Raw genomic sequence first — 56,014 nt, forward strand, 5'->3', positions numbered from 1 at the left:
TGCAAGCGGTAGCAACTCACTTTGGCAATCGCCTTGCAGGGAATATCGACGCAGCCACGAAATTGGCAGTTCGCCGATTCGTAACTCAGGTATTGCCCATAGGGTCGCGTAACAGGTCCGTTAGGACGCCGGACCCACGCCAAATCTTACTCATGAGCGAAAAGGGCTGGGAAGTAACGATCCACATTGATATATCGGCTGAGGCGCTTGGCCAACTCCTCGCAATCAATGATGCTCCACTTCCAGAGCTTCTCAACAGCCCTACCCCACGCCTCTACTGGCACACCAGCGAATGGCGCCTAGCTGGATCAGACGGGCAAAGGATGCACTTCTATCGCTGGGATACAGAATCCAAAAGTTGGGACCTTGTCCGTTAGCCAAAAGGGAAGTTCCCAACGGGGTCGGGTGCGGCTGCTCCGGACTCAGCGAGGATCGCCGCGACCTCGGCTTGTACTGCGGTGTCGTCCCACTCGGGGTGAAGGATCTTGACCTTCGTCTGTGCGCTCACGGCTCCGGCTCGGGCGAGAAGGTCGAGGGTTGTCCCGACCGACTGCATCGACTCGGCCACGCCCGATCCGAACTCGACGCTCGGGCGCTGAGGCGTGACCCTGCTGCCGAACATGGCGCGGTCGAGTAAGAGCTGTACGTGCAGTTGCTCGGCGAGGGCGTGCCGCCAGTGTCCGGCCTTCTTGCTCCGGGTGGTCGTGCTGCGCTGCGTTCGGGCGTCAACTTCGGTGGCGGTCGCCGGTTGCCCGTCGGCGTCGAGGCCGAACGAACTGGGCGAGTAGCCGGCGGCCTGTGCTGCCTGCTTGACCAGACTTTCGGCGGTCGTCCGGTGCTCGTCGACTCGAATTCCGAACTGAGCGAGGGTGATGCCGTTCCCGCCCTCGGTCGGTGGGATCTTCAGGCCGGCCCAGACCTCTTGGTCGGCGTCGAACGATGCGCCCTGTCCGGGGCCGTTGTCGCGTAGGTACCCGTCCGGAACGATCAGCCGTGCGCGGGCGAGGCGGATGTCTCGCATCCAACTCGTCCATGTCTCGTCGAGGCTGTCGAACAGGTCGTGAATCGGGGCGGCGTAGTCACTGCGCCCAATCGGCGCGGTGCGGTGCAGCCGGTTGGGCAGCATGTTCGGCACGTAGCTCGCGGTGAGCTGCGGTATCCCGGTGCTGATGGTCTGCCCGTCCCCTTCGCGGTCGAGGCTGTCGACCAGGGCGCGCGTGTCGGGGTGGTCGGCGAGGGACATGAGCCGGCCGAGGTTGTCGCGGGTGCCCTGATACAGGGCGTGCCGGACGTAGCCGGGTTCGTGCGCCTCGATGTGCCGCCACACTTCGCGGTCGCCGCCGGGGCCGGGGAGTTCCCGCCAGAACAGGACCGACCGGAGCATGCCGAACCTGAACTCGGGTATGGCGGCGTCCGGTTGCATGGTCGTGATCATCGGGTAATCGGCAATGTCGCGGTCCCACGTCGTCCGCAGGTAGACGCCGGAGAGGGCGGCGGCCTGCTCGGCGGCGCCGAGGCAGATGGATTGCAGCCGGCCGCGGTCGGCGAGGTCGTCGAGGCGGGCCTGAGTGGCGGTGTCGGCGGCCGTGATCTTCGGCATGTCGGCAAACAGGAGATCCGCGGACGTGGCGGCGATGTCGCCGGCGAGGGGGACGTGTAGGCGGTGGTCCGGCCGGGTGTCGTCGTGGCGTCGGCGCCCCCACAGTCGCCACTTGCGCTCGCGGGTGGCGTGGTGGCGGTAGAGGCTGGACAGACGGTGTCGGTCGCCGGAGTACCACGCATCGTCTACGGCCATCTCGCGGTAATGGCGAGCCCATTGCGGCGGCGGCCACGGGGTGTTGTCCGCGGGGAGCGGCATCGGTGACCTCCTAGGCGGCGAGGGTGAGCAGGTGCCGCCACTCGTGGGCGGTGGAGTGCACGGCGTAGCGCAGTGCGTCGGCGCTGTGGTCGTCCAACTTGATCGGGGCGTCGTCGCCGCGCTCGGTGGCCTTGGGATCCCATGAGTAGCCGGGCAACTCGTCGAGCAGGCCCGTACAGGACTCGTGCACCAGTAGCCGGCCGGCGGCGAGCAGGGCGGCCACGGACCGGATGCCTTCCGTCACGTCGTTGCGTGCGCGGGCGAGGCCGGGGTGCCCGTCCTGCCACATCTGCGTAGAGAAAGAGGCGGCGCTCGGGTCGATGAACGTCCACTCGGGCATCACGGCGAGGTCGGCGAGCCACGTGCGGACGGCGGCGCTGTACTGCGCATCGGTCATGCTGCGGTGCTTCGCGCGGGAGTCGTGGCGCCACTCGTTCGTCACGTACAGGCGGCCGTCGACTCCCTCGCCGAGTAGGACCGCGGCGAAGGGGTTGGTGGTGCCGTAGTCGATGCCGCACCAGTAACGGCGCATGGTCGGCAACTCGGCCACGACGTGCCGGGCCTCGTCCCACATGTCATAGACGGCGCCCTCGGCGACCACCCACGCCCCATCGATCATGCGGCGGCGCCACAGACCGACGTACTCGGCGGTGAGGTCGGCGACGTACTCGGGTGACAACGACGGGTTGTCGGCGAGGCGGAAGTGCCACGCGCGCAAGTTCAGTTCGGCGGCGCGGTCGATGTATCCGGTCTTGAGCCAGTGCCGCGGCGAGTCGGGGTTCGTCGTCGCGAACAGGCGGGCGCCGGGCACGGACAGGCGGGCGAGTAGCTGCGTCCAAAACCCCTCGGGCAACAGGGTCGCCTCGTCGACGTAGGCGAGCTGCGCGGTGAGGCCACGTAGCCGGCCCTCGGCGCGCGCGTCGGCGGCGCCGATCAGGTGGACGGTGCGGCCGAGGATGGTGGCCGTGGTGGCGCCCCGGGTGTGCACGATGTGCCGGGCGAGGGGCCCGAACAGGCTCCGGTCTTGCAGGGGTTCGAGGACGTTGCGTTCGATCGTCTGGAGGCTGCGCCCGCACACGATGATCAGACCGGACGGGCCGGCCGTCGCGACGGCGATCACGAACGCCAGTAGCGAGGCGATCGTCTTGCCCGACCGGACCGACCCATGCCAGAGGTTGATACGGGCGGTCGCCTGCCCGATGGACGTGAGCTGTTTGCGGGACAGGGGCAGACGGTCGAGGTTGAGCACCACGGCTCACCCCCCGTCCGCGGCCTCCCCCGTGTCCGGGTCGCCGGCGGCCTGCGTCAGTGCGTCGCCGAGGGCGCCCAACATGCTGCGCACCTGCTCGGCGCCCTCGCCGCCCTCGGCCGGGGCGAGGCGTAGGGACTGCTGTATGGCGGTCGCGGTGGCGCCGATGATCTGGCGCTGGTCGGTAAACCGCGGTTGGTCGAGGTGGACCTGTTGCCACTTCCCGTCTTTGCCGGCGAACTCGCCGTAGACGGTCGGTTGCCAGAGCTGCGCGCGTAGCCGCTCGGCGTCGGCCTGTAGGGCGAGGGCGAGGGAGGCGCGGCGGTCGGCGAGGTCTGCTGTGCGTACAGCGGTTGCGGCGGCCACCTCGGCGGCGCGGTCGAACGTGAGCGGCGGCTCGAACGATCCGGCGATCTTCGAAACGGTCGAGGGGCTGCGCTTGATGGCGCGGGCGATGTCGTTGCGGGACTTGCCCGCGGCGTGCAGCTCGCGCACGCGGCGGCGGTCGTCATCGTCGATGGGGCGTCCCACGAGCGGTCACCTCCCGCGGGCATGCCAACGGCCCGACACGTGGCGGTGTGCCGGGCCGTCGAGGGCTGGTTCAGGCCGTCTTACAGAACGTCGCCAACGCGGTGTTGATCTGCTTCGCTTCGGCCTCGCTCACCTCGTGCGAGGTGGTGCCGAAACGCTGCTGTGCTGACCAATCGAGCTTGGCGGCCTTGCCGTTGATGGCAGAGCACTGGTTGCGGCTGTTGTCGATTGCGTCGTCTTCGTCCGCGACCAGGGCGGGACTGATCTTGCGCAGTGCGGCGAGCAGATCGGCGCGCGCCTGCCCGGTCGGCTTCGCGGGAATGCCGGCGTTATGCAGTGCGGCGGCGGCATCGCTGGCGCTCACGGATTCGGGCGCGGTCGTCGGCGTCGACTTCTTCGACGCGTCGTCGTCGGTGCTGCTGCACGCGGTGAGCGCTGCGAGGGCGGCGACGGCGGCGAGCGTTAAGGCGGTGGCGCGGTGCTTCACGGGTGGTCCCCCCACGGGTTGGTAAGCGTTACGTAAGAGGGACGTGTGAACCGTGGGGATGGTTGCAGGGTGCATGCGAACGCCCCGCCGAGGGGGGATCGGCGGGGCGTTCGGGAAGGCGTCCGTTTCCGGGCACGCCGAGGACGGGCCCCACTTTAGGTCACGAAACGATAACGGCGCAACTCGCGTGCGCGGGACGGCCGGCGACCGGTCGCCGGCGCTACGCCTCTTCCTGCGCGCGGCGCTCGTGGGCCTCGCGCCACATGGCGCGCGTCCGCTCTGCGTAGGCGCGGACGATCCGATCCAGTGGCGACGGAAGTGCGCCGGTGCGCCGGTCCACCAACACGTTCAGGTCTTGGATGAGCCGCGGGTCGAGTTCCTTGATGAGCGACGGGCGCCGTGGTGCCGGGGCTGCGCCGCTGGTCGAGGTTGGCGGCGCGGTCTCTGGCGCCTCCTGCGGCGCGAGGTCCGGCGCCGGTGCGGGCGCAGGTGCGTCGAGGTCGCGCGCCACGGTGCGGTGATGGATACCGAGGCGGCGCCCTATCTCGCGGTTGGATAACTGCTCGGCGGCGAGGCGGCGCACGGCGGCGCGCCGCTGGTCGAGGGTGAGGGGGCCGGTAGTCTCTGTGGTGGCCATGGGGGTTGCTCCCATCGGTTAGTCGGCCCGCCCGGTGGTGACGTCACCGTGTGCGGGCCGCACCTGTGTGCGGGCTACTGGGGGTCGAAATTGGCGCGGTGCTCGCGCAACATCCGGTAGACGTACGACTCCGTCATGCCGAGGTCTTCAGCGATCTGTGCAGGCGTCATGCCGTCCTCATCCGCGGCAATGCGGATGATCAGGGGTGTGATCTTTTTGACGGCCTCGGCGGCGACGCGCAGTGCTCGCACGTCCTCGGGGGTGAGCTGCCGGGCCACCTGGTCGAGGTACCGATTGCGGGCGGTTGCGTCGTCGCGGCGCTGCTCGTACCCCTCAGCGAGGTCGCGCACGAATTCGAGCGGGTCGCGGTCCTCGTCCGGGTCTCCACCGGCCGCGACGATCTCGACGCGGCGGGCCTGCTCGTACTCGTTCATGATCGTGAGCATCTGCTCTCGGAAGCGCTCCGCGGCGGGGGCGGTCTCGGGGCCCTGCCGCGCCTTGGCGTGGCGGTTGTGCTTGGCGAGGGCGCCCTCGTCGGTCGGGGGCTGCTCGTTGCTCATCTGCTGGGCTCCTGTCGGGACGGGGCCCGCCCTCGGGCGAGGGCGGGCCGGTGGGTGATCAGTCCGTCGGGCGGTGGGCAAAGACGCACTGCGAGGACCTGAGCATCTTCTCGACCTTCCAGCCGCGGCGTTCGAGACGGTCGGCGAGGCATTCGAGGGCGGGGCCGTGCCCGGGGGTGTCGCGGCGGATGATGCGCCCTCCCTCAAGCCAGTAGACGGCGACGCGTCCGCCCTCGCGGGGGTCGACCAGATAGCCGCGTACGTCCTGCTCGGCTTCGGTCGGGTCGCTCACGTCGTGGTGGTCGGTCATGCGGGCGACGGCGAGGCCGTCGAGGGCGGCGCGGGCGGCGATGACGTTCGGGTGTCCGGCGTCCGCGGGGGTGCTGCCCTCGGCGGTGCCGGCGTGGCCCACGATTACGCCCTCGATCACGCGGCGAGCGGGCAGAGTCTCGGCCGGCTCGGTGGCGGCCTCGGCGCGGCGCGCGTCGATTCGGGCCTGTACGGCGGCCGGGACGGGGGCGCCGTGGGCGATGTGCTCGGCGGCCTGTCGCTCGTCCATCTTGGCGCGGTACGCCTCGCGGTCGGCGGCGGCCTTGGCGCGGATGCGGGCGAGGCCGTCGGGGTCCGGGGTCATGCGCACCGTGACGGCCTCGCGGGCGGGCTGGTCGCCCTCGGTGAACAGGGCGCCCTGTTCCGCGGCCGGCTCAACGTCAAACAGGGTGTCGCCGGCCTGCTGCTCGCCGATCCAGTCGCCTCGCCACGTGGCGGCGATGGCCTCGGCCTCGGTCACCTCGGCGGCGGCCTCGCGTGCCTCGATGTCCTCGGTGGTCTCGTCGGCCGGCTCAACGTGGCTTGGGTGGATGGTCGAGGTGGTGCCGTGGTCCCACTCGATGGTCACGTTGTCGCGGGTGGTGGTCTGCGTGTCGAGGTGGAACGTGGGCACGTTGACGGCGGTCACGGTGCCGGTGCGGTTGCCCTGCTGCACGCGGGCGCCCTCGTCGTAGGGGGCCGGCTCGATCTCTTCGCCGGCGAGGGGGAAACCGTAGCTGCGGGCGACCTGCTCGGCGGCCTCAGCGCTTGCCGCGTACGCGCCGCCCTCGATTTCGCGGGCCGGTGCGGTGAGGGTGTGGAGGTCGCCGTTCTCCTTGGTGATGGCGGCGGGCCACGCGCTGACCAGGATGCCGACAACCTGCTCGGAGTGGATGACCAGCACGTCACCATCACGGATGTCGTAGCGGCTCTGAGTGTGGTTGTAGGCGGTCCCGGTGCTGGTGAAGTGGTGGACCATGCGGGCCGGGGAGTTGCCGGCGCGCTTGATCCACAGGCGGGCGGCGTCACGCTGGGGGCGGTTGCGCTTGCTGGCGAGCAGGGCCTCGGCGTACCTGCTGATGACGTGCAGCACGCGCGGGCTGGTCGGCTCGATGACCAGGGTTCGACCGCGCCCGCGACGGGCGGCGGCGAGGGCGGCGGCGGTCTCGTCGTCGCCGATGAACTGGTCGGTGAGGTAGTCGGCGAGGGCGCCGGGGATGGTGACTGCGCTCATTGGGGGTTGCTCCCTTGGGCTCGTCGGTCAGTGGGTCCGCCGGGTGACGTCCGGCGGGAACGCCACTGTATCCAGTTCAGAACCAAGTTCACAACCCGGTTCAGAACTTTGTTCAGAGATGTTGTGTGGGGCGAGGGCCGGCTCAACTCCCGTACGGCCCCCGCGAGGTGCTACGCCGGCTCCTTGGCCCGCTCGCGCGCGGCGGTGACGCCGACCCACAGGTCGACCAACTCGGCGCCTCGCCACACGCGGCGGCGGTGGTCGAGGACGGCCGGGGCCGGGCACTGCTCGCCACGGGCGCAGAACACGGCCGGGATGTCGCCGGCCTGCGTGACGCCGGTAAGCGGCCCGCCGCACCAGGGACACGGGTAGTCGAGCGTGGTCGCCCTGCTGTCGCGGTTCAGGGCGCGCTCGATGGTCCGGCGCGCGCGGCCGGCCACGCTGGCCACGTGCTCGGCGAGCAGGGCGGGCAGGGGCCGGAACAGGTCGCCGGCCGGCTCGTCGAGGGCTCGCCCTTCCAGCCATACGGCGGCCCAATGCAGTCCGTACGCGCGGGATCCGGCCGAGGCGGCGGCGGCCGGGCCTATGTCGCGGGAGGTGGGCAGGTTCCATCGGGCGAGGTTGGCGCGGTCGTCCTCCTCGACGGCGGGGCGCTGTACCTGCTCGGCCACGGCGTCGGCGAGGTCGAACAGGTCGCGCTCGACGGACAGGGCGGCGTCGAGGGCGGTGAGGTTGAGCGGGGCGGGGTGCTCGCGCAGTGTCAACGGCACACGCCCGATGGTCGGTTCGGCCGGCATGGGGTCGTCGGCGGCCTGCGCGGCGGCGAGCTGGTCGAGGAAACCGGCGCACTCGCGCGGCGGCCACTCGGCGGCCGGGGGCTGCTCGATGGCGGCGAGCAGGTCGCCCCACTGCTCGCGAACGGCGGCGAGGTCGACGGCGGCGCGGCGGCCGGCGGCCGGCGAGGTGACGGGCGCGGTACGGGTCGGGGTGCTCATCGGGGCTGCTCCGTGGTGGTGACGAACTGGGCGGCCGGGATGCCGGCGGCGCCGTACTGGCGGATGTGGTCGGTGGCTTCGGTCGTGGTGAGGCCGGCGGCGCGGGCCTGTCGGCCGGCGATGACGTCGGGCAACTCGGCGGCCATGGCGGCGCGGTCGGCGAGGCGGTCGCGACGGGCGGCGAACCATGCGGTTCGGTACCGGATGGCGCGGTCACGCGTGGCGGTGAGGGCGGCGCCGAGGGTGTCGAGCTGGTGCACGGCCGTGCGGCGGACGGTGGCCAACTCGACGGCGTGGGCGCGGGCCTGCTCGGCGAGGCGGGCCTCGGTGCTGTCGGCGGCCTCGGCGAACGCAGTGTGTACGGCGACCTGCTCGGGCGACAGTCCGTCGTGTTCGGCCACGGCTGCGAGGGCGGCGCCGAGGCTGGTGGCGGTGCGCACGCGGGCGAGGGTGGCCTCGGCCTGCTGGGCGCGGGCCTGCCAATTGGAGCGCTGTTCCGTGACGGCCCGGTACGCGGTGAGCTGTTCCTCGGCGTCGACGGCCCGCTGTTCCATCTCCCGTATGGCAGCGTCGGCGGCCTCGCGGTGGCGGTCGAGTGCCTGCGTGGTGCCGGCCATGGCGCGGCGGTTCTCGTCGCCGAGGCGCATCTCTTCGGTGACGTGCTCGCGCAACAGGGCGGCCTCGGTGCGGGACAGGGATCCGCGGTCGGCGCGGGCGAGCAGTACGCCGAGGACGGCCCGCCGGTCGGTGCGGTCGCGGTTGCGGCCCTTGGGGGCGTGCTGGCGCTGGGTCACGGGGTGAACTCCTGCTCGGGGAAAGTGAGTTGGCCGAGGGTGGGCTGTCGGGTGCCGCGGGCGACGGGTAGGCCGGCGTGGGGGCCGTCGGCGGCGCGGGCGCGGCGGCGGCAGATGGGGCCGAGGCGGTCGACGGCGGGCCGGCGTAGGGGCCGGCCGCATCGTCGGCACGTCGTCACGGGTGCGGGTCCCTTCGTCTGCCGCGGTCGTGGCGGGCGAGGCGCAACAGGTCGCGGTCGTCCTGTGCGCGGCGACGCTCGGCGCGGTCGTGGGGGTCGAGGCGGGCGAGGGGGCCGGGGGCGCGGCGGGCGAGGTAGGCGCCGATGGGTGCGCCGGCGAGGACGGCGGCGGCCACGGTGAGGGCGCCCTCGATGGGGCTCACTGCTGCGCCTCGGCCGGGTCGAGGTCGACGGCGTGCGCGTCGAGGGCTTTACGAACACTGTCCATGCCGGTGAGCAGGGCGCGGGTGCCGCGGGTCACGCCCCATCGCTCGCGGGTGTCGTCGCGGTGCGTCCGGGCGAGGCGGGCGCACTCGCGGGTGTGCGCGGCGAGCAGGGTCCGGGCGGTGGCGTACGCGGCATCGGCCGTACGCGGCTCGGGGTCGAGCAGGGCGGCGGCGAGGGCGTGCAGCGTGGGCGAGCTGCTGCTCGCGTGGAACTCGATCGACTGGCGCGTCTCCTCGGCAGCGCGACGGCCGTTCGGCCCGACGGTGGCCATGCCGCGGGCGAGGGCATCGCCGGCGCCGGCCGCGGCGGCGAGCAGGGCGGCCGAGGGCGAGACGGGGTGATCGGGGCATGGGGCGCCGGTGGCGAGGGCGCGACCACAACGGCCGTGCTGCGCCACGGTGTCGACGGCGGGGCGGTGCTGGTCGAGGTCGACAACCTCGGCGGGGGTGGGCTGCTCGGGCACGGGGGCGACTCCTGAAACGGTGCGGACTTCGCGGTGTTGGCGGTGAACCACTGCACGTGTGGTGTTCGGGGTGGCGGTGAACACGGACGTGATGCACACGAACGGGCGGCTTCCCGCGCGCGGGGTGGCCGGCGACCGGTCGCGGGCGCGCGCGGGATCGGTCAAAACGCCGGCTCGTCGCCGTAGCGGCCGGCGGGGGCGTTGGACTGCCACGGGTCGCCCTGGGCCTGCTGGCCGTGGCCATATCCGCCCTGCTGCGCCTGCTGGCCGTAGCCGTTCGAGGTGGTGTTCTGGCGGCCGTTGGCCTTGGTGACGGCGGCGGTGGCGTTGCGCAGACTCGGCCCGACTTCCTCGACGTCGAGTTCGTACACCGTGCGCTTGATGCCCTCGCGGTCCTCGTAAGAGCGCTGCTTGAGCCGTCCCTGAACGATGACGCGGGTTCCGCGGGCGAGGGAGGCGGCGACGTTCTCGGCGGCCTGTCGCCACACGGAGCACGTCAGAAACAGGCTCTCGTCGTCCTTCCATTCGTTGGTCTGGCGGTCGAACGTGCGGGGCGTCGAGGCCACGCGGAACTTCGCCACGGCGTGACCGGACGGGGTGAACTTCAGCTCGGGGTCGTCGACCAGATTGCCGATGACGGTGATGGTGGTTTCTCCAGCCATTACGCGGCGGTCCTCTCACGGATGCGGTGGGTGGGCAGGGGGATGACGGGGGCGGCCTGCTCGATGCGGGCCTCGGCGCGGCGGGCGCGGGCACGGGCGTTCTTGCACGCGCGGCATTTCCGGGTCCCGTTCGCCGCGCGGATGGTGTTCGCCTCGTCGTAGGCGTGGCGGGCCGGGCAGTGCGTGACGGCGGCACGGGCGGCGACGTGGTTCGAGCTGCGCAGCACGTTTTCGCGGTGGGTCACCGGTTCGAGGTGGGCGCGGTTCACGCACGCGCGGCGCCGGCATCGGTGGTCAACGTCGAGGTTGGCGGGTACGGGCGCCCCGTCGGCGAGGGCGACGGCGGCGCGGTGCGCCTTGACGGTGCGGCCGTCGAGCCAGAAGTGCCCGTAACCGTCCTCGTTGATCGCTCCGTCCCACAGTCGGCAGGTGCCGGGGCAGTCTCGGCGGAGTGACCAGGGGCCGGGCTTCGTCTTGGCGTGGAAGCGGTCGGCCGGGGTCGGCACGGTCCGGGCTATGGGCGCCATGTGGGTACCTCCGCCGAGTAGATGCGTGGGCCTTGGGCGGTAAATACCGCCCAAGGCTGGACGATAGCAGGAGTGGGAATGTGCAGGAATCCGGGAATTCCCGGGGGTGACCTGCTATCGGGGGCTGTGCGCGGCCGTTTCCGGGCCGTTCGCGGTCGGGGCGGAGGTGATCGCCCACCCGTCGGCTTCAAGGGCGCGGATGATGCGCCACGCGGTCATGCCGGGCCGGTTCAACAACTCGCGCACGGTGGAGTCTTCAAGTGCGGCGCGAACAACGGCGGTTGCAGCGTGGGGCGTGGTCACGGGCGGGCTCCTGCGGTGTGGCGGGCGGTGACGCGGCCGGTGGCCTCGCGGGGGACGGGCGGGCACATCATCAGCCGTTCGAGGGCGGCCTGTTCGAGGTCGCGGGCCTCGGCATCGGCGAGGCGCCGCTCGGCCTCCTCGGCACGCTGGCGGGCCTCCTCGACGGCGGCGCGATGCGCTGCACGCTGCTCGGCGAGCAGGGCCGGGCCGTCGAACTCGTCGAGGGTGCGCCACGTGTCCCACCCCGTATGTTCCTGAACGATCACGTACGCCCCATCGGTGGCCCACGTGCGGGCGATGCGGTACGCCTTGCGCTTGTCGGGCGTCTTGGTCGCGGCCGGCTTGTCGGGCCGGTCGTTCCAACTCCCCTCGACGCGGAACGCGTTGACGTTGTGCGTGCGGTCGGTCGCCTTGGCCTTGCGGCGGTGCTGGCGGGCCTGCTTCGGGGTCGGGCTCATCGGGCGGTCTCCTGGGCAGTGTGGCGGACGGTGGCGAGGTCGAGGCGGGAAGGGTGAGGGGTGGCGCGGGGGACGCGGCGGGCGTTACGGCACGGGTCGCCGGCGCTGGCGAGGCAGTGCTCGTAAGGGCACGCCACATCGAGGGCGTCGGGCCGGTTCTCGGCGGCGGCCCGCTCGCGCGCTGCTCGGCGGGGCCGGTGCTCGGCGAGGGCGTCGGCAACGCTGCGCGGCATGTACTCGCCGAGGGCGGCGCGGCGGGCCTCGGCCCGGGAGCGCTCGCCGGGCGTGAGTGCCGCGGCGGCGCCGTACGTCAGTTCGCGGTACGACGTGGCGGTGACGGCTCCGACGGCGACGGCCTGCCGGCCCGCATACAGGGCCTGCACGTACGCAACGGAGTTGTCCGGGTCGACGGCCGGCACGGGGTCGTGATGGCGGCCGATCACATCGGCTTTGAAGGTGTGCCATGGCCGGGACACGTCCGACGGGCGGATCGGGTAGGGGCTGGTGGCGATGTGGTGGCGAACAACCTGGGACGCGTCCCAGTGACGGCCCTCGGGGTGGGGCGCGGTTGGGGCGACGTCTGACAGCAAGTCGGCCCACTGGTCGAGCCGTTCGCCGGCGGCCTCGCGGGTCTTGGGCGCCCGGTCGGGGTCGAGGCGGTCGGCGTAGGCGAGCAGGGCGGCGACCTGGGGGCGGTCCATCGGCTTACTTCTCCTCGGCGAGCAGGTCGGCGTACCAACCGGCGGCTTGTGCGGCGCGGCCGGTGCCGGCGGTGCGGGAACGGTTCAGCGGGATCACGTCGGCTCCGGGGCCCGCGGCGGGGGCGGCCGGTGTGGTGCCGGCGGCCGGGGCGGGCGGGAGTCCGTTCCACGCGCGTAGGAAGTAGCGGGCGTGGGAGACATCGCGGCGGCCGGCGGCGCGGACGGCGGCCGAGGCGAGCATGTCGGCGCCGGACCGCTTCATCAGGGCGTCGAGGGTGAACCACTCGGTGGTGTTCAGGTCCCATCGGACGATGACGCCGGCGGCGGTGATCGTGTCGACCAGGGGGCGGGCGAACTCCGGGATGGGAGCGACGCGCGACGGCCCGCGCTCCCTCACTCCTTCACTCACTCCCTCTATGGGTGAGTGATGGGGTACGGATTCCGGACCACTAGCGGTCTGGAATCCCGACCAGAAACCGTCTTGGGCCTCTTCCCCTTGCGGACCGGATTCCGGACCGCTATCCGGCGCGGTTGTGGTCGAAGCCTCGGACCGCAAACGGTTTGTGGTCGGAGTTTCCGACCGCTGGGGTTGTGGTCCGGATTCCCGACCACTACGGCGGCTGTAGTTGACGGCCTCGGGGATGCGGTAAAGGGCGGCGCGGCTGCCCGCGGCCGGCTCTACGGTCTCCAACTCGCCCGACTCGATGGCCGAGGCGACGGCGGCAAGCGTGGTGCCCTTGGTGGCGTTCAGGCGGCGCACCAGGGCCGCGGTGCCGATACGTGCGGTCGCCTCGGGCCCGGTGATGGCGTCGGCGACCGCGAGCATGACCATGCGCGGGTTGCCGCGGGTGCGGGAGTGCTGCCACACCCAATCCATGGCGTCGAGGGTCACGGCGGGGGTTGCTCCTGTTCGGGTGGTGCGGCCGGCGGCGAGGGGCGCGGGGCTCGTCCTCGCCGCCGGTCCGGTTCAGTGGGCGGGGCGCCGGCTGGTGCGGGCCGGCTGGTGCTCGTCGCACTTCCAGCCGTTCGCGTAGAAGCGGACGGGGACGGCACCACAACGGGGGTTGCCGTAGTCGCACACGTTCGGCGGCTTGTCCTCGACGGTCGGCGCCTCGATCTCGACGGCGAGCTGTCCGGGCACGTTCTCGGGCGGCGGCTCGTCGAGGCGGCGGCGCATGGCGGCGAGGCTGGCGGTGGTCGCGCGCATCACCCCTCGCCCCCCTCGGCCGGCGCCGGCGTGGGGGCCGGCGGGGCTGGGGCGAGGGCGGGCAGATGGTCGGCGAGGTCGCCGGCACGCCACGCGACGGCGACCAACTCACGGCCGGTGGCCGGTTGTGCCTTGCTGCCGCGGGTGTAGGTGATGCGGTGCGAGGCGGCGCGGGACGGCAGTATCTCGACGCCGGGCACGTCGTGTACCACTCCCGACGTCTCGTCGACGTACCGGGCGGCGCCGGCCGCGGTCGCCTCGGCGAGGACCTTGCCGGAGAATCCGGGGCGCACGCGGGTCACCACCTGGGCGGGGATGACCTCGACGACGTGCTCGGTGGGGAAGTGGTCGCGCACCCATACGCGGAACGCTTCCTCGTCGACCACCTGCGCGGCCCGCTCGCCGCCCTGTCGCGAGACGCTGCCCACCTTCGTCCCGTTGGGCAAGGTGGCGTCCGTCTTGGTGGTGCCGCTCGCCTTGTACTGCCGTTCGAGCAGGTCGTCGGCGGTGCTCTTGGCGTCCTTGTACGCGTCCTTGACCTGGTCGAGCAGGGCGCCGAGGACGGCCTGACGGGTGACGGCATCACGCACGGCCGTCGGGTCCGGGGCGGTCGACTCCTCGCCGGCCTCGGCCTCTTCGGCGGCCGGCTCCGCGGGCTCCTCGCCACGCGCGGCCCGCTCCTCGACGTCGAGCCGGTTGAGGCCGATGCGGTCGGTGACGGTGTCGAGGTGGTGCTGTTCGATGTCCGTGAGGGGCTGCTCAGTCACTGGCCACCCCCGGCGGCGGCTTCGATCTGCTTGCGGAACGCGTCGAGGGTGACGGCCGGGGCCTCGGCGACCGTTTTGCCGAACGCGCGTTCAAAGTCAGCGTCGAGGGTGGGCAGGTTGGCGCGACTGGCGGCGAGCCTGAGCCGGTTCTCGGCCTCGGCGCGGGCCCGTTCGACGTTCGCCAGTACGGCGGCCTCCTGCTCGGCCGGCGTCTCGCGCTGCTCGCCCTGCTCCGGGTCGCGGTGGCGGTGCGGGTTGTTCGTGACGGCCTGCTCGCGCTGGCGGGCCACGGCGTCGAGGCGGTCGAGGTAGTCGGCAGGGGCGCCGGCCTTGACGGCGGCGGCCCGGATCGCGTCGAACGCTTCACGGCTGGGCGCCTGCATCGCCTCGGCGAGGTAGTCGCGGCGCGAGGGCTGCGGCGCCTGCTCCCACGGTCCGGGCTCGGCCCGGTGGGAGCGGCGCGGCTGCTGCCCGCGCGGGGCGCGCTGCTGTCGCTGCTGGGTGCGCTGCTGCCGTTCGGCGCGGTGCTCGGCGGGCGGCTCGACGGGGTGATCCCGGTCGCCATCGTCGATGCTGCGGCCGTCCACGGGGATCATGAACAGTGTGAACAGAAGGTATTTGAGGGCGGCGGACTGAGCCTTGTTCGTGGCCTTGTCGGCGAAGTCGCTTGCCTCGCCCGGTACTTCGGCGGTGAGGCAGTCACCCGCGGGCCCGTAGACGTGGTACCGCATGGTGATGTTGACGTGCGTCATCTTCTCGCCGCGGCGCTCGGCGCGGTGGGCGGCGATGCTCGGCAGGATGAACAGGCCGTGGGCCCGCATCGGTCCGGCCATGGCGGACATCGCGTCATCGACTCCGCGGAACTTGTAGCGCTGCTGCTGGTTCTCCTTGTCCTTGGCGACGGGCATCACGTCGCGCATCACGGCGGCGATGGCGGCAAAGACGCGGGGCGCATCGGCGGGGGCGCCGGCGGGGGCCGGCTGGTAGATCGGTGCCGGGACCGGTGCCGCGGGCATCGGCGCGGCCGGGGCGGCGGGCAGGGGCAGGGCGGTGACGGTCACGGGCGCGGGCTCCGGGCGGTGCGGTGGCGGATGTGGGCGGCGAGCCTGGTGAGGCGGGTGCCGAGGGTGATTGCGTCTTCGGGCGTGAGCACGTCGTCGAGGCGGTCGGCACTGGGGCACTCGTCGAGCAGGGCCTCGCGGGTGCCGTCGGCCTCGGCGGCGCGCATGGCGCGCACGTGGTCGGGCATGTCCTCGGAAACCTCGGCGAAGTCGAGGCGCAGCACGCGCGCGGCGTGCGCGGCGAGCAGGGCGCCCACGGCGTCCGGGTCGGCGGCGTAGGACAGGGCGAGGTCGTCGAGCAGGGCGGCGGCGCCGCTGCCGACGGGCAGGCGAACGGCCTGCCCGTCGACGGTGAGCTGAGGGGCAATCACGCGGCCGGCTCCGTGTCGGTCACGGTGCCGGTGGCCACGTCGTACGTACGCGCGCCGGTCCAATCGACCTCGGGGAGCAACCGGCGCAGCAGGCCGTACGCGGCGCGGTGCTGCTCGGCGTCGGCGCCCACGGGCCGGCCGTCGGCGCCGGCGAGGACAACCCACTTGGCGCGGCCGTCCTCGCCGGCGTGCGTCTGCACGGCGGCGGTACCGGGGGCGATCTGTTCGAGCTGACGCGCGATGACGCTGCGGCGAGTGAGCTGCCGGCGGGCGCGGTGGGCGCCCTGTAGGCCAGATATGGCGCGGGGGATGCGGGTACTCTGCGGGGTGTTCACGATGGTGCCCTTTCTGGTGCTGTCGGACGGGCCGTCCGGGCGCAATCCGGGCGGCCCGCCGTGCTTTTCAGGCGGCGGCGCGGTGCGCGGGGGCCGGGGCCTGCTGGCGCTGCTGGCGTTCGAGGCGGCGCATGATCAGCTCGACCTCGGGGGTGAGGCGGCCGGCGGCACGGTCGGTGTCGCGACGGGCGCGGGCGGCGTCGAGGACGCGGCGCGCGTTGGCGATGGCCTGCGCGCGGGGGATCACGTCGGCGCTCATATGGCGGCCTGCTCGGGGGCCGGCGTCGGTGTGAGGAGCTGGGCGGCGGTCACGCCGTAGTGCTGCTCGACGACAACGGCGAGGGCGGCGGACGGAGCGTTGCGGCCGTGCCACAGGCGCCATGCCGTTGTCCGTGCAACCTTCAACCGGCCCTGTAGGTCTACGGGGCGGTGGTCGCCGAGGCTTCGCGCGGCGGCGTGCAGGGTTGAGCGGTCGTACATGTGACTGTCCTTCCCGTGGGCGGTACGTATCGCCCACGGGTGGAACAGTACACGCGTGGGCGGTCCGCGCAAGATCAATGCACGCGGAACGTGACCGAGGATTCTTACTTTCCCTTCACCGAATCCCCATCTAGCCTGGTCAGAAGGCGCTTGATGATCACGCGGTGGCAATGGGTGGCCACGGAACGCAAGCCTCCTGTAGGGTTTCGCTCACCTGTTCGATGTGGGGGCCGGGTGGCATGGGGGCAATTCGGACGGCCGAAGGGCCGGTTTTTGACGTGCACGCGTACGGACCGCCCACGCGCGGTATGTTCCACGCATGGAACAAGAACCCGAGCGGGACGAAGAGCAGACGAGACGCGCGTTCGGCGCGTGGCTGCGCACCTGCCTCGAAGAGCGCGGCTACGTCCTCAGCCCACGCGGGGGCGGACAATCCCGCTTCGCTGAAAACGCCGGCCTCGGCCGCTCCACCGTGGGACGCATCCTCAACGGCCAAGGCGCCACAGATACCGACGTCCTCAAAGCCATCGCGAAAACCCTGAACGTGAGCTACGGGGAAGTGCTCGTTCGTGCCGGCATCGCCACTGTCGAAGAACTCGCCGCCGTACGCAACGCCACACTTTCCACCCCAGAAACCGGCTCGCTGACCATCGAACAAGCGGCCGTCGGGCTGGGATTCGTCGAGGAACCGGAACACGGCCTCTTCGTCGCCATGAGCAACACCCTGCTACGCCAACTACAGGCCAGGACCAACGACGAAAACCGCGCCGCCGGTACCTGACCTCTCATACAGGAGAGACCGAATGAGAAACCGCGCCGAAGTCCTCGCACCTCTGCTACTTGCCTCTGGCATATCCGGCGTCTTACTCGGTCTCGCCCGCAACAACCAACGGCTTACATGGGCCGGATCCGGAGTGCTCGCACTCGGCGCCCTCGCCACCGTGCACCGCACGGCAAAAGCGCACCAGGACACAAACGACAGACTCGCAGCCGCCGAGGCCAAGGGGTACCGCCAAGCGCTCCGCGACGTGGGGGCCGGCCTGTTCAACGACGGCCCCAAAGAAGCCAGCACCAAAGACAACGTTATCCAGATGCGCCCACCGCATGACGGAGGCGCAGAACGCGAACGGAAGGCACAGTGACGCAACTGCACGTACCGCCCACGTTCCAAGGCTCGCCGGACATCGACGGCGAACCCTGGCTCGGATACATCCGCGTCAGCACATGGAGAGAGGAGAAAATCAGCCCCGAACTACAGGAAACCGCCTTACGAGCATGGGCCAGACGGACCGGTCGGCGCCTGCTCGAACCACTCATCATCGACCTTGACACAACCGGCCGGAACTTCAAACGCAAGATCATGGGAGGCATACAGCGCGTCGAGAAAGGCGAAGCCCGAGGCATCGCCGTATGGAAGTTCAGCCGCTTCGGCCGCAACGATCTCGGCATCGCCGTCAACCTCGCCCGCCTCGAACACGCCGGCGGACAACTCGCTTCCGCCACCGAAGACGTCGACGTCCGCACAGCAGTCGGACGCTTCAACCGGCGCATCCTGTTCGACCTCGCCGTGTTCGAATCCGACCGCGCCGGCGAACAGTGGAAGGAAACCCACCAGTGGCGCCGCGCCCACGGCCTACCAGCCACCGGCGGCAAACGCCTCGGGTACATCTGGTACCCCCGCCGCATCCCCCACCCCACAAAACTCGGAGAGTGGATCACCCAGGATGAGCGGTACGAGGTCGACGAGTCGTCGCGCGTGGACATCGAAACCCTGTGGAGCCGCAAACTCGGTATCGGTCAACCGGCACCCGACGGGTACGGAAGCCTCGCCGCATGGCTCAATACCCTCGGCTACCGCACAAGCGACGGAAACCCATGGCGAGACGACAGCGTGCGCCGATACATGCAGGCCGGTTTCCCCGCGGGACTGCTCCGAGTCCATCACCCTGACTGCCATTGCGACTACACAGCCAACGGCGGCAACTGCACGCGATGGATACACATAGACGGGGCGCACGAGGCGATCATCGCCCCAGAGACCTGGGAGAGATACGAGGCCCACAGCGCCGAACGGCGCAGCATCGCGCCGCGGGCCCGCAACCCCCTCTATCCCCTCACCGGCCTCGCACGGTGCGGAGGCTGCCGACAGGGCGCCGCCAACACCTCAGCCCGGCGTGCCGCCGGCCGCATCCTCGGCTATGCCCTCGCCTGCGGGCAGAGTCGAAGCGGCCTCTGTGACAATCCGGTATGGGTACAGCGCGTCATCGTCGAGGACGAAGTACGGACGTGGCTTGCCCGCGAGGCAGCCGCAGACATCGACGCTGAACCGCCCACTCCCATCCCACAACCCCGCGACGAACGCGCCGCCGCGGGTCGACAGCGGGAACGCCTTCAAGCCGAACAGACACGGCTTACGAACGCCCTTACCAACCTCGCCGTGGACCGCGCCACGAACCCCGAGGCGTACCCCGAGGGCGTATTCGAGGCCGCACGGGAACGGATCTTGAAGGATAAGAAGACCGTTACCGAAGCCCTTGAAGAGGCGGCACAGGTCGAGGCCATGCCGCAGCGCGCCGAACTCATCCCCCTCGCCGTCGGCCTGCTCGAAGAGTGGGACACGTTCGAGGCCGCTGAGACGAACCGAATTCTCCGGTCCCTCATTCGCCGAGTCGTGGTCACTCGGGGGGCTGCCGGACGCAAGGGAGTCGAGGGCAGCGGACAGACCACGATCGAGATTCATCCCTTGTGGAAGCCCGACCCGTGGGCGGAGACGCCGGCGGCGTAGTCACGCTCGGTTCTCACCGGTAGTAGCCACTTGTTTTACACGTCTCGTCCCTGGACGAGGCCGCCGAGTTCCACGCCAGCGTCCTGGACGCCCTGCGCCAGCCCCTGGAGTCGGGCCACGTCGTCATCGCCCGGGCCGCCGGGATACTGCGGATGCCCGCGAAGTTCCTCATGGTCCTGGCCGCCAACCCCTGCCCCTGCGGCCGCCACGGCACCCCCGGCGACGTCTGCGAGTGCCGGCCCTCCTCGATCAAGCGGTACCGGGCCCGGCTCTCGGGCCCCCTGATGGACCGCGTGGACCTCAGGGTCGCCGTGGAACCGGTCGCCCGGGAGGAACTGCTGCGGCTGCACACCGGCGCCGAGCCCTCCGCCGCCGTGGCCGACCGGGTGCGCGCGGCACGGGAGCGGGCCGCCCGCCGCTACGAAGGACTGCCCTGGCGCACCAACAGCGAGGTCCCCGGCCACGAACTCCGCACCCGCTGGCACGTCCAGCCGGGCGCACTGCTCAAGGCCGAGCTGGACCTCGACCGGGGCCTGCTTTCCGCCCGCGGCCTGGACCGGGTGCTCCGGGTCGCCTGGACCCTCGCCGACCTGGCGGGCCGCGACCGGCCCTCGGTCAACGACGTCAACCTGGCCCTGGAGCTGCGCACCGGCGTCCGGCGCGGCGCGGTCCTGGAAGGGATCGCCCCATGACCGACACCGAATTGCTCGCCCGGGTCTTCCTGGCCCGGGTCGTCGAGCCCGGTGACGAGGCCGCCGGGCGGTGGGTGCGGGAGCGGGGCGCGCACGAGGTGGCGGCCCGGCTGCGCAAGGGCGGGCAGCCCCTGCCCGGCGTCGGCGCCAAGCGGTGGGCGGGCTTGCTGGCCCGCGCGGCGCAGGCCGATCCCCGGGCCGACCTCTCCGTCGCGCGGGAGGCGGGCGCGCGGTTCGTGTCTCCCGGCGACACCGAGTGGCCCAGCCAGCTCGACGACCTCGGCGACGCCCGCCCCCTCGGCCTGTGGGTGCGCGGCCGGCCCAGTCTGCGGATGTGGGCGCTCCGGGCCGTCGCCGTGGTCGGGGCCCGGGCCTGCACCGAGTACGGCGCCCACATGGCGGCCGTCCTCGCCGCCGGGCTCGCCGAGCGCGGCTGGGTGGTGGTGTCGGGCGGCGCCTACGGGGTCGACGGCGCCGCCCACCGCGGTGCCCTCGGCGCAGGCGGGGCCACCGTCGCCGTGCTGGCCTGCGGGGTCGACCGCCCCTACCCGCGGGGCCACTCCGAGCTGATCAACAGGATCGCCGAGCAGGGACTGGTGGTGGGGGAGCTGCCGCCCGGCGAGCACCCGACGCAGAGCAGGTTCGTGCTCCGCAACCGGGTCATCGCGGCGCTCACCGGGGGCACGGTCGTCGTGGAGGCCGCCCATCGCAGCGGCTCGCTGGTCACCGCGCGGGCCGCGCAGCGGCTCGGCCGGTTCACCATGGGCGTGCCCGGCCCGGCCACCAGCGGCCTCTCGGCCGGGGTGCACGAGCTGCTCCGCGGCGAGGCCGTGCTGGTCACCGACGCCGCGGAGGTCGTCGAGCTGGTCGGCGGCATGGGCGAGCTGGCCCCGGCCAGACGCGGTCCGGTACTCCCGCGCGACCTGCTGGAACCCGCCGCCCGGCAGGTCCTGGACGCGCTGCCCGGCAACCGGCCCGCCTCACCCGAAGAGGTGGCACGCGGCGCGCAGACGTCCGAGGACGAGGCCGTCGCGAGACTGTACGAACTCCGAGCACTTGGTTACGTCGAACGACATGGCGACGGCTGGAAGTTGACACGCCAGGCGATGATCTCGGTCCGTACCGGTCGGACCCGGTGCTGACCGAGCGTGTTCGGCCGTCCGGGGGAACCCCCGACGCCCTTGGGAATTCCCGGAGTTGACGCTTCCGGCCGATCACGCAGAGCGACGCGCCGAGCGTGGTGGGGCGCGCCGTACAGGGGGTTCGCGCAGGGGTGGAGCCTCGCTGTTCGCGCACCGCGACTCCCCAGTCACGCTACGCTCACGAAAGGCCTGGCGCAGACCGCGCCAACCGACACGAGACCGACACCTCGCCCACCCATCGCCATTCACCCCCGCTCACCCCACTCCTCGGCACAACACAGCACTTCCTGGCACTTCACGGCAGAACGGCACAAGGCGACGAATGCCCCAGCACACCTCCGGGTCCGACCGGGCGGCGCTCCCCCCAGCCGCCCGCGACGGTGGCAGCGTGCGGCCGCCCGCTCCCTCGACGCTCGACGAGCTGTGGCGGTCGTACAAGGCGACGGGGGACGACCGGCTGCGGGAACAGCTGATCCTGCACTACTCGCCGCTGGTCAAGTACGTGGCCGGGCGGGTGAGCGTGGGCCTGCCGCCCAACGTGGAGCAGGCCGACTTCGTCTCCTCCGGGGTGTTCGGGCTCATCGACGCGATCGAGAAGTTCGACGTCGACCGGGAGATCAAGTTCGAGACGTACGCGATCACCCGGATCCGGGGCGCGATGATCGACGAGCTCCGGGCGCTGGACTGGATCCCGCGCTCGGTCCGGCAGAAGGCACGGAACGTGGAGCGGGCCTACGCCACCCTGGAGGCGCGGCTGCGGCGCACGCCCTCGGAGAGCGAGGTGGCCGCCGAGCTGGGCATCGAGGTGGACGAGCTGCACGCCGTCTTCAGTCAGCTGTCGCTGGCCAACGTGGTGGCGCTGGAGGAACTGCTGCACGTCGGGGGCGAGAGCGGCGACGGCCTGAGCGTCATGGACACGCTGGAGGACACCGCGGCGGACAACCCCGTGGAGGTGGCCGAGGACCGGGAGCTGCGGCGGTTCCTGGCGCGGGCGATCAACACGCTGCCGGAGCGGGAGAAGACCGTCGTGACCCTCTACTACTACGAGGGGCTGACACTCGCCGAGATCGGGAACGTGCTCGGGGTCACCGAGAGCCGGGTGAGTCAGATCCACACCAAATCGGTGCTGCAACTGCGTGCGAAGCTGGCGAGTTTCGGCCGCTGAGCAGAGTTTTCGGCCGTCGGCCGCCGCCGGCGGGCCGTCTCTCGGTCGTGCTGTCTCCCCTCCGGCCCGGCGCGTCCGTAAAGTGGTTGACGTGCCAAGGATTCGAGCGGCCTCCGTGGCCGAGCACCGGTCGATGCAGCGAGCCGCCCTGCTGGACGCGGCGCGGTCCCTCCTGTCCGAGGGCGGGACGGAGGCGCTGACCTTCCCCGCGCTCGCCGAGCGCACGGGGCTGGCCCGGTCGTCCGTCTACGAGTACTTCCGTTCCCGGGCCGCCGTGGTCGAGGAGCTGTGCGCGGCCGACTTCCCCGTGTGGGCGGCGGAGGTCGCGGCGGCGATGGAGCGGGCGGCTTCCGCCGAGGGCAAGGTCGAGGCCTATGTGCGGCAGCAGCTCGCCCTGGTCGGGGACCGGCGGCACCGGGCGGTGGTCGCGATCTCGGCGAGCGAGCTGGACGCGGGGGCGCGGGAGAAGATCCGGGCCGCGCACGGCGGACTCGTCGCGATGATCGTGGAGGCGCTCGGGGAGCTGGGGCATGAGCAGCCTCGGCTCGCGGCGATGCTGGTGCAGGGGGTGGTGGACGCCGCGGTACGGCGGATCGAGCTGGGGGCGGCGGAGGATCCGGTGGTGATCACCGACGCGGCCGTTGCCATGGCGCTGCGGGGCGTGCGGGGCTGACGTGCGCTGAGGCCGGGGGCGGGGACGCTCACCGGCGCTTGCAGGGTGCCTCCCCCCGGCCTTCGGTCGGGGGGGACCCCAGCGCCCACCCGCGCCGCCTGGGGGCACCTCCCAGGCCCTTGAGGCACTGGGGGAGGCACGACTGCCCGTGGCTGAATGAAACGGCCGGGACAGCGCCCCGTAAGGGGCGCTGGGGGCACCCCCGGCCGAAGGCTGGGGGAGGAACTGCGCGACCAGCCCACACGCACCCGCAGTCGCGCGACCGGCCCCCGCCCCCCTCCGGCGGCGAACCCCCGGCTCACCCCTCCGGCATCGGCACCCCCAGCACCGGCAACAACCTCGACGGCCCCCGATCCCGCAGCCACGGCGGCAACAGCAGCAACGGGTCCAGATACGCGTCCCCCCTGAGCAGCCCCCAGTGCACACACGCGCGAGCGCCACAGTGCGCGCCCCCCGGCTCCACCGTGCCCACCACCTCCCCCGCCGTCACCTCCTGCCCCTTCTCCACCGTGGCCGTCACCGGCTCGTAGGTCGTGCGCAGGTCCGTGCCCGTCACCGCCACCGACACCACGCCCCGCCCCGCCACCCGCCCCGCATAGGAGACCCGGCCCGCCGCCACCGCCCGCACCGGTGCACCGGGCACCGTGCCCAGATCGACCCCCCGGTGCCCGGGGCCGTACACCGTCGCCGGTGGCTCCCAGCCGCGCAGGACCGGTGGCCTTACCCCCACCGGCCAGGCGCGGGCGACCGCCGGCACGGGCGGCCCGGCAGGGGGTGGCGGGCCGTCCGCCCCGACCCAGGCCCGGGCCGCGGCCGCTCCCAGGGCCAGTGGCAACGCCGTCGCCGCCCACATCCATCGCATCGCGCGTCGCATGACCAACATGGCCGAACGCTCCCGCACCAGCGCCGATCTTGGCCGGTACCTGTGGATTACTCCCGAGTTGTGGACAGCGGCGTCACCCGGCGCCTCGTCGGTCCCGTACACTTCCCTTGGCGATCCGGGTCACCGGGTCGACTTCGCACGCCCCGACATCTGGCCGTCACCAGCAGGTGTCAGCGCTTCTCGGTCCTCGCGGCACAGCGCACACGGGCGTCAGGCGCGGGAGCCGTCCGGCCCCCGCGGCACAACCGAGAAATTCAAGGAGATACGGCCATGGCCGTCGTCACGATGCGGGAGCTGCTGGAGAGCGGCGTCCACTTCGGTCACCAGACCCGTCGCTGGAACCCGAAGATGAAGCGCTTCATCTTCACCGAGCGCAACGGCATCTACATCATCGACCTGCTCCAGTCGCTGTCGTACATCGACCGCGCCTACGAGTTCGTCAAGGAGACCGTCGCCCACGGCGGCACGGTCATGTTCGTCGGCACGAAGAAGCAGGCGCAGGAGGCCATCGCCGAGCAGGCCACCCGCGTCGGCATGCCCTACGTCAACCAGCGCTGGCTGGGCGGCATGCTCACCAACTTCTCGACCGTCTACAAGCGTCTGCAGCGCCTCAAGGAGCTCGAGCAGATCGACTTCGAGGACGTCGCCGCGTCCGGTCTGACCAAGAAGGAGCTTCTCGTGCTCTCGCGCGAGAAGGCCAAGCTGGAGAAGACCCTCGGCGGTATCCGCGAGATGCAGAAGGTGCCCAGCGCCGTCTGGATCGTGGACACCAAGAAGGAGCACATCGCGGTCGGTGAGGCCCGGAAGCTCAACATCCCGGTCGTCGCGATCCTCGACACCAACTGCGACCCCGACGAGGTCGACTACAAGATCCCGGGCAACGACGACGCGATCCGCTCCGTCACCCTGCTCACCCGCGTGATCGCCGACGCCGTCGCCGAGGGCCTCATCAGCCGCTCGCGCGTCGCCACCGGTGACAAGGGCGAGAAGGCCGCCGGCGAGCCGCTCGCCGAGTGGGAGCGCGACCTGCTCGAGGGCGAGAAGAAGGCGGACGACGCCGAGGTCCAGACCTCCGCCGAGACCGAGAAGGTCGCCGACGCCGAGCAGGCCGAGGCTCCGGCCGCCGCCGAGGCCGCCGCCGAGGCCGCTGTCGAGGCTCCGGCCGCCGAGGCTCCGGCCGCGGACGCCGAGCAGGCCTGACCCGTCAGCGTTGACGGCGGGGGCGGCGACATCCCGTACGCCCCCGCCGTTCACCCATAGATTCGCGCTCTACATCTACGTGTAGATCGTGGATCGGGCAGATCTCCCGACTTCGAGAAAGACTTAACGACTCATGGCGAACTACACCGCCGCTGACGTCAAGAAGCTCCGTGAGCTCACCGGCGCCGGCATGATGGACTGCAAGAAGGCCCTGGACGAGGCCGAGGGCGACGTCGACAAGGCTGTCGAGGCGCTCCGCATCAAGGGCCAGAAGGGCGTCGCCAAGCGTGAGGGCCGCTCCGCCGAGAACGGCGCCGTGGTCTCGATCATCGCCGACGACAACTCCTCCGGCGTCCTCGTCGAGCTGAAGTGCGAGACCGACTTCGTCGCCAAGGGTGACCGGTTCCAGGCCGTCGCCAACACCATCGCCGAGCACGTCGCCAAGACCGCCCCGGCGGACCTGGAGGCCCTGCTCGCCTCCGAGATCGAGCCCGGCAAGACCGTCCAGGCGTACGTCGACGAGGCCAACGCCAACCTCGGCGAGAAGATCGTCCTGGACCGCTTCGCGCAGTACGCCGACGGCTACGTGACCGCCTACATGCACCGCACGATGCCCGACCTGCCCCCGCAGATCGGTGTCCTCATCGAGCTCGACAAGCCGAACGCCGAGATCGCCAAGGGCGTCGCCCAGCACATCGCCGCCTTCGCGCCGAAGTACCTCGCCAAGGAGGACGTGCCGGCCGACGTCGTCGAGTCCGAGCGTCGCATCGCCGAGGAGACCACCCGCGCCGAGGGCAAGCCCGAGGCCGCCCTGCCGAAGATCGTCGAGGGTCGCCTCAACGGCTTCTTCAAGGACGCCACGCTGCTCGGCCAGCCGTACGCGCTCGACAACAAGAAGTCGGTCCAGAAGGTCCTGGACGAGGCCGGTGTCACCCTGAAGCGCTTCACGCGCATCAAGGTCGGCATCTGAGTCCGTACCGCGATCGACGCGCGACCCGCGGGGAAATCCCGATAGGGTCGGTCGACAGCAGTCGTCCGTACACCCGCCACACCCAGGGACGTGACGGACGACGGCAGATCTGACGAGGAGGCCATTGCCGCGCATGGGCAGCGAAAAGCGACCCCACCGGCAATGGCCTTCTTTGTATGTGCACCACGTGAAAGAGGCGGGATCTCCATGACCACCAAGGCCCAGAAGAGCGACGACGGCAAAGTACGCGGCCGGTTTCTGCTGAAGCTGTCCGGAGAGGCCTTCTCCGGTGGCGGCGGCCTGGGCGTGGACCCCGACGTGGTGCACAAGATCGCCCGTGAGATCGCGGCCGTCGTCCGCGACGGCGCAGAGGTCGCCGTCGTCATCGGCGGCGGCAACTTCTTCCGCGGCGCCGAGCTCCAGCAGCGGGGCATGGACCGGGCCCGCTCGGACTACATGGGCATGCTCGGCACGGTCATGAACTGCCTCGCCCTCCAGGACTTCCTGGAGAAGGAGGGCATCGACAGCCGGGTGCAGACCGCGATCACCATGGGACAGGTCGCCGAGCCGTACATCCCGCTGCGCGCCGTGCGCCACCTGGAGAAGGGCCGCGTGGTCATCTTCGGCGCCGGTATGGGCATGCCGTACTTCTCCACCGACACCACCGCCGCCCAGCGCGCCCTGGAGATCGACGCCGAGGCGCTGCTCATGGGCAAGAACGGCGTGGACGGGGTCTACGACTCCGACCCCAAGACCAACCCCGACGCCGTCAAGTTCGACTCCCTCGGCTACGGCGAGGTCATCACCCGCGAGCTCAAGGTCGCCGACGCCACCGCGATCACGCTCTGCCGCGACAACAAGCTGCCGATCCTGGTGTTCGAGCTGCTGGCGGAGGGCAATATCGCGCGCGCCGTCAAGGGTGAGAAGATCGGCACGCTGGTGGGTGACCAGGGCAGCCGGGACTGACCGGCACCGCCTGACGGACCCTGACCGGGGGATGGACAATGTCCTGCCGGTCGGGAACCGTCAGGGAAAGAAGACGCGACGCAGCCGGCCGCCGCCCCGCAACGGAACCGCAGCCGGGCCTTACTCAAGACACGCAGGAGCAAGTGGTGATCGAAGAGACCCTCCTCGAAGCCGAGGAGAAGATGGAGAAGGCCGTCGTGGTCGCCAAGGAGGACTTCGCCGCGATCCGCACCGGCCGTGCGCACCCGGCGATGTTCAACAAGATCGTGGCCGACTACTACGGCGCGCCGACTCCGATCAACCAGCTGGCCTCGTTCTCCGTGCCGGAGCCGCGCATGGCGGTCGTGACCCCGTTCGACAAGACGGCCCTGCGCAACATCGAGCAGGCGATCCGCGACTCGGACCTGGGCGTCAACCCGAGCAACGACGGCAACATCATCCGGGTGGTGTTCCCGGAGCTCACCGAGGAGCGCCGCCGCGACTACATCAAGGTCGCCAAGGGCAAGGCGGAGGACTCCAAGGTCTCCATCCGCTCCGTCCGCCGCAAGGCCAAGGACGCCATCGACAAGCTGATCAAGGACGGCGAGGTCGGCGAGGACGAGGGCCGCCGCGCCGAGAAGGAGCTCGACGACACCACCGCGAAGTACGTCGCACAGGTGGACGAGCTCCTCAAGCACAAGGAAGCGGAGCTTCTCGAAGTCTGATGAACGACTCATCCTGGGGAGCCCCGCCGCACGCCGGGCCGCAGCCCGGGCAGGCCGGACCGCCGGCCGGGTACTGGGAACCGGCCGATCAGGGCACCGGCCAGGGGTACGACCACGGCTCCGGCCAGGGATACGACCCCGGCTCCGGCCAGGGGTACGGCACCGGCCCCGCCCACGGCTCCGGCCAGGGGTACGGCACCGGCGCAGCCCCTGCCCAGGGTCCCGGCCAGGGGTACGACCTCGGTCGCGCCCAGGGCTACGACCAGGGGCATGTCCGGGGAGCCGCCCCGGCGGGTCCCGCGTACGATGCGCAGAACGCGCAGCAGACTCGCCCCATGCCCCTCGTGCCCGACGACGTACCCGCGTACGGCTCGGACCAGGACGGTGACAGGGGGGCCGCTCGGCTGGGCGGCCCCTTGTTCCGAGACGAGACGTTCCGCAACGACACACCGTCGGCGCAGCCCCTGCCTCACGCGACGCCGCAGAATCCGGAGCCCATGCCCGACGCCCCACAGCCGGCCCCCGCGCCGCAGAAGAAGAGCGCGGGGCGCGACCTGGGCGCGGCCATAGGGGTCGGCGTCGGACTGGGCGTCGTGATCGTGGCGTCCCTGTTCGTCGTCAAGGCCGTCTTCGTCGGTGTCGTGGCGGTCGCCGTCGTGGTGGGCCTGTGGGAACTGACCAGCCGGCTCCAGGAGCGCAAGGGCATCAAGGCACCCCTGGTCCCGCTGGCGCTGGGCGGCGCGGCGATGGTGGTCGCCGGGTACGCGCGGGGGGCCGAGGGCGCCTGGGTCGCCCTGGCGCTCACCGGGCTCGCGGTCCTCGTCTGGCGGATGACGGAACCGCCGGAGGGCTACCTCAAGGACGTCACGGCGGGTCTCTTCGCGGCGTTCTACGTCCCGTTCCTGGCGACGTTCGTCGCGATGATGCTGACCGCCGAGGACGGCCCCTTCCGGGTGCTGACCTTCCTGCTCCTCACGGTGGTCAGCGACACCGGCGCCTACGCGGTCGGCTGGCGCTTCGGCACCCACAAGCTCGCCCCGCGCATCAGCCCCGGCAAGACCCGTGAGGGCCTGGTCGGCGCGGTGCTGTTCGCGATGGTCGCGGGCGCGCTGTGCATGGAGTTCCTGATCGACGACGGCACCTGGTGGCAGGGCCTGCTGCTGGGCCTCGCGGTCGCGGCCAGCGCCACGCTCGGCGACCTCGGCGAGTCCATGATCAAGCGGGACCTGGGCATCAAGGACATGGGCACCCTCCTCCCGGGCCACGGCGGCATCATGGACCGGCTGGACTCCCTGCTGCCGACGGCTCCGGTGGTGTGGTTGCTGATGGTGTTGTTCGTGGGAAGCGGCTGACCGGGCCGGACGCCGACCGGTCTGCAGAGTGACCGGCGTACAGCTGTCGTAGCCGAGCCCCCGTCCTTCGCCGGGCGGGGGCTCGGTGGCATGCCGGCCCCGGATGACGCAGCAGAAATCGCAGGGTCATTCCGGCCGGAGGCAGACTTCCTGTGAGGACGCTGTCTCCTCCGACGTGCAGGGAGTGTGCCCGTGCCCCTCGACCCGGCTCCGGCCGCATCCCCCTCGCCACCTCCTCCGCCGGTGCGGTTCTGGCCGGTCGACGATCTGCCCGCGCTCGACCCGGACCCCTTCCTGGACGAGGTGATGCGCGGGGAGCCGGTCACCCGGATCCGACTCGCGTACGGCGAGGGGGAGGCCTGGCTGGTCACCCGGTACGAGGACGTCCGCCTCGTCACCTCCGACCCGCGCTTCTCCCGGGAACTGGTCGTGGGCCGCGACATCACCAGCATGCGCCCGGCGCCCGTGGCCTCCCAGACCGCCGGCCTGCAGTACATCGACCCGCCCGGACACAACCGGCTGCGCCGGGTCGTCGCCCGTGCCTTCACCGGGCGGGCCATGCAGCGGCTGCGGCCGATGGCGGAGCGCAGGGCCGGCGAACTCCTCGACGCGATGGAGGCCGCGGGCCCGCCGGCCGACCTCATGGAGCACCTGCACGGCCCCTTCCCGATCGCCGTGATCCGTGACTTCCTCGGCGTCGACGAGAAGGACTGGCACCGTTGGGCGGCGACCGGCGAGGCGCTGCTCTCCGCCGGACCCGACGCCGAGGACCGCGCCCGCAAGGCCGCCCGGACCACCCGGGCCCGGATCGCCGAGCTGCTGCAGAGCCGCCGCGAGGAGCCCCGCGAGGACCTCGCCGGAGTGCTGGCCCAGGCCACCGCGGACGGCGAGATCACCGACGACGAGGCGATCTCCCTGGCCACCGCCGTCCAGGTCAGCGGCGGCCACGCGGTCCGCAACAACAGCGGTTCGATGATGTACGCGCTGCTCACCCACCCCAGGCACCTGGACCGGCTGCGCCGCGAGCCGGACCTGCTCCCCAAGGCGGTGGACGAGCTGTTCCGCTACGTCCCGCACCGCAACGGCGTCGGCATCCCGCGGGTCGCCGTCGAGGACGTCGAGGTCGGCGGCCGGCTGATCCGGGCCGGTGACGTGGTCTACAACGCCTACGTCGCCGCCAACCGCGACCCCGCCGTCTTCACCGACCCCGACGTCCTCGACTTCGACCGCGCGGGCGGTCCCCACCTGGCCTTCGGCCACGGGCCCCACCACTGCATGGCCGCGATCATGGCCCGCATGGAGGCCGAGATCATGATCGGCTCGGTCCTCTCCCGCTTCCCCGGCATCCGGCTGGCCGTACCTCCCGGGGAGGTCGGGTTCCAGCGCCAGGGCCTGATCCGCGGACCGCGTACGCTGCCCGTGACCTGGTGACCGGCAAGGACCGAGGAGACCCCCACCATGCTGACGACCACCTACGTCCCCGGCGCCCCGAACTGGCTCGACCTGGGGACCACGGACACCGAGGCGAGCGCCGTCTTCTACTCGGCCGTCTTCGGCTGGGAGCACCGGTCCGCCGGCCCGGAGGCGGGCGGCTACGGCTTCTTCGAGCAGGACGGCGGGACGGTCGCCGGGATCGGGCCGCTCACCGCGGAGGGCGCGACCCCGTCCTGGCGGGTGTACTTCCACACCCCGGACGCCGACGCCACCGCCCAGGCCGTGGAGCAGGCGGGCGGCAGCGTCCGGATCGCCCCGGCGGACGTCTTCGCCTTCGGGCGGGCGGCCGCCTTCATCGACCCCACCGGCGCGGACTTCGCGGTCTGGCAGCCGGGCGAGACCCAGGGCCTGGACCTTGTCGCGGTCCCCGGCAGCCTGTCCAGGACGGAGCTCTACACCACCGACGCGGCCGCGGCGAAGACGTTCTACGAGTCGGTCTTCTCCTGGCAGACGCGGGACGTGCCGATGGGCCCGGGACTGACCTACACGATCCTCACCCCGGCCGGCGCCGGCCCGGCGGCGGCCCACGGCGGACTGATGCAGTTGCCCCAGGCCAACCTCGACGCCGGCTCGACCCCGGAATGGCACCCCTACTTCGAGGTGACCGACTGCGACGCCACCTTCGCCAGGGCCACCGAGTCCGGAGCCACCACCCTCATCCCGGTCACCGAGGCCCCGGGCATCGGCCGCTTCGCCATGTTCCGCGACCCCTCCGGCGCCCTCTTCGCCATCATCACGACGGCCAGGGGCTGAGCCCTTCCAAGTCCCCGCCGAACCTTCGGTCGCAGGCCACCTCAGTTGATCTGCGACACTGGTACAGCCATGCCTAATCCCGGAGAACTCACTTTCGTCGCGCCGCGCGGAGCCAAGAAGCCGCCGCGGCATCTCGCCGATCTCTCGCCCGCCGAGCGCAAGGACGCGGTGGCCGAGGTCGGGGAGAAGCCGTTCCGTGCCAAGCAGCTCTCGCAGCACTACTTCGCGCGGTACGCGCACGACCCCGAGCAGTGGACCGACATCCCGGCCGGGTCGCGGGACAAGCTGCGGGAGGCGCTGTTCCCCGAGCTGATGACCGTCGTACGGCATCTGTCGACCGACGAGGGGACGACGCGCAAGACGCTGTGGCGGCTGTTCGACGGCACGCTCGTCGAGTCGGTGCTGATGCGCTACCCGGACCGGGTGACCATGTGCATCAGCTCGCAGGCGGGGTGCGGGATGAACTGCCCGTTCTGCGCGACCGGGCAGGCGGGTCTGGACCGGAATCTGTCGACCGCCGAGATCGTCCACCAGATCGTGGACGGGATGCGGGCGCTGCGGGACGGGGACGTGCCTGGCGGTCCCGCGCGGCTCTCCAACATCGTCTTCATGGGGATGGGCGAGCCGCTCGCCAACTACAAGCGGGTGGTCGGAGCGATCCGGGCTCTCACCGACCCCGCCCCGGACGGGCTCGGCCTCTCGCAGCGCGGGATCACCGTCTCGACCGTCGGACTGGTCCCGGCCATCCACCGGTTCGCCGACGAGGGATTCAAGTGCCGGCTGGCGATCTCGCTGCACGCCCCCGACGACGAACTGCGCGACACGCTCGTCCCCGTGAACACGCGGTGGAAGGTGCGCGAGGTCCTCGACGCCGGGTTCGAGTACGTCGAGAAGAGCGGGCGTCGGCTCAGCATCGAGTACGCCCTCATCCGCGACATCAACGACCAGGCGTGGCGGGGGGACCGGCTGGGCCGCCTGCTCAAGGGCAAGCCCGTGCACGTCAACCTCATCCCCCTGAACCCGACTCCGGGTTCGAAGTGGACCGCGTCGCGGCCGGAGGACGAGAAGGCGTTCGTCGAGGCGATCGAGGCGCACGGTGTGCCGGTGACGATCCGGGACACCCGCGGGCAGGAGATCGACGGAGCCTGCGGTCAGCTCGCGGCCACCGAGCGGTAATCTGAGGGCCGTAGGTACATCTTCATATTCCGACAGGGGAGCGCCACAGCGCTGAGAGTGCGGCAACCGGGCCGCAGACCCTCTGAACCTCGCCCAGGTCATTCTGGGTAGGAAGTTCGGTCATCACTCAAGCTGTTGCGCCCTGCCCGCACACCGCGGGCAGGGCCGCGTCTCTTCCTGGTCAACCCCAGGAGGAAAACACCAGTGCACACAAGGACCTTCTTGGCCGCGGCCGTCGGGCTCGGTCTCGTCACGCTGTCCGCGTGCTCGTCGTCGTCGGGTTCCGACGCCGATTCCAAGACCGTCACTCTGGTCAGCCACGACTCGTGGGCCGTCTCCAAGAACGTGCTCCAGGACTTCGAGAAGCAGTCCGGCTACAAGGTCAGGGTCCTCAAGGACGGTGACGCCGGGCAGGCCGTCAACAAGGCGATCCTGACCAAGGACAACCCGCAGGGCGACGTCTTCTTCGGCGTCGACAACACCCTGCTCTCCAGGGCCCTCGACAACGGTCTCTTCCAGCCGTACGAGGCGAAGGGGCTCGGCACGGTCGGCACGGCGTACCAGCTGGACGCGGACAGGCACCGGGTCACGCCCATCGACTACGGCGACATCTGCGTCAACTACGACAAGGCGTACTTCAGCAAGCACAAGCTGACCCCGCCGACCTCGTACGCCGATCTCGTCAAGCCGCAGTACAAGAACCTCCTCGTCACCGAGAACGCGTCCACCTCCTCGCCGGGGCTGGGATTCCTGCTAGGGAGCGCGGCTCAGTACGGCGACGACGGCTGGCAGGACTACTGGAAGAAGCTCAAGGCCAACGGCGTCAAGGTCGTCGACGGCTGGGAGCAGGCCTACGACGAGGAGTTCTCCGGCTCGGCCGGCGGCAAGAAGGCCGGCGGCGACCGGCCGCTCGTCGTGTCGTACGCCTCCTCGCCGCCCGCCGAGGTCATCTACGCCGACCCGAAGCCGAGCACCGCGCCCACCGGGGTCGCGACCGGCACCTGCTTCCGGCAGATCGAGTTCGCGGGGCTGCTGAGCAACGCGGGGAACACCAAGGGCGGCAAGGCCCTCATCGACTTCCTGGTCTCCAGGGAGTTCCAGGAGGACATGCCGCTGAACATGTTCGTGTACCCGGTGGTGAAGGGGGCGAGCGTGCCTGCCGAGTTCACGAAGTACGGGCCCGCAGCCCAGGACCCCGAGACCATGGCGCCCGACGAGATCGCCGCCAACCGTGACCAGTGGGTCAAGACGTGGACGTCACTCGTACTGAAGTAGCCGCGCACAAGGGCCGTTCGGGGAGCGCGGCGCGGCTCGGACTGATGTTCGTGCCGGTCGCGTTCTTCGCCGTCTTCTTCGCCTGGCCGGTCGCGGCGATCGTCACGCGCGGGCTGAGGGTCGACGGGGTGTGGCGGTTCGGGCGGATCGCCGACGTCGTCGGCCAGTCCGACATCCGGCACGTGCTCTGGTTCACCACCTGGCAGGCGCTCGCCTCCACCGCGCTCACCCTGCTGGCCGCGCTGCCCGCCGCCTACGTCTTCGCCCGCCTCGACTTCCCGGGCAAGCAGGTGCTGCGGGCCGTGGTGACGGTGCCCTTCGTGCTGCCGACGGTCGTGGTGGGCACCGCGTTCCTCGCGCTCGTCGGGCGGGGCGGCCTGCTGGACGAGTTGTGGGGCGTACGGCTGGACACCACCGTCTGGGCCATCCTGCTGGCGCACGTCTTCTTCAACTACGCGGTCGTCGTACGGACCGTGGGCGGGCTGTGGGCCCAGCTGGACCCGCGGCAGGAGGAGGCCGCCCGGATGCTCGGCGTCTCCCCCCTGGGCGCCTGGCGGAAGGTCACCCTGCCCGCGCTCGCGCCCGCCGTGGCCGCCGCCGCGCTGATGGTCTTCCTGTTCACCTTCACGTCCTTCGGCGTGGTGCAGATCCTCGGCGGGCCGACGTTCTCCACCCTCGAGGTGGAGATCTACCGGCAGACCTCCGAGCTCTTCGACCTCTCCACGGCCGCCGTCCTCACCCTCGTGCAGTTCGCCGCGGTCGGCGCGATCCTCGCCGTGCACGCGTGGACGGTACGGCGGCGGGAGAGCGCGCTCAGGCTGGTGGACCCGGCGGTGACGGCCCGCCGACCGCGCGGGGCCGGGCAGTGGGCGCTGCTCGGCGGGGTCCTCGCCACCATCGCCGTCCTCCTCGTGCTGCCGCTGGCCGTGCTGGTACGGCGGTCGCTGGACGGCGGGTTCGGGTACTACCGGGCGCTGGGCGCCGCCGACGGCGGGACCTTCCTGGTCGCGCCGATCGAGTCGGTCGTCAACTCGCTGCAGTACGCGGTCGTCGCCACCGCCGTCGCCGTGGTGATCGGCGCTCTCGCCGCCGCCGCGCTGGCCCGGCGGGACGCGGGGCGCCTCGTACGGGGGTTCGACGCGCTGCTGATGCTGCCCCTCGGGGTGTCCGCCGTGACCGTCGGTTTCGGGTTCCTGATCGCGCTCGACAAGCCACCGCTGGACCTGCGCCAGTCCTGGATCCTCGTCCCGCTTGCCCAGGCGCTGGTCGGCGTGCCCTTCGTCGTACGGACCATGCTGCCCGTGCTGCGGGCCGTGGACGAGCGGCTGCGGGAGGCGGCGGCCGTGCTGGGGGCCTCGCCCTGGCGGGTGTGGCGGGAGGTCGATCTGCCGTTGGTGCGGCGGGCGCTGCTGATCGCGGCGGGCTTCGCGTTCGCGGTGTCGCTGGGGGAGTTCGGGGCGACGGTGTTCATCGCGCGGCCGGACAACCCGACCCTGCCGGTCGCCGTGGCCCGGCTGCTGTCCCGTCCCGGTGATCTCAACTACGGCCAGGCGATGGCCCTTTCCACGATTCTGATGGTGGTGTGCGCGGTGGCGCTGCTGGTCCTCGAGCGGCTGCGGACCGACCGGACGGGGGAGTTCTGATGCCGCTTCTCGAACTGGAGCAGGCGACGGTGCGGTTCGGCGGGCGGGCCGTGCTCGACACCGTCGGCCTGGAGGTGGCCGAGCACGAGGTGGTGTGCGTGCTCGGGCCGAGCGGGAGCGGCAAGTCGACGCTGCTGCGGGCGGTTGCCGGGCTGCAACGGCTCGACTCCGGGCGGGTGTCGCTCGACGGGCATGACCAGGCGCGGGTGCCGGCGCACCAGCGGGGGGTCGGGCTGATGTTCCAGGATCATCAGCTGTTCCCGCAGCGGGACGTGGGCGGGAACGTGGCCTTCGGGCTTCGGATGCGTGGCGCCGGGAAGGCGCAACAGGCCGAGCGGGTGGCTGAGTTGCTGGAGCTGGTGGGGCTCCCGGGTGCGGCCAGGCGGGCCGTCGCCGGGCTCTCCGGCGGTGAGCAGCAGCGGGTGGCGCTCGCGCGGGCGCTGGCGCCCCGGCCCCGGCTGCTGATGCTCGACGAACCGCTGGGGCAGCTCGACCGCTCGCTGCGGGAGCGGCTCGTGGTCGAACTCCGCGAGCTGTTCGGGAGGTTGGGCACCACCGTGCTGGCGGTGACGCACGACCAGGGCGAGGCGTTCGCGCTGGCCGACCGTGTGGTGGTGATGCGGGACGGGCGGATCGCCCAGTCCGGCACGCCACTTGAGGTCTGGCAGCGGCCCGCGGACGAGTTCGTGGCCCGCTTCCTCGGCTTCGGCAACGTGGTCCCGGCGACCGTGGAGGAGGCGGTCGCGGTGACGCCGTGGGGGAAGCTGCCGGTGCCCGAGGGCTCGGCGCAGGGCCCGCGGACGCTGCTGGTGCGGCCGGCGGGGGTACGGCTCGTCGCCCCCGACGCGGGGCTGCCCTGCACGGTGGCCGCCCGCACCTTCCAGGGCACCCATGTCACCGTCCACCTCCAGCCCGCGGACGGGCCCCGGCTGGAAGCGGCCTGCGCGCTGCGGGAGGCGCCGGAGGCCGGGGACGCGGTGGGTGTCGAGTTCGACGCGGCGGAGACCGTCGTACTGGACTGACCGCGTGCGCGGGTACGGCCGAGGCCCGCCCCCCGGGGATACGGGGACGGGCCTCGACGATGTGCGGGTGAGAGGCGCGTCAGTTGCCGCTGTGCGCCCCACGACGGCGCATGCCGAACCAGACGGCTCCACCGCCGACCACCACGAGCGCGGCGGCGATACCGGCGATCAGGCCGGTGTTGGAGTTGGCACCGGTCTCGGCGAGGTTCGACTCACCGACGGCCGGGGAGGGAGCGTTGTCCGACGTGCCGGCCGGGGCGGTGGTGCTGTCCGTGGCCGACGGGGTCGGGGAGTCCGACTCGGCCGGGGTGGTCTCGGACGCCGACGGCGACGGGGTGGTCGAGCCCGAGGGGGAGGGGCTGGAGCTCTCCGTGGACTTGCACGCCGTCGACGGGGTCGTCAGGCTGGGCGTGATGTCCGTGTCGATCTGGATCTTGCCACTGTCGACCTTGACGTGGACGCGGTACGTCGCGTCGGGCGCCCAGTCCTCGGAGAAGGTGATCTTCTTGCCTGCCTTGGAGCCCTTGACGGTCTGGGCGTCGCCGACCTGCTTCGCGTCGGCACCGTTGCTCTCGAGGAAGACGGTGATGGTGGCCGGAGTACCTGAGGCGTCCTGGTCGGTGACCGTGATGACACCGTTGGAGCCGTCGCAGGTGGCTTCGGCGGAGAACTCGGAGATGTTGCACGCGAAGGCGCTGCTGGAGACGCCCAGGGCCAGCGCGGCCGACGCGGAGGCAACACCCAGGATGCGCACGGAACGACGTGCACTGCGGCGGGATATGGACACGTTTGTCCTTACTGAGTGCATAACTGCGGGGGGTAAAGAGGGAATTGACGCGACGACGGGGTGAGGCATCGGAATCCCCAAGAGGCTCACAGGTCTATAAGCGCTCCGTAAGTAGTGTCAATGCATATGCGGTCCACGGGCGTTGACTTTACCTGCTCATTAATCGCTGAGACGTTTCAGCGCCTGTGAAGCTTGCTCGATCCGGTCAACCAGGGCGATACGGGACGCCATCGCGCGCTCCCCCGCGAGCGAGGTCAGCAGCTGCCAGGCCGGCAGTTTCTCGCTCCAGTGCGCCTCGTTCACGAGCACCATCGGGGTCGGCCCGCCGCGTGACTCGTAGTAGTTGGGCGTCGCGTTGTCGAAGATCTCCTGTACGGTCCCGGCGGCGCCCGGCAGGAACACCACTCCGGCGTTGGAGCGGGCCAGCAGGCCGTCCTCGCGGGTGGCGTTGGCGAAGTACTTGGCGATGTGCGCGGCGAAGGCGTTCGGCGGCTCATGGCCGTAGAACCAGGTGGGGATGCCGACCGACGGGCCACCGTCCGGCCAGCGCTCGCGGACCTCGAAGGCGGCGCGCGCCCAGTCGGTGACCGACGGCCGGAACGACGGTGCCTTGGCGAGGAGTTCCAGCGCCTCGTCGAGCATCCCGTCGTCGAAGGGCGCCGCGTACGCGCCCAGGTTCGCCGCCTCCATCGCGCCCGGCCCGCCGCCGGTCGCCACCGTGAACCCGGCCCGCGCCAGTTCCCGGCCGAGCCGGGCGGCACCGGCGTACTCCGCCGTGCCGCGGGCCATCGCGTGCCCGCCCATCACGCCCACCACCCGGGCGCCGACGAGGAGTTCGTCCAGCGCGTCGGAGACCGCGTCGTCGTGGATCGAGCGCAGCATCGAGCCGAATATGTCGCCGTCCGCCTTGGTCTGCTGGAACCAGGCGTACGAACGGGCGTCCGAGGTCGCCTCGTAGCCGGCGTCGAGCGAGTCGAACAGCTCGTCGGGCGTGTAGACGAAGGCGCGGTAGGGGTCGAAGGGGAGGTCCGGGACCGGCGGGAACACCAGCGCGCCGGACGCGCCGGCCCGGGCGGCGGCCTCGGGGGACATCGGGCAGCCGAGGAAGACGGCGCCGGTGGTGTCGGTGGTCAGCAGGGCGTCCGTACGGTCCGTCAGATCGACGGCCTGGATCCGGTACTGGGCGAGCGTGCCGTGCGCGGCGACGACCTCGTCGAACTCGGCGAGGGACTCGATCTCACGGTCGCGGGCGGCCCGGTGCGGCTGGGCGGGACGGGGCTGCGCGGAGGACGGCTGGGCGGGTGTCGGATGCACCCGCCCACTCTAGGTGTCAGCCCTGCACCGCCGCCGGGTCCATCCACACGACCTCCCAGCTGTGGCCGTCGAGGTCCTCGAAGGACCGGCCGTACATGAAGCCCTGGTCCTGGACGTCGTCGTTCGCCGTGCCGCCGGCCGCGACCGCCTTCCCCACCAGCTCGTCGACCTTCTCGCGGCTCTCCGCGCTCAGGCAGATCAGCACCTCGCTGGTCTTCGTCGAGTCGGCGATCTCCTTCTTCGTGAAGTCGGCGTAGCGCTGCTTGCTCAGCAGCATGGCGATGATCGTATCGCTGATCACGACGCAGGAGCAGTCGTCGGTGCTGAACTGCGGGTTGATCGAGTAGCCGAGCTCCGTGAAGAACTTCCGCGATGCGGCGACGTCGTTGGTGGCCAGGTTCACGAAGATCATCTGCTGGTACATGGGGTCTCTCCCTCGGGTGTCGTGCCGTTCGTGGGGGTAGACCGGGGGACGCGGCGAAAGTCATCGCCGGGTCCGGATCTTTTCGTACGGCCTTTCCTCGTACGGTCTTTCAGCGTGCGAGCGGGAGTGCGGCGAGCTCCGCGATCAGCAGGGTGAGCGGGCCGAAGAGGACCAGCAGGGCGCCGGTGCGCAGGGCCGCCGCGCTGCGCAGTACGGTCGCCGGGGCGCCGAGGCGGAGCAGGGCCGCGGTGATGTCGGCGCGGTACTGGCGGGCCTCGACGGCGGCGGTGGCGAGGGTGGCGACCGTGCAGCCGGCCACCACGAGGCCGCCGAGGGCGGTGAGGGGGCCGAAGGCGGGGGCGCTGCCGGCGTCGCCGTCGAGGGCGGTGGCCGCGACGGCCGCCGACGCCACCGCGCAGACGACACCGAGGGGGCGGCCGATGCGGGTGGCCTCCGCCATCAGGACGCGGCCGGCGAGGAGGCGGCGGGCGCCGGGGCGGACGGCCTGGAGGAGGCGGCCGCAGAGGTGGGTGAGGCCGGGGGCGGCGAGGATCAGGCCGAGGGCGGTGAGAGCCCAGCCGGCGAGGACGCCGACGGGGCCGCCGGCCAGGCCGCCGGGGAGGGGGGTGTGCGGGGCGGTGTCGGTGACGCCGGCGTAGGACTCCACGGCGAGGCCGGCGGCGAGGACGGCGATGCCCCAGGGGAGGCCGGGGGGTGAGGTGGCGGGGAGGTCGGGGAGCGGGGCCGGGGTTTCCTCGCTGTGGTCGGCTGGGCCGGGGGTGGGCGGGGTGTCGCTTACCGGCGCTTGCAGGGTGCAGTCCGCGCCCACCCGTGCCGCCCCAGCGGCACGACTGCCCGCGGGTTGAAGCGGTGGCTGGGGGGCGGACGCGGGTTGAGTGGAGGTGAGTGGTGGGCGGGTGGTGGGCGTCGGGCCGCGGAAGAAGCGGGCGCCGAAGCGGCCGTAGGCGCCGAAGGTTTCGGGTTTTGCTGTTCGGTCGTAGGCGCCGAAGCGGCCGTGGATGCGGGAGCGGGTGCCGGGGTGGGGCAGGTCGCGGGGGCGGAGGGTGAGGGCGACCGTTGCGGAGGCGAGGACCGGCAGGACGGTCAGGAGGGTCAGGACCGCCGGGACGGGCAGGGACCTGTCCGCGGCCAGGAAGTCCTTCGCCGCGCCGTCGAAGGGCATGCCCGTGAGGTCGCCGCGCAGGTGGAGGAAGACCAGGAGGGCCAGCAGGGAGCCCAGGGCGCAGGCGAGGGCCGTGTTGAGGGCGGCGAGGGCCATCAGGCGGGCCGGGCCCAGGCCGAAGGCGGAGAGACCGGAGCGCGGCTTGGCGCCGGGGTCGGTGCGGGCCACCGCGACCGCGAGGTACACCGTGCTGGCGAGCGGGATCGCGCACCAGGACAGGCGCAGGAGAGCTGCCGTCGAGTGGGTCGGGTGGGTCAGCGCGTAGCCGAGGGCGGACAGCAGCAGGAAACCCGTGCCGGCGGCCGCCGCGGCCACCAGGAGGCGGCGCAGGTGGACGGCCGGGTGGGTGGCGCGGGTCAGGCGGAGAGCGAGCACTCGGCCCGGCCTTCCGTCTCGGGGACCGGCGGCAGGTGGACGGTGTTCACCCGGCGGCCGTCCAGGAGGTCGACCTTGCGGTCGGCGAGGGCCGCCGTCTCCGCGTCGTGCGTGGCGAGGACGACCGTGATGCCGTGCGAGCGGGCCGCCGTGGTGAGGGTACGCAGGACGTGGGCGCGGTCGGCGCGGTGCAGCGGGGCCGTCGGCTCGTCGGCGAAGAGGACCGTGGGCGCGGGGGCGAGGGCGCGGGCGATGGAGACGCGCTGGCGTTCGGCCTGCTGGAGTTCGCCGGGGTGCCTGCGGGCCTTGTCGCCGACGTCGAGGCGCTCCAGCCACTCCAGCGCGGCCACCTTGGCCCGGCGGCGGCCGGTGCCGCGCAGCATCAGGGGCAGGGCGGTGTTCTCCCAGACGTTCAGCTCGGGGACGAGAGCCGGGGCCGGGTCGATCCAGCCGAAGCGGTCGCGGCGCAGCCGCTCGCGGGCGAACGGGCCCATCCGGTGCACGGCCTTGCTGTTGAACCAGACCTCGCCGCCCTGCGCCGGGACCAGACCGGCCAGGCACCTCAGCAGCGTCGTCTTGCCGCTGCCGCGCGGGCCGCTGACGGCGAGGATCTCGCCCTCCCGGACGCCCAGCGAGATGCCGGTGACACCCGGTGAGCTGTCCGGGTGGCGGAAGTGCAGGGCGCGTGCCCACAGCACGTCGTTGTCCGGCGGGGCCTCCATGGGCGTACACCTCGGTTCTGATCCGTTTTGCCGTGCCTTCCCACGTCCGGGGGAACGAAGGCTGGGCCGATCGGTCACGTGCACGCTAGGCAGATCCGGGGGCGGAGCCCGGACAGCACGCGGCCCCGGGCCGCCGTTCTCACTCGAACGGGCGGCGCCGGGGCCGGGTCGGACCGCTGATGCGATGATCAGAGCTTGGTCCACGCCTCCGTGAGGGTGGCGCGCAGGATCTGCTCGATCTCGTCGAAGGTCTCCTGGTTGGAGATCAGCGGCGGGGCGAGCTGGACGACCGGGTCGCCGCGGTCGTCGGCACGGCAGTACAGGCCGTTCTCGAACAGGGCCTTCGAGAGGAAGCCGTACAGGACGCGCTCGGTCTCCTCGTCGTTGAAGGACTCCTTGGTCGCCTTGTCCTTGACCAGCTCGATGCCGTAGAAGAAGCCGTTGCCGCGGACGTCGCCGACGATCGGCAGGTCGTGCAGCTTCTGCAGGGTGGAGAGGAAGGCGCCCTCGTTGTCCAGGACGTGCTGGTTGAGGTTCTCGCGCTCGAACAGGTCGAGGTTGGCGAGGCCGACCGCCGCGGAGACCGGGTGGCCGCCGAAGGTGTAGCCGTGCAGGAAGGTGTTGTCGCCCTTGTAGAACGGCTCGGCGACGCGGTCGGAGACGATGCACGCGCCGATCGGGGAGTAGCCCGAGGTCATGCCCTTGGCGCAGGTGATCATGTCCGGGACGTAGCCGAACTTGTCACAGGCGAACATCGTGCCCAGGCGGCCGAAGGCGCAGATGACCTCGTCGGAGACCAGGAGCACGTCGTACTGGTCGCAGATCTCGCGCACGCGCTGGAAGTAGCCGGGCGGGGGCGGGAAGCAGCCGCCCGCGTTCTGGACCGGCTCCAGGAAGACCGCGGCGACGGTGTCGGGGCCCTCGAAGAGGATCTGCTGCTCGATCTGGTCGGCGGCCCAGCGGCCGAAGGCCTCCGGGTCGTCGCCGTGGATCGGGGCGCGGTAGATGTTGGTGTTCGGGACCTTGTGGGCACCGGGGACGAGGGGCTCGAAGGGAGCCTTCAGCGCCGGCAGACCGGTGATCGACAGGGCGCCCTGCGGGGTGCCGTGGTACGCGACCGCGCGGGAGATGACCTTGTACTTGGTCGGCTTGCCCTGCAGCTTGAAGTACTGCTTGGCGAGCTTCCAGGCGGTCTCGACGGCCTCGCCGCCGCCGGTGGTGAAGAAGACCTTGTTCAGGTCGCCGGGGGCGTGGTCGGCCAGCCGCTCCGCGAGCTCGACGGCCTTCGGGTGGGCGTACGACCACACCGGGAAGAACGCCAGCTCCTGGGCCTGCTTGAACGCGGTCTCGGCGAGTTCGGTGCGGCCGTGACCGGCCTGGACCACGAACAGACCGGCGAGACCGTCGAGGTAGCGCTTGCCCTTGTCGTCGTAGATGTAGGTGCCCTCGCCCCGGACGATGGTCGGGACGGGCGAGTTCTCGTACGAGGACATGCGGGTGAAGTGCATCCACAGGTGGTCGTACGCGGTGCGGCTGAGGTCCTTCTGGGTCACGGTTATCGGGTTCCCCACATGTAGGTCTGCTTCTTCAGCTTCAGGTAGACGAAGCTTTCGGTGGAGCGCACGCCGGGCAGGGCCCGGATGCGTTTGTTGATGACGTCCAGCAGGTGGTCGTCGTCCTCGCAGACGATCTCCGCGAGGATGTCGAACGAGCCCGCGGTCATCACCACGTACTCGACTTCCGACATGGCGCTCAGCGCATCCGCGATCGACTCGACATCGCCCTCGACGTTGATGCCGACCATCGCCTGCCGGCGGAAGCCCACGGTGAGCGGGTCCGTGACGGCGACGATCTGCATGACGCCCTGGTCCAGCAGCTTCTGGACGCGCTGGCGCACGGCCGCCTCCGACAGGCCGACGGCCTTGCCGATCGCGGCGTACGGACGGCGGCCGTCCTCCTGGAGCTGCTGGATGATGGCGAGGGAGACGGCGTCCAACTGGGGAGTGCCGTTCCTGGACTCGCGGGACGAGTCCCTCTGGTCTGCGCTTCGACTGGCCACGACCTCACTGTGCACGACGTCTCGACGGTTCCGCAAGGCCGTATCGATGAAATTCGTTGTTTGAGGCGCCGTGGATTGCGGATTTCGCAGACGCGGCGGCCGTGGGGGTGTTGAAAACGTGGGATCTCGGATTACTGTGGGTGTCTCAGTGATTGGACACCCGAACTTGGAGGGCCGGCAGTGAGCACCGAGCTGCGTCGTCTGCGCAATTACATCGACGGTGAGTTCCGGGACGCCGCCGACGGGCGGACCACCGAGGTGGTCAACCCCGCGACCGGCGAGGCGTACGCCACCGCCCCGCTGTCCGGGGAGGCCGACGTCGACGCGGCGATGGCGGCCGCGGCCGCGGCCTTCCCGGGCTGGCGCGACACCACGCCCGCCGAGCGGCAGAAGGCCCTGCTGAAGATCGCGGACGCGTTCGAGGAGCGGGCCGAGGAACTCATCGCGGCGGAGGTGGAGAACACCGGCAAGCCGACCGGGCTCACCCGCTCCGAGGAGATCCCGCCGATGGTCGACCAGATCCGGTTCTTCGCCGGTGCGGCCCGGATGCTGGAGGGCCGCTCGGCCGGCGAGTACATGGAGGGGATGACCTCCATCGTCCGCCGCGAGCCGGTCGGCGTCTGCGCGCAGGTCGCGCCGTGGAACTACCCGATGATGATGGCCGTGTGGAAGTTCGCCCCGGCGATCGCCGCGGGCAACACGGTGGTCCTCAAGCCGTCGGACACCACCCCGGCGTCGACCGTCCTGATGGCCGAGATCATCGGCGGGATCCTGCCGAAGGGCGTCTTCAACGTCGTCACGGGCGACCGTGACACCGGCCGCCTGATGGTCGAGCACCCCGTCCCGGCCATGGCCTCCATCACCGGCTCCGTGCGCGCCGGCATGCAGGTCGCCGAGTCCGCGTCCAAGGACCTCAAGCGGGTCCACCTGGAGCTGGGCGGCAAGGCGCCGGTCGTCGTCTTCGAGGACACCGACATCGCCAAGGCCGTCGAGGACATCTCCGTCGCGGGCTTCTTCAACGCGGGCCAGGACTGTACGGCGGCGACCCGGGTCCTCGTCCAGGAGTCCATCCACGACGAGTTCGTGGCCGCGCTCGCGAAGGCCGCGGCCGAGACGAAGACCGGGCAGCCGGACGACGAGGACGTGCTGTTCGGGCCGCTGAACAACCCGAACCAGCTCAAGCAGGTCTCCGGCTTCATCGAGCGGCTCCCCGCCCACGCCAAGGTCGAGACCGGCGGGCAGCGGGTCGGTGACAAGGGGTACTTCTACGCGCCGACCGTCGTCTCCGGCGTCAAGCAGGACGACGAGATCATCCAGAAGGAGGTCTTCGGGCCGGTCATCACCGTCCAGTCCTTCTCGGACGAGGAGCAGGCCGTCGAGTGGGCCAACGGCGTCGAGTACGCCCTCGCGTCCTCGGTGTGGACCAAGGACCACGGGCGGGCGATGCGGATGTCCAAGAAGCTGGACTTCGGCTGCGTGTGGATCAACACGCACATCCCGCTGGTCGCGGAGATGCCGCACGGCGGCTTCAAGAAGTCCGGGTACGGCAAGGACCTGTCCGGGTACGGGTTCGAGGACTACACGCGGATCAAGCATGTGATGACGTCGCTGGACGCGTAGGTCGCAGGTCGGGTGCGGGTGCGTGGGGGCTGGTCGCGCAGTTCCTCCCCCAGCCTTCGGCCGGGGGTACCCCCAGCGCCCCTCGCACGGGCGTTGCGCTGCCCGGGGTCGGGAAGTCCCCCGGGCAGCGCTCTGCTGTAACGCCGTGTTGACCTGGGTCATCGACAAGGTGTCAGGTCCGTGCCAGGTGGCTCGACGCAGCGTCGATTGCCCGGTGAGGGGCGGGCGCGACATTCTTCAGGTGTGCCCCAGACCTCTTCCCGGACGTCCGCGCTCTCCCGTCGCTCCCTGCTGCGCGCGCTCGGCGGCACCGCCGCGCTCGGCGCGCTGGCGGGCTGCGGGGTGCCCGCCGCCTACGTCAAGGCCGGCGACCGCGCCGTGACCGACCTGTCCGCCAGGGACCACAGGCTGGTCTTCGCGAACTGGCCGCTGTACATCGACGTGGACGACGACAACCCGAACAAGAGGCCCACCCTCGACGCCTTCGGAAAGAGCACCGGGATCTCCGTCGACTACATCGAGGAGATCAACGACAACGACGAGTTCTTCGGCAAGATCAGCCCCGCGCTGATGAACCACCAGTCCACCGGCCGCGACCTGATCGTCGTCAGCGACTGGATGTGCGCGCGGTTCGTCCGCCTGGGCTGGGTCCAGAAGATGGACCGAGCCCACCAGCCCAACGTGGCGAAGTACCTGGACCCGCTGCTCCGCTCGCCCGCCTTCGACCCGGGCCGCCTCTCCACCGTGCCGTGGCAGTCGGGCATCACCGGCATCGCGTACAACCGCAGGAAGCTGGGCCGCGAGGTCCGGCACGTCAAGGACCTGTGGGCGAGCGACCTCAAGGGCCGGGTGACCCTGCTCTCCGGCCTCGACGAGGCCTTCGCGCTGCTCATGCAGGGCAACGGCGTGGACATCACCAAGTGGACGGCCGACGACTTCTACGCCGTCTGCGACGAGGTGCAGCAGCAGGTCGACCGGGGCCAGATCCGCCGCTTCACCGGCAACGACTACACCAAGGACCTGGTCAGCGGGGACGTCCTGGCCTGCCAGGCGTACTCCGGCGACGTCATCCAGCTCCAGGCCGACAACCCCGACATCCGCTTCGTCGTCCCCGAGGAGGGCGCGGAGCTCTGGTCCGACTCCCTGATGATCCCGGACCGCGCCGCCCACAAGTCCAACGCCGAACGCCTCGTCGACTACTACTACGAGCCCGAGGTCGCCGCCGAACTGGCGGCCTGGGTCAACTACGTCTGCCCCGTCCCGGCCGCCCGGCAGGTCCTCGCCGACTCCAAGGACAAGGACACCGCGGCCCTCGCCGACAACCCCCTGATCTTCCCCAACACGGCGATGCGCAAGCGCCTCGCGATCGCCCGGGACATCACGTCGACGGAACGGGTCGAGTTCGCCAAGCGGTGGAACGGGATCGTGGGGTTGTAGGGGCGGGCCGTGGTGGTTGTGTGACGAGGGTTTTCAGTCGGCACAAAAGAGGGATGGTTGGCACCGAGATCACTTGGCGTTCTCGCAGGTGACGGCGTCACCTCAACGCACGTGGCTCGGGCCGCGTTCGATTGGTCCCGGGGGTATGGAACTCCGGGGTTCATGCCGCTGTCGGTGGTGATCGGCGGCTGGTCCCAGGCAAGACTCATCTGTGCACCGGCCTCCGCTCGTGCCGTGGCCACGAGGGTCGCGTAGGGGCCCGCGACGGCTGATGCCTCTGTCTGGAGCCACGCCTGGTGGAAGGCCATCCGTGCCGGCAAGCCGCTGATCTCGTCGGTGAGCTGTTGTCTTACGGCGGACGAGGATGTGGGGCGGCGCCGTATGCGGTACGGCATCTCCAGGTACTCCTCGACCGCAGTCAGTGCTTCGGCGAAGGTCTTCGCCCGGCGCTGCTTGCGCACAGCCCGCGGGTTGAGGGCGTACGTCAGGAAGGCGCCGAAGAGGGCGATGAAGGGGACGAACAGGGCCGCGGTCTGGGCCCACGTCCAGCCGCCGTCCGTCGCTTGTGCCGTCGCGATGACCGCCACGCACCATCCTCCGGCATGACGTGAGGCGCAGGCCTGTCGACAGTCCACCGAGCAGCTCATGGACAGGTGGGTCCGTCGAGATCGCCGCGCTCGCGCAGACCAGAAGGACGAGAGCACGCTCCCGCCCTCAGGGACGCAGCCGACGGACCTCCACACCGGCACCGAAGGCATTCATGCCGTAAGCGTATGGACCGGCCCGAACGAGCACGTCATGCCACGGCCGTCGCCGGAGTGGTCGCACAGCATTCTCTCGGCCGATTCCCGGCCCGCTGACCTCGTCCGCTCATCTTCTGTCGCAAGGATCGGCGACGTACCCCGCCGCCAGTCGGCGGAGGGACTGACAGCGGACTCCCCGTCAGTTCCCAGCTTCCTCCCCGCGTTTCCCCTGTCGCACAGGTCAGAGTCGACCAGTGCGCCGCCAGGACGTGGGCGTGCGCGGGAGCCGCCCCCACCGACCCCCATCCCTCGAGGAACCCATGACGCAGACAACCAGTGGCTTGCGTACGGCCCGGAGTTTCCAGCCGCCGACACTGGCCGACGCCGCGGACCCGGCCGCGACCCGCACGCCGACCGTCGAGATCGTCATCCCGGTCTACAACGAGGAACGCGCGCTGCCCGGCTGCATCCGCACCCTGCACGCGCGGTTGCGTGACGAGCTGCCGTACCCCTGGCGGATCACCGTGGCCGACAACGCCAGCGTCGACGGGACCCTCAACGTGGCCCGGGAACTCTCCGACGAACTGCCCGGCGTCGGTTTTGTCCACCTCGAACGCAAAGGACGAGGCCTCGCGCTGCGCACCGTCTGGGGCACGAGCGACGCCGAGATCGTCGTCTATATGGACGTCGACCTGTCCACCGGCCTCGACGGGCTGCTGCCGCTCATCGCCCCGCTCGCCAGCGGCCACTCCGACCTTGCCATCGGCAGCCGCCTCGCCCCCGGCGCCCGAACCGTGCGCGGCCCGCGCCGGGAGTTGATCTCCCGCTGCTACAACGCCTTGATCCGGGTCACCCACGGCGCCCGCTTCAGCGACGCGCAGTGCGGGTTCAAGGCCGCCCGCACCGAGGCGCTGCGTCCGCTGCTGTCGAAGACCGAGGACGACGCCTGGTTCTTCGACACCGAACTGCTGCTGCTCGCCGAGCACAACGGACTGCGTATCCACGAGGTCCCCGTCGACTGGGTGGAGGACGTCGACACCCGGGTGGACGTCGTCGGCACCGCGACCGACGATCTCAAGGGCCTGTGGCGGATGGCCCGGCTCAAGGCGTCCGGTGCCGCGCGCGTCCCCGTTCCGGCCCGCCCGCAACCGGCCGCCGAGCACCCCGACGCGGTCCTGGCCCCGGACGCGGCCCGCTCCCAACTCGCCTGGCAGATCGGCTGTTTCGTCCTCATCGGCATCGCCTCGACCCTTGGGCAGGCCCTGCTCTACTGGCTGCTGCGGGGGTGGTGGCAGCCCGCCGCGGCCAACTTCGTCTCCCTGCTCGTGCTCACACTCCTCAACACCGAGGCCAACCGCCGGCTCACCTTCCGCTACTCCGCGGACGGCGTCGGCGCCGGACGCGTCCACCTGGGCGCGGGCGCACTGTTCGTCGTGGGCTACCTCATCACCTCGGCCGCCGTCCTGGTCTTCCGCGACGCCGTGCCCGGTGCGTCGGCGGCCGCCGAGACGCTCGTGTTGGCCGTTTCCTCCGTCCTGGTGACCGGCATTCGCTTCCTGGTACTGCGGCTGGCCGTGTTCCGCCGCGCGTCCTGATCCCCCTCCCCGAGACCCGAGAGCGAATCTCCCCGTGACACACACCACCGAGGCGCCTTCGGGCACCGCCACGCGCCTTCCCGGCATCGGCCGAGCCCTGCCACGCTGGGCGGCCCCCGTCGCGCTGGGCGCGATCCTGCTGCTGTCCGCGCTGCTGTACGGCTGGGCGCTCGGCTCTCTCGGCTGGGGCAACAGCTACTACTCGGCCGCCGTGAAGTCCATGGGCCAGAGCTGGACGAACTTCCTGTTCGGCTCCTTCGACCCGGCCGGAGTGATCACGGTCGACAAGCCCCCGGCCGCACTCTGGCCGCAGGTGATCAGCAGCAAGATCTTCGGCCTGCACGGCTGGGCACTGCTCCTGCCCCAGATGCTGGAGGGCGTCGCCGCGGTCTTCGTCCTGCACCGTGCGGTACGGCGCTGGGCGGGTGAGGGCGCGGCCCTCCTCGCCGCCCTCGTGATGACCCTGACCCCGATCACCGTGGCGATCAACCGGGACAACAACCCCGACACACTGCTGGTGCTCTTCCTGGTCAGCGCCGCGTACGCGCTCACGCGCGCTCTGCAGTCCGAGTCGGGCCGGCACGGTACGTGGTGGCTGTGCGTGAGCGGATTCCTGATCGGCTGCGGCTTCCTCACCAAGATGATGGCGGCCTGGATGGTACTGCCGGCGCTCGCCGCGGCCTGGCTGGTCGGCGCGACCGGCAGCTGGCTGTCACGGGTCGGTCGACTGCTGATCGCCGGTGCCGTGTGTGCCGTCTCCTCGCTGTGGTGGGTGGCGATGGTCGCCTGGTGGCCGGGCGACCGGCCGTACATCGGCGGCAGCACCGACGGCGGCGCCTGGAACCTGGTGACCGGCTACAACGGCCTCGGCAGGATCTTCGGTGCCAGCGCGGGCAGCGGCGGAATGGGAAACATCGGCGGCGCCTTCGGCGGTGAGGCCGGGCTGCTGCGGCTGTTCAACGACCAAGTGGCCGGCCAGATCAGCTGGCTGCTGCCGGTGAGCGCCCTGGCGTTGATCATCGCCGTGGTCGGGGCGGTACTGCGCCGGCGTGGCAGCAGCTCGGCGGGCGAGGCGTTGCCGGGCTCGGGATGGGTGCTGTGGGGGACCTGGCTGCTGGTGTGCGGTCTGGTGTTCTCCACCCAGGAAGGTACGTTCCATCCGTACTACACCACCCAACTCGCTCCTGCCGTCGCCGCGTTGACGGCAGGCCTCGTCACCGCACTGGTGCGGGCACACCGGGCGGGTGCCCGCTGGGCGCTGCCGGCGGGTGCCGGGACCGTGCTGCTGACCGTGATCTGGGCGGTAGTCGTCATGCGGCGGGTTCCGTCCTGGCACGGGTGGCTGGCCTGGGTGGTGCTGGTGCTGGGGCTGGTCGCGGTGGGGCTCCTCGCAGCGGCGATACTGAAGCCGCGGCTCGCGGTGGCCGCCCTCGGCGGCGCGGTGCTGGCGATCCTGCTCGCACCGGGCGCGTGGGCCGTGAGCGTGCCGAGCGGATCCGGATCGGCAATGGGCGGAGCGAATCCGACGGCCGGACCGGTGACGATGTCCTTCGGTTCCGGGCGCGTGCCGGGCGGTGGCGGGGGCGGGAGCCTGCCTGAAGGGTTTGAGATGCCGGGCGGTGGCGGGGGCGGGAGCCTGCCCGAGGGCTTTGAGATGCCGGAAGGCTTCGGTGGCAGCGGCGGCCCGGGAGCAGGCTCAGGCGGGAGCGGTGCTCCGGGGTCGGGCCCCGGTGGCACGATGCCCTCGTTCCCGGGAACCGGCGGTGGATCAGGCGGCTTCAGCGGCCGCCCGGGAGGGCTCGGTGGAGCGGACCGGGGCACCAGCCTCAGCTCCGACCAGCGCAAGATCCTCACCTATGCCACTGAGCACTCCAAGGGCGCTCGTATCACCCTCGCCGTCGATGGCGGAGCCACGGGAGCGGCTGCCTACATCCTGAACAGCGACGCCACGGTGATCGGCATGGGCGGCTTCCTCGGCACCGACAACGCCCCCTCCGTGCAGCAGCTGGACAAATGGACCAAGAACGGAGACCTGCGCTACGTACTCGGTTCATCCGGCGGCATGGGCGCCCGGATGGGTGGCGAGAACAGCGCGGCTGCCAAGCGGTCGACCTGGGTCAGCGACCACTGCACCAAGGTATCTGCCAAGGAGTACGGCGGCAGCACCAACGGGAGCGGCTCCGCCGCAGGCGGCATGATGGGCGGTATGAGCACAACCTTGTACGACTGCGTCGCCAAGACCCGTACCAACTAGCGGCCCCGGCAGAACGGACCACACAGCACCATGCCCGACCCGGCTGCCGCGCCCGCTCCGCACCGCCTCCTCGTGGTCGAGGACGACCCCAGCATCCGCATGCTGCTGGAGTCGGCGCTGCGGTTGTCTGGCTACGAGGTCTTCGGTGCCGCGAGCGGCCAGGAAGCACTGCGGGAGGTGGAGGAGTGCCGGCCGGGCCTGGTGCTCCTCGACATCATGCTCCCCGACCTGGACGGCCTCGAGGTCACCCGTAGGCTGCGGGCGGCCGGGGTCCGCACGCCGGTGCTGTTCCTCACGGCCCGCGGTGAGCTGGCCGACCGCATCGCGGGACTGAGCGCGGGCGGCGACGACTACGTGACCAAGCCGTTCAGCATCGAGGAGGTGCTCCTGCGCATCAGTGCCATCCTGCGCCGGACCTACCCGGAGCACCTGTCCGGCCCGGACGGCACCGACAGCGGGATCCTGCGCTTCGCCGACCTGGAGCTGGACGAGAACGCCCACGAAGTGCACCGGGCCGGCGAGTACATCCAACTGTCGCCGACCGAGTTCAACCTGCTCACCTATCTCCTGGAGAATCCCAACCGGGTGCTGAGCAAGACCAAGATCCTCAACCAGGTGTGGGGTTACGACTTCGCGGGCGACAGCCGCATCGTGGAGACGTACATCAAATACCTGCGCCGCAAGATCGACCGCATCGATCCGCCCCTGCTGCACACCGTGCGCGGAGTCGGCTACTGCCTCAGGCTTCCCCAGGGCCACAGCGCGGGAGCCGACAGGTGATCCGGCGTCGGTGGACCCTGCGCCCCCGCTCGCTGCGCGGCCGGCTGGTGTGGGGCGTGACCCTGCTGGCCGCGGCAGTGGTCCTGACCACGCAGGCCATCGGGGTCGCGGGGATGCACTCCTGGCTCCTGAACCGCGTCGACCAGCAGCTCACCGAATTCGCCCTCCCGGACGGGGCCTTCACACAACACCCCGACCCCGCTGTCCGACCCGTGCCGGACTCCGGGACCCTTCCATCGGACTTCCGGGTCACCTTCTACAACACCTCGGGTGAGGAGCAGGGCACCCTCGGCGGCGGAAGCACGCCGGGCCCGAAGCTCGCCCGGTCCACGGGCGAGCTGCATCTGACGCGGAGACGGGAGACCACCGTCCCCGCCGAGTCGGGGGACGGCCAATGGCGGGTCCTGTGGCGCGCAGCCCCGACGCGCGGCACCACCTACGTGGTGGCCCTGCCACTCGACACGGTGGAAGGAGCCCTGTCGAAGCAACTGGCCCTCAACGCCGTCGTCCTGGGCGCGGCCTTGGTCGGTCTGATCGCCATCGGCCGCACGGTCGTCCGCCTCGGCCTCCTGCCGCTGACCCGCATGGAGCACACCGCCCAGCGCATCACCGCCGGGGAACTCGGGCTACGGCTGCCCGACACCGACCCACGCACCGAGACCGGCCGCCTGGGCACCGTACTCAACGACATGCTCGACCGCCTCCAACAGGCTCTGCAGCAAGGGGAGTTCTCGGAGGCGCGGCTGCGTCGGTTCGTCGCCGACGCCGGACACGAACTGCGTACCCCCCTCACCACCGTCCAGGGCTTCGCCCAGCTCGCCCTGCGCCACCCGGACCGCCCCGCCGAGCAACGCCGGGAGGGTGACGAACAGATCGCCCGCAATGCCGAGCGCATGAACCTCCTTGTCGACGACCTTCTGCTGCTCGCCAAACTCGACAAGCAGCCCGCCTACCGCAGCAACCCCGTCGACCTGCTGTCCCTCGCGGCCGACGCGGTGAGCGCCGCGGCCGTGCGCGCGAACGGCGAGCACCGTGTGACGCTCAGCCCGCTCGGCACGAGTACCGAGGACGCCGAACTGGAGGTCGTCGAGACGGTGGGCGATCCTGATCGCTTGCTCCAAGTCGTCAACAACCTCCTGTCCAACGCCCTCGTCCACACGCCCCCGGGCACCCCGGTCGACGTGCGCGTCGGTACTGCCTGGGCCGGAGCGATCACCGGCGGAACCGACCGGCCCGGCCGGACCAGCGCCTGCCCTCCCCTGGCCGAGTCCGTGCCGATCGGCGTGATCGAGGTCGCCGACCAGGGTCCCGGACTTTCCTCACAGGAGGCCGAGCGGGTCTTCGAGCGCTTCTACCGGGTCGACCCCTCCCGCTCCCGTGACCGGGGCGGCAGCGGCCTCGGCCTCGCCATCGCGTCGGCGATCGCCCAGGGTCACGGCGGGCGCGTGGAACTGGACACCGGCGCGGGCGAGGGCTGCACCTTTCGGCTGGTTCTCCCACTGGCCCACGGCGTCCGGCACGCCTGAGAAAGCCGGCCGTGATCAGCGCGCAACACGCCATGGGGAGCGGCGGACGGCCAGGACGGGCGAATGCGCGGGCGTCGTCGTACAGGGCCCGTGGCAGAGCCGTCGGGGCGACATCCGTGTGGGCGGCCAGGCGTTCATCGAGGGGGTAGAACGTACCGTCGGCCGCCCGGGTCCCGGTGAGCCCGTCGGTGCTGAGGACCAGGGGCGCACCGGCCGGGAACGGGAACCAGCTGATCAGCCACTCATTGTCGGCAAAGTAGGGGCAGTTGGAGTCACCTCGGTGGAGCCGTCGGCGAACGCACCAGCCACAGCGTCCCGCTTCGGGCGGCCGGGCACCAGGAATCGCCCGGTACATGCCATGCTCTGATGCCGCGCCTCGAGATGCTGAAGCTACTTGGCATCAGCGCAGGTCACGGACGTTGCCTAGTGCCAACCACCGATCCTGGGCACAGGATTTTGTGACGAGGAGTTCTGGTCGGCACCCCAGGTCCTGGGCGGCCTTGGCGTAAGCAGCGAGGAGGACGGGAGTCCGGATCGACCGGGGCTTGATCGTCCACCTGATGCACCGGCCGCGAAGCGGGCGCGGCCTGTCGGACAGGGCCTCGGGAGGAACGCCCTGCTGTCCGGCCGTTGCGCGCGTCGCTTCGCCGCCGGTGGCCAGTCACCTCATCGCACTTCTCGGGCGTACGGCGCGACGATGATCCGGTCGATCAGCGGCGCGTAGCGGGAGCGGAGCAGTACTCCGGGGAAGGTGTCCGAGGCGTAGGTCGTGCCGTCGAAGTCGGGCAGCTCCTCGGAGCGGAAGGTGATCCTGTTCTCGCCCTTCTTCAGGTGGACGGGGACGGTCAGCTCCCAGAAGTTGTCCTGGTGGAAGGTGTGCGGGAAGCCGACGCGCTGTGTCCTGCCGCCGTTGACGCTGATGTCGGCGTGGCGGGCGAGCGGGTCCGGGTTGTAGTGGGTGGCCTCGGACTGCTCGGGGTTGGAGTAGCGGATGCGCAGCGCGTACAGGCCGGCCTTGTCCGCCGCGACCGTGAACGTTGCTGTGTTGCCGTTGCCCGGGTCACCGCCGATCCCGGTGATCGCCGTACCGTTGGTCGCCAGGGGCAGTGGGGTCAGCGTGGCCGAGCCCGCGAGTTTGGCGTCCTGCGCCTCGTACGTACGCGCCGTGAGCGTGCCGTCGGTGGGCGTGACGGTCAGCCGGTCGACGAGGGTGGTGGCCGAACCGCCGGTCGCCGTCACCTTGTTGATGCCGCCCGAGAGGGAGACGGCGACCTCGTGCCTGCCCTTGGTCACGTGTAGTACGTCGTGCCCGTTGACGGACAGCCGGGCGTCCGCGCTGCCGAGGGTGTCGACCCCGAGGGTGGCCTCGCGGTCGGCGGGCGAGTAGACCCAGAAGGTGGCCGCCTGGTTCTTTCCGAGCCTGACCGCGCCGGAGCCGGTGGCGGGTGTCGCGGTGTGCTTCGGCAGGTCGTAGACGGGCCGCGCTCCTCCGCTCGTCCAGGCCAGTTCTCCCTCGTAGACCTCGGTGGCCGCCGACGGGGACGGCAGGGACAGGGTGAGGCGGTCGACGATGGCGTCGCCCTTGGTGGCGCGCTTGCCGTCGAGGCTCTTCGCCGCGAGGGTCAGGGTGTGTTCGCCCCTGGTGAGGTGGACCTTGGTGCCGGTGTGGTCCCACACCACCCACTTGTAGCCGAGCGGCATGTACAGCTCCTGCTCGCTGTCCGCCTGCCCGTCGACCCGCAGGAAGACGTTGGTGGGGCCCTGGTCCTTCACCTTGTCGAAGGTGTTGAGGGAGTTGGCGAAGACGCTCAGGTCGTAGGTGCCGTCCTCGGGCACGTCCACGGTGAAGTCGAGCGTGACGTCCGAGCCGGTGCGCAGGCCGCCGACGTCGTATCCGCCGGAGGTGTAGAACTTCGACACGTCGCTGGTCGACCCCTCCGGGCCGTTCTTGGAGTAGCCGGACCCGGTGTGGGCGGCGTCCTCCGCCTCGTACGACCCCTGCCAGCGCACCGGTGCGGTCTGCGTGCCCTTCGCCTTTCCGGCGGGGCTGAGGACGATCTCGTACGCCGAGGATTCCTTGAGCTCCGGCAGCGCGCCGTCGCCGAAGTCGACGACGACCCTGCCGTCGTCACCCACCTTCAGGTTCGTCTCCGCCAGCAGCTTCGGGCCGGAGTTGTCGCCGACCTGGCCACTCCAGTCGATCTCGCGCACCCAGGCGTGCACGCGGTCCCCGAAGACCTTCCCGGGGACGCCCGCGAAGGTGATGTGGCCCTTGCCGGTGGACCCGCCGAAGATCAGCCGGGACTGCCTCTTCTTCGTGTCGAGCGTGGCCACACCCTGCATGGTGTAGTTCTGGCCCGGGAACGGCGGGGTCACCGTCACGGTGTGCCCGCTCATGGCGGCGTACGAGTTCAGCAGCCACCACTGGCCGTTGCCACGGTTGGACTGCACGGCTGAGTCGGAGAGGTTGCCGTCGATGTTCCAGTACGCGATGTCGGCGTCCACCTTGGACTCCTCGATCGCGGACACCCACTGGATCATCTGGCCGGGGACGGAGGTGTGGTAGTTGAAGGCGTACTCGTTGATGTTGACGGGGAGTCGGGTGCCCTCGCGGTCGGTGCCCTTGAAGAGCTCCTTCTCCCAGGCCCGGTACTTGGCGACGCTCTGGCGGACCGCCTCGGGGTGGCTCAGCTCGTGCCAGGTGATGACGTCGGGGAGGGTGCCGGCGGCCAGGGTGTGCGTGAGGAAGCCCTTGACCTGGTCGAAGGGGACGCTGGTGTTGGGGCCGGCGATGCGGGCGGTGGGCATCTTGCTCTTGATGAGCTTGTAGGTGGAGTCCCAGGCGGCGAAGTAGTCCTTCGGGTC

56 protein-coding genes, 2 pseudogenes and 1 riboswitch (1 of these 59 cut by a window edge) are annotated in these 56,014 nt (G+C 71.1%); of the genes and pseudogenes, 24 read left to right on the top strand and 34 right to left on the bottom strand.

Annotated elements, in window-relative coordinates; genetic code table 11:
- Positions 1-373: 373 nt before the first annotated feature.
- The 24 genes from ACFY6U_RS22875 to ACFY6U_RS22990 form a co-directional block, all read right to left on the bottom strand.
- The gene (locus ACFY6U_RS22875; RefSeq protein WP_390040879.1) at positions 374-1,795 is read right to left on the bottom strand and encodes a phage capsid protein; all 1,422 of its coding nucleotides are present in this window, start codon (positions 1,793-1,795) and stop codon (positions 374-376) included.
- A gap of 73 nt (positions 1,796-1,868) precedes the next feature.
- Positions 1,869-3,107, bottom strand: coding sequence for a PBSX family phage terminase large subunit (locus ACFY6U_RS22880; protein WP_390041122.1), 1,239 nt, complete (start codon positions 3,105-3,107; stop codon positions 1,869-1,871).
- A 6-nt stretch (positions 3,108-3,113) separates the two neighbouring features.
- Positions 3,114-3,638: a helix-turn-helix domain-containing protein gene (locus ACFY6U_RS22885; protein WP_390040881.1), complete on the bottom strand. Its 525-nt coding sequence runs from the start codon at positions 3,636-3,638 to the stop codon at positions 3,114-3,116.
- Between the two features lie 70 nt (positions 3,639-3,708).
- Entirely contained in the window at positions 3,709-4,125 is a 417-nt protein-coding gene (locus ACFY6U_RS22890) for a hypothetical protein (protein WP_390040883.1), read from the bottom strand.
- A 220-nt stretch (positions 4,126-4,345) separates the two neighbouring features.
- Entirely contained in the window at positions 4,346-4,762 is a 417-nt protein-coding gene (locus ACFY6U_RS22895) for a helix-turn-helix domain-containing protein (RefSeq protein ID WP_390040885.1), read from the bottom strand.
- A 74-nt stretch (positions 4,763-4,836) separates the two neighbouring features.
- Entirely contained in the window at positions 4,837-5,322 is a 486-nt protein-coding gene (locus ACFY6U_RS22900; protein ID WP_390040887.1) for a helix-turn-helix domain-containing protein, read from the bottom strand.
- 58 nt (positions 5,323-5,380) lie between these two features.
- Entirely contained in the window at positions 5,381-6,865 is a 1,485-nt protein-coding gene (locus ACFY6U_RS22905; RefSeq protein WP_390040889.1) for a hypothetical protein, read from the bottom strand.
- Positions 6,866-7,035: 170 nt separating this feature from the next.
- Entirely contained in the window at positions 7,036-7,860 is an 825-nt protein-coding gene (locus ACFY6U_RS22910) for a hypothetical protein (protein ID WP_390040891.1), read from the bottom strand.
- Positions 7,857-8,654 carry a hypothetical protein gene (locus ACFY6U_RS22915; RefSeq protein ID WP_390040893.1) on the bottom strand — a complete coding sequence of 266 codons (798 nt, stop codon included), beginning with the start codon at positions 8,652-8,654 and terminating at the stop codon, positions 7,857-7,859. Before ACFY6U_RS22915 ends, ACFY6U_RS22910 begins: the two co-directional genes overlap by 4 nt.
- Before the next feature lie 175 nt (positions 8,655-8,829).
- Positions 8,830-9,036 carry a hypothetical protein gene (locus ACFY6U_RS22920; protein WP_390040895.1) on the bottom strand — a complete coding sequence of 69 codons (207 nt, stop codon included), beginning with the start codon at positions 9,034-9,036 and terminating at the stop codon, positions 8,830-8,832.
- On the bottom strand, positions 9,033-9,563 hold the full coding sequence (locus ACFY6U_RS22925; RefSeq protein WP_390040897.1) for a hypothetical protein: 531 nt from the start codon (positions 9,561-9,563) through the stop codon (positions 9,033-9,035). The genes ACFY6U_RS22920 and ACFY6U_RS22925 overlap by 4 nt, the downstream gene beginning before the upstream one ends.
- Before the next feature lie 161 nt (positions 9,564-9,724).
- Entirely contained in the window at positions 9,725-10,225 is a 501-nt protein-coding gene (locus ACFY6U_RS22930) for a single-stranded DNA-binding protein (RefSeq protein ID WP_390040899.1), read from the bottom strand.
- Positions 10,225-10,752, bottom strand: a complete 528-nt coding sequence (locus ACFY6U_RS22935; protein WP_390040901.1) for an HNH endonuclease — start codon at positions 10,750-10,752, stop codon at positions 10,225-10,227. The genes ACFY6U_RS22930 and ACFY6U_RS22935 overlap by 1 nt, the downstream gene beginning before the upstream one ends.
- 114 nt (positions 10,753-10,866) lie before the next feature.
- On the bottom strand, positions 10,867-11,055 hold the full coding sequence (locus ACFY6U_RS22940) for a hypothetical protein (protein WP_390040903.1): 189 nt from the start codon (positions 11,053-11,055) through the stop codon (positions 10,867-10,869).
- Complete coding sequence (locus tag ACFY6U_RS22945) at positions 11,052-11,513, bottom strand: hypothetical protein (protein ID WP_390040905.1); 462 nt, start codon at positions 11,511-11,513, stop codon at positions 11,052-11,054. The genes ACFY6U_RS22940 and ACFY6U_RS22945 overlap by 4 nt, the downstream gene beginning before the upstream one ends.
- Positions 11,510-12,214 carry a cell surface glycoprotein gene (locus ACFY6U_RS22950; protein ID WP_390040907.1) on the bottom strand — a complete coding sequence of 235 codons (705 nt, stop codon included), beginning with the start codon at positions 12,212-12,214 and terminating at the stop codon, positions 11,510-11,512. Before ACFY6U_RS22950 ends, ACFY6U_RS22945 begins: the two co-directional genes overlap by 4 nt.
- Before the next feature lie 4 nt (positions 12,215-12,218).
- A complete protein-coding gene (locus ACFY6U_RS22955) occupies positions 12,219-13,106 on the bottom strand; it encodes a hypothetical protein (RefSeq protein ID WP_390040908.1) in 888 nt (295 codons plus the stop codon).
- A 75-nt stretch (positions 13,107-13,181) separates the two neighbouring features.
- Positions 13,182-13,421 (bottom strand): aromatic ring-opening dioxygenase LigA, encoded by a 240-nt coding sequence (locus ACFY6U_RS22960; protein ID WP_390040910.1) that lies wholly within the window; start codon positions 13,419-13,421, stop codon positions 13,182-13,184.
- Entirely contained in the window at positions 13,421-14,188 is a 768-nt protein-coding gene (locus ACFY6U_RS22965) for a hypothetical protein (RefSeq protein WP_390040912.1), read from the bottom strand. The genes ACFY6U_RS22960 and ACFY6U_RS22965 overlap by 1 nt, the downstream gene beginning before the upstream one ends.
- Positions 14,185-15,249: an ERF family protein gene (locus ACFY6U_RS22970; RefSeq protein ID WP_390040914.1), complete on the bottom strand. Its 1,065-nt coding sequence runs from the start codon at positions 15,247-15,249 to the stop codon at positions 14,185-14,187. The genes ACFY6U_RS22965 and ACFY6U_RS22970 overlap by 4 nt, the downstream gene beginning before the upstream one ends.
- The gene (locus tag ACFY6U_RS22975; RefSeq protein ID WP_390040916.1) at positions 15,246-15,620 is read right to left on the bottom strand and encodes a hypothetical protein; all 375 of its coding nucleotides are present in this window, start codon (positions 15,618-15,620) and stop codon (positions 15,246-15,248) included. The genes ACFY6U_RS22970 and ACFY6U_RS22975 overlap by 4 nt, the downstream gene beginning before the upstream one ends.
- Positions 15,617-15,955 carry a hypothetical protein gene (locus tag ACFY6U_RS22980; protein ID WP_390040918.1) on the bottom strand — a complete coding sequence of 113 codons (339 nt, stop codon included), beginning with the start codon at positions 15,953-15,955 and terminating at the stop codon, positions 15,617-15,619. The genes ACFY6U_RS22975 and ACFY6U_RS22980 overlap by 4 nt, the downstream gene beginning before the upstream one ends.
- 67 nt (positions 15,956-16,022) lie before the next feature.
- Complete coding sequence (locus ACFY6U_RS22985) at positions 16,023-16,214, bottom strand: hypothetical protein (protein ID WP_390040920.1); 192 nt, start codon at positions 16,212-16,214, stop codon at positions 16,023-16,025.
- A complete protein-coding gene (locus tag ACFY6U_RS22990) occupies positions 16,211-16,435 on the bottom strand; it encodes an XRE family transcriptional regulator (RefSeq protein WP_390040922.1) in 225 nt (74 codons plus the stop codon). Before ACFY6U_RS22990 ends, ACFY6U_RS22985 begins: the two co-directional genes overlap by 4 nt.
- A 319-nt stretch (positions 16,436-16,754) precedes the next feature.
- Between ACFY6U_RS22990 and ACFY6U_RS22995 the strand changes: the two genes are divergently transcribed.
- The 7 genes and pseudogenes from ACFY6U_RS22995 to ACFY6U_RS23025 all read left to right on the top strand — a co-directional run bounded on the left by ACFY6U_RS22995 (position 16,755) and on the right by ACFY6U_RS23025 (position 22,892).
- The gene (locus tag ACFY6U_RS22995) at positions 16,755-17,216 is read left to right on the top strand and encodes a helix-turn-helix domain-containing protein (protein ID WP_390040924.1); all 462 of its coding nucleotides are present in this window, start codon (positions 16,755-16,757) and stop codon (positions 17,214-17,216) included.
- Between the two features lie 22 nt (positions 17,217-17,238).
- Complete coding sequence (locus ACFY6U_RS23000) at positions 17,239-17,577, top strand: hypothetical protein (protein WP_390040926.1); 339 nt, start codon at positions 17,239-17,241, stop codon at positions 17,575-17,577.
- Entirely contained in the window at positions 17,574-19,220 is a 1,647-nt protein-coding gene (locus tag ACFY6U_RS23005) for a recombinase family protein (protein WP_390040928.1), read from the top strand. The genes ACFY6U_RS23000 and ACFY6U_RS23005 overlap by 4 nt, the downstream gene beginning before the upstream one ends.
- A gap of 50 nt (positions 19,221-19,270) precedes the next feature.
- Positions 19,271-19,912: pseudogene (locus tag ACFY6U_RS23010) on the top strand (ATP-binding protein); the annotation flags it as partial.
- The gene (gene dprA, locus ACFY6U_RS23015) at positions 19,909-21,054 is read left to right on the top strand and encodes a DNA-processing protein DprA (protein ID WP_390040930.1); all 1,146 of its coding nucleotides are present in this window, start codon (positions 19,909-19,911) and stop codon (positions 21,052-21,054) included. The pseudogene ACFY6U_RS23010 and the gene dprA, both read left to right, overlap by 4 nt.
- A 322-nt stretch (positions 21,055-21,376) precedes the next feature.
- The gene (gene whiG / locus ACFY6U_RS23020; RefSeq protein ID WP_390040932.1) at positions 21,377-22,219 is read left to right on the top strand and encodes an RNA polymerase sigma factor WhiG; all 843 of its coding nucleotides are present in this window, start codon (positions 21,377-21,379) and stop codon (positions 22,217-22,219) included.
- Between the two features lie 115 nt (positions 22,220-22,334).
- Positions 22,335-22,892 (top strand): TetR/AcrR family transcriptional regulator, encoded by a 558-nt coding sequence (locus ACFY6U_RS23025; RefSeq protein WP_390041124.1) that lies wholly within the window; start codon positions 22,335-22,337, stop codon positions 22,890-22,892.
- Between the two features lie 298 nt (positions 22,893-23,190).
- On the opposite strand, the gene ACFY6U_RS23030 is transcribed toward ACFY6U_RS23025, so the two are convergent.
- Entirely contained in the window at positions 23,191-23,775 is a 585-nt protein-coding gene (locus tag ACFY6U_RS23030) for a peptidoglycan DD-metalloendopeptidase family protein (protein ID WP_390040934.1), read from the bottom strand.
- Between the two features lie 270 nt (positions 23,776-24,045).
- Between ACFY6U_RS23030 and rpsB the strand changes: the two genes are divergently transcribed.
- The 11 genes from rpsB (at position 24,046) to ACFY6U_RS23085 (ending at position 36,330) form a co-directional block, all read left to right on the top strand.
- A complete protein-coding gene (gene rpsB, locus ACFY6U_RS23035) occupies positions 24,046-24,975 on the top strand; it encodes a 30S ribosomal protein S2 (protein ID WP_390040936.1) in 930 nt (309 codons plus the stop codon).
- Between the two features lie 133 nt (positions 24,976-25,108).
- On the top strand, positions 25,109-25,945 hold the full coding sequence (tsf, locus tag ACFY6U_RS23040) for a translation elongation factor Ts (RefSeq protein ID WP_351485067.1): 837 nt from the start codon (positions 25,109-25,111) through the stop codon (positions 25,943-25,945).
- Between the two features lie 207 nt (positions 25,946-26,152).
- Positions 26,153-26,911 carry a UMP kinase gene (pyrH, locus tag ACFY6U_RS23045; protein ID WP_093498830.1) on the top strand — a complete coding sequence of 253 codons (759 nt, stop codon included), beginning with the start codon at positions 26,153-26,155 and terminating at the stop codon, positions 26,909-26,911.
- Positions 26,912-27,057: 146 nt separating this feature from the next.
- Positions 27,058-27,615, top strand: coding sequence for a ribosome recycling factor (frr, locus tag ACFY6U_RS23050; protein WP_089098486.1), 558 nt, complete (start codon positions 27,058-27,060; stop codon positions 27,613-27,615).
- Complete coding sequence (locus tag ACFY6U_RS23055; protein ID WP_390040939.1) at positions 27,615-28,967, top strand: phosphatidate cytidylyltransferase; 1,353 nt, start codon at positions 27,615-27,617, stop codon at positions 28,965-28,967. The genes frr and ACFY6U_RS23055 overlap by 1 nt, the downstream gene beginning before the upstream one ends.
- Before the next feature lie 192 nt (positions 28,968-29,159).
- The gene (locus ACFY6U_RS23060; RefSeq protein ID WP_390040941.1) at positions 29,160-30,398 is read left to right on the top strand and encodes a cytochrome P450; all 1,239 of its coding nucleotides are present in this window, start codon (positions 29,160-29,162) and stop codon (positions 30,396-30,398) included.
- Between the two features lie 27 nt (positions 30,399-30,425).
- Positions 30,426-31,214: a VOC family protein gene (locus ACFY6U_RS23065; RefSeq protein ID WP_390040943.1), complete on the top strand. Its 789-nt coding sequence runs from the start codon at positions 30,426-30,428 to the stop codon at positions 31,212-31,214.
- Between the two features lie 69 nt (positions 31,215-31,283).
- Positions 31,284-32,390, top strand: coding sequence for a 23S rRNA (adenine(2503)-C(2))-methyltransferase RlmN (rlmN, locus tag ACFY6U_RS23070; RefSeq protein WP_390040945.1), 1,107 nt, complete (start codon positions 31,284-31,286; stop codon positions 32,388-32,390).
- A 24-nt stretch (positions 32,391-32,414) separates the two neighbouring features.
- Positions 32,415-32,522, top strand: a riboswitch (TPP riboswitch).
- 72 nt (positions 32,523-32,594) lie between these two features.
- Complete coding sequence (locus ACFY6U_RS23075; protein ID WP_390040947.1) at positions 32,595-33,665, top strand: thiamine ABC transporter substrate binding subunit; 1,071 nt, start codon at positions 32,595-32,597, stop codon at positions 33,663-33,665.
- 44 nt (positions 33,666-33,709) lie between these two features.
- On the top strand, positions 33,710-35,308 hold the full coding sequence (locus ACFY6U_RS23080) for an ABC transporter permease (RefSeq protein WP_390041126.1): 1,599 nt from the start codon (positions 33,710-33,712) through the stop codon (positions 35,306-35,308).
- Positions 35,308-36,330: an ABC transporter ATP-binding protein gene (locus ACFY6U_RS23085; protein ID WP_390040949.1), complete on the top strand. Its 1,023-nt coding sequence runs from the start codon at positions 35,308-35,310 to the stop codon at positions 36,328-36,330. Before ACFY6U_RS23080 ends, ACFY6U_RS23085 begins: the two co-directional genes overlap by 1 nt.
- A 79-nt stretch (positions 36,331-36,409) precedes the next feature.
- Here ACFY6U_RS23085 and ACFY6U_RS23090 read toward each other — a convergent pair whose 3' ends face one another.
- The 7 genes from ACFY6U_RS23090 to ACFY6U_RS23120 form a co-directional block, all read right to left on the bottom strand.
- Positions 36,410-37,117 (bottom strand): LAETG motif-containing sortase-dependent surface protein, encoded by a 708-nt coding sequence (locus ACFY6U_RS23090; RefSeq protein ID WP_390040951.1) that lies wholly within the window; start codon positions 37,115-37,117, stop codon positions 36,410-36,412.
- Between the two features lie 159 nt (positions 37,118-37,276).
- Positions 37,277-38,431, bottom strand: a complete 1,155-nt coding sequence (locus ACFY6U_RS23095; protein ID WP_390040953.1) for an LOG family protein — start codon at positions 38,429-38,431, stop codon at positions 37,277-37,279.
- Between the two features lie 16 nt (positions 38,432-38,447).
- A complete protein-coding gene (locus ACFY6U_RS23100) occupies positions 38,448-38,855 on the bottom strand; it encodes a VOC family protein (protein ID WP_294011994.1) in 408 nt (135 codons plus the stop codon).
- A 109-nt stretch (positions 38,856-38,964) separates the two neighbouring features.
- Positions 38,965-40,413 carry a hypothetical protein gene (locus ACFY6U_RS23105; RefSeq protein WP_390040955.1) on the bottom strand — a complete coding sequence of 483 codons (1,449 nt, stop codon included), beginning with the start codon at positions 40,411-40,413 and terminating at the stop codon, positions 38,965-38,967.
- On the bottom strand, positions 40,395-41,135 hold the full coding sequence (locus tag ACFY6U_RS23110) for an ABC transporter ATP-binding protein (protein WP_390040957.1): 741 nt from the start codon (positions 41,133-41,135) through the stop codon (positions 40,395-40,397). The genes ACFY6U_RS23105 and ACFY6U_RS23110 overlap by 19 nt, the downstream gene beginning before the upstream one ends.
- Before the next feature lie 188 nt (positions 41,136-41,323).
- Positions 41,324-42,706 (bottom strand): aspartate aminotransferase family protein, encoded by a 1,383-nt coding sequence (locus ACFY6U_RS23115; protein ID WP_294008897.1) that lies wholly within the window; start codon positions 42,704-42,706, stop codon positions 41,324-41,326.
- Positions 42,691-43,209 carry an Lrp/AsnC family transcriptional regulator gene (locus ACFY6U_RS23120; protein ID WP_351485096.1) on the bottom strand — a complete coding sequence of 173 codons (519 nt, stop codon included), beginning with the start codon at positions 43,207-43,209 and terminating at the stop codon, positions 42,691-42,693. The genes ACFY6U_RS23115 and ACFY6U_RS23120 overlap by 16 nt, the downstream gene beginning before the upstream one ends.
- A 165-nt stretch (positions 43,210-43,374) precedes the next feature.
- Here ACFY6U_RS23120 and ACFY6U_RS23125 point away from each other — a divergent pair, with 165 nt between their 5' ends.
- From ACFY6U_RS23125 to ACFY6U_RS23150, 6 genes are all read left to right on the top strand, one after another.
- A complete protein-coding gene (locus ACFY6U_RS23125; protein ID WP_390040959.1) occupies positions 43,375-44,814 on the top strand; it encodes a gamma-aminobutyraldehyde dehydrogenase in 1,440 nt (479 codons plus the stop codon).
- 243 nt (positions 44,815-45,057) lie between these two features.
- Positions 45,058-46,251 carry a PotD/PotF family extracellular solute-binding protein gene (locus tag ACFY6U_RS23130; protein WP_390040961.1) on the top strand — a complete coding sequence of 398 codons (1,194 nt, stop codon included), beginning with the start codon at positions 45,058-45,060 and terminating at the stop codon, positions 46,249-46,251.
- A gap of 1,063 nt (positions 46,252-47,314) precedes the next feature.
- Positions 47,315-48,589, top strand: a complete 1,275-nt coding sequence (locus ACFY6U_RS23135) for a glycosyltransferase (RefSeq protein ID WP_390040963.1) — start codon at positions 47,315-47,317, stop codon at positions 48,587-48,589.
- A gap of 34 nt (positions 48,590-48,623) precedes the next feature.
- Complete coding sequence (locus ACFY6U_RS23140; RefSeq protein WP_390040965.1) at positions 48,624-50,843, top strand: ArnT family glycosyltransferase; 2,220 nt, start codon at positions 48,624-48,626, stop codon at positions 50,841-50,843.
- Positions 50,844-50,873: 30 nt separating this feature from the next.
- Complete coding sequence (locus ACFY6U_RS23145; RefSeq protein ID WP_390040967.1) at positions 50,874-51,623, top strand: response regulator transcription factor; 750 nt, start codon at positions 50,874-50,876, stop codon at positions 51,621-51,623.
- Entirely contained in the window at positions 51,620-53,149 is a 1,530-nt protein-coding gene (locus tag ACFY6U_RS23150; protein ID WP_390040969.1) for a sensor histidine kinase, read from the top strand. Before ACFY6U_RS23145 ends, ACFY6U_RS23150 begins: the two co-directional genes overlap by 4 nt.
- A gap of 73 nt (positions 53,150-53,222) precedes the next feature.
- Here the strand turns inward: ACFY6U_RS23150 and ACFY6U_RS23155 are convergent.
- Both ACFY6U_RS23155 and ACFY6U_RS23160 read right to left on the bottom strand, forming a co-directional pair.
- Positions 53,223-53,504 (bottom strand): annotated as a pseudogene (locus ACFY6U_RS23155) (SpoIIE family protein phosphatase); the annotation flags it as partial.
- Between the two features lie 311 nt (positions 53,505-53,815).
- On the bottom strand, positions 53,816-56,014 hold the 3' portion of the coding sequence (locus ACFY6U_RS23160; protein WP_390040971.1) for a LamG-like jellyroll fold domain-containing protein. Its footprint extends 1,461 nt past the window's final position; the window shows 2,199 of its 3,660 coding nt (coding positions 1,462-3,660); the start codon falls outside the window, past its right edge; its stop codon occupies positions 53,816-53,818.

Origin of the sequence: Streptomyces sp. NPDC013157 (assembly GCF_042899865.1) — a bacterium.
Taxonomy (GTDB): Bacteria; Actinomycetota; Actinomycetes; order Streptomycetales; family Streptomycetaceae; genus Streptomyces.

What these genes read in the sequence shown, in the direction of transcription:
- dprA (WP_390040930.1), top strand. Translation starts at nt 19,909, where the DNA reads ATGACCGACACCGAATTGCTCGCCCGGGTCTTCCTGGCCCGGGTCGTC.
- ACFY6U_RS23030 (WP_390040934.1), bottom strand. Translation starts at nt 23,775, where the DNA reads ATGTTGGTCATGCGACGCGCGATGCGATGGATGTGGGCGGCGACGGCG.
- ACFY6U_RS22990 (WP_390040922.1), bottom strand. Translation starts at nt 16,435, where the DNA reads ATGTACGACCGCTCAACCCTGCACGCCGCCGCGCGAAGCCTCGGCGAC.
- ACFY6U_RS22910 (WP_390040891.1), bottom strand. Translation starts at nt 7,860, where the DNA reads ATGAGCACCCCGACCCGTACCGCGCCCGTCACCTCGCCGGCCGCCGGC.
- ACFY6U_RS23065 (WP_390040943.1), top strand. Translation starts at nt 30,426, where the DNA reads ATGCTGACGACCACCTACGTCCCCGGCGCCCCGAACTGGCTCGACCTG.
- ACFY6U_RS22985 (WP_390040920.1), bottom strand. Translation starts at nt 16,214, where the DNA reads ATGAGCGCCGACGTGATCCCCCGCGCGCAGGCCATCGCCAACGCGCGC.
- ACFY6U_RS22950 (WP_390040907.1), bottom strand. Translation starts at nt 12,214, where the DNA reads ATGGACCGCCCCCAGGTCGCCGCCCTGCTCGCCTACGCCGACCGCCTC.
- ACFY6U_RS22875 (WP_390040879.1), bottom strand. Translation starts at nt 1,795, where the DNA reads ATGGCCGTAGACGATGCGTGGTACTCCGGCGACCGACACCGTCTGTCC.
- ACFY6U_RS23135 (WP_390040963.1), top strand. Translation starts at nt 47,315, where the DNA reads ATGACGCAGACAACCAGTGGCTTGCGTACGGCCCGGAGTTTCCAGCCG.
- ACFY6U_RS23000 (WP_390040926.1), top strand. Translation starts at nt 17,239, where the DNA reads ATGAGAAACCGCGCCGAAGTCCTCGCACCTCTGCTACTTGCCTCTGGC.
- ACFY6U_RS22895 (WP_390040885.1), bottom strand. Translation starts at nt 4,762, where the DNA reads ATGGCCACCACAGAGACTACCGGCCCCCTCACCCTCGACCAGCGGCGC.
- ACFY6U_RS23085 (WP_390040949.1), top strand. Translation starts at nt 35,308, where the DNA reads ATGCCGCTTCTCGAACTGGAGCAGGCGACGGTGCGGTTCGGCGGGCGG.
- ACFY6U_RS23080 (WP_390041126.1), top strand. Translation starts at nt 33,710, where the DNA reads ATGTTCGTGCCGGTCGCGTTCTTCGCCGTCTTCTTCGCCTGGCCGGTC.
- rpsB (WP_390040936.1), top strand. Translation starts at nt 24,046, where the DNA reads ATGGCCGTCGTCACGATGCGGGAGCTGCTGGAGAGCGGCGTCCACTTC.
- rlmN (WP_390040945.1), top strand. Translation starts at nt 31,284, where the DNA reads ATGCCTAATCCCGGAGAACTCACTTTCGTCGCGCCGCGCGGAGCCAAG.
- ACFY6U_RS22935 (WP_390040901.1), bottom strand. Translation starts at nt 10,752, where the DNA reads ATGGCGCCCATAGCCCGGACCGTGCCGACCCCGGCCGACCGCTTCCAC.
- ACFY6U_RS22900 (WP_390040887.1), bottom strand. Translation starts at nt 5,322, where the DNA reads ATGAGCAACGAGCAGCCCCCGACCGACGAGGGCGCCCTCGCCAAGCAC.
- pyrH (WP_093498830.1), top strand. Translation starts at nt 26,153, where the DNA reads ATGACCACCAAGGCCCAGAAGAGCGACGACGGCAAAGTACGCGGCCGG.
- ACFY6U_RS22995 (WP_390040924.1), top strand. Translation starts at nt 16,755, where the DNA reads ATGGAACAAGAACCCGAGCGGGACGAAGAGCAGACGAGACGCGCGTTC.
- ACFY6U_RS23100 (WP_294011994.1), bottom strand. Translation starts at nt 38,855, where the DNA reads ATGTACCAGCAGATGATCTTCGTGAACCTGGCCACCAACGACGTCGCC.
- ACFY6U_RS22945 (WP_390040905.1), bottom strand. Translation starts at nt 11,513, where the DNA reads ATGAGCCCGACCCCGAAGCAGGCCCGCCAGCACCGCCGCAAGGCCAAG.
- ACFY6U_RS23110 (WP_390040957.1), bottom strand. Translation starts at nt 41,135, where the DNA reads ATGGAGGCCCCGCCGGACAACGACGTGCTGTGGGCACGCGCCCTGCAC.
- whiG (WP_390040932.1), top strand. Translation starts at nt 21,377, where the DNA reads ATGCCCCAGCACACCTCCGGGTCCGACCGGGCGGCGCTCCCCCCAGCC.
- ACFY6U_RS22960 (WP_390040910.1), bottom strand. Translation starts at nt 13,421, where the DNA reads ATGCGCGCGACCACCGCCAGCCTCGCCGCCATGCGCCGCCGCCTCGAC.
- ACFY6U_RS23145 (WP_390040967.1), top strand. Translation starts at nt 50,874, where the DNA reads ATGCCCGACCCGGCTGCCGCGCCCGCTCCGCACCGCCTCCTCGTGGTC.
- ACFY6U_RS22905 (WP_390040889.1), bottom strand. Translation starts at nt 6,865, where the DNA reads ATGAGCGCAGTCACCATCCCCGGCGCCCTCGCCGACTACCTCACCGAC.
- tsf (WP_351485067.1), top strand. Translation starts at nt 25,109, where the DNA reads ATGGCGAACTACACCGCCGCTGACGTCAAGAAGCTCCGTGAGCTCACC.
- ACFY6U_RS22930 (WP_390040899.1), bottom strand. Translation starts at nt 10,225, where the DNA reads ATGGCTGGAGAAACCACCATCACCGTCATCGGCAATCTGGTCGACGAC.
- ACFY6U_RS23055 (WP_390040939.1), top strand. Translation starts at nt 27,615, where the DNA reads ATGAACGACTCATCCTGGGGAGCCCCGCCGCACGCCGGGCCGCAGCCC.